We start from the raw sequence: 54,193 nt of genomic DNA on the forward strand, positions 1-54,193 counted from the left end.
GCGGCGCCGGCGTCTTCCGGCTTGCCGGCGAGGACCAGAATTTCGGCTCGCTGGTCGAGCTCTTCACCCAGAGTTTTCGCGAGCCCTTCATGGCGCAGCGCTATCAGCCCGAGGTGCGAAAAGGGGACAAGCGCATCATCCTGGTCGATGGCGAGTTCGCCGGCGCCATCAACCGCGTGCCGGCGCTCAATGAGCACCGCTCCAACATGCATGTCGGCGGCAGGCCGGAGCCGACGGTGCTCACCAGGCGCGAGGAGGAGATCTGCGAAAGGCTGGGCCCCGATCTCGAGAAGCGCGGTCTCATCTTTGTCGGCATCGACGTGATCGGCGATTATCTGACCGAGATCAATGTCACCTCGCCGACCGGCATACGCCAGGTCAAGAAGTTTGGCGGCGCCGATATCGCAAGCTTGATCTGGGACGCGATCGAGCGGAAGCGGTCATAGTGAAACAAGATGATCCGCTGGGCCATGAGATCTCGGTAGCGGACGAGCTTGCAAGGCGAGGCATCAAGGGCGGCCTCAACAAGCGGGCGGTCGCAGCGATAGATAGATTGCTCGGCGATGCGGTCGATTTTCTGCGCGTGCCCGGTGACGGCCATGAGGGGCGAAAGGGATCGGAGGAGGCGGCCAAATCTGTCGAGGCCGGTGGACAGGAGATCTTCGGGCCGATTCTCGCGGCGCATTATCGCGAGATTTTTGCGAAGCATGAAAACCGGCAGGCCGTCGTCATGCAGGCATTGGACGTGCTCAAGCAGATGGCGAACGCGCCGGACACTGAGCGGGGCGCCGCCGATCCGATCGGCGATGACTGGCTGAACTTCTTCGCCGCCTATGCGGAGAAGGCGGCGAGCGAGAATCTGCGACAGACCTTCGGGCATATATTGAGCGGCGAGATCCGCAAGCCTGGCTCCTTTTCCTTCTCCACGCTCCGGATCGTTTCCGAGCTCGACCCAGGGTCGGCGAGCCTGTTCCAGCGCATCGCCTCACGCGCCTTCTCCATGGATGCGAAGGACCCGACGCCTTCCGCCGTGCTCAAGCCTGAGGACCTCAGGGGCCCCTATCTCCACGAGATGCTCAAGCTCGAGGCCCTGGGCCTGATCCAGGAAGTGGGCGGGGATTTTGCGATCTCCACCAGCAAGGCGGAAGCCGGCGCCCAGATCTGGATCAGATTCGGGCGGCTGCTGTTGCGTGGCGAAATGAAGAAGAAGGTCTATTTCAGCCTGCAGCTTGTGAAGCTGACCGATGCCGGCGCCGAATTATGCTCGATCCTTCCGATGGATCATCAGGGCGGGGCGCGGGAAGTCGGCGGCCTGATGGCGAAGCGCGGCCTGGAGGCGTCCATCCACGTGATCACCGGCGTCAGCAAGGGCGACGTACTCTATCGGACACCGGGCGAGGCGGTCAGGGCTTAGCTGTCTGGGGCTCGTGCTCGCCCGGCTTGATGATCGACGATAGAACCAGTCAGCGGACTATTAGACGACTCAGAGGCCGCCTCTTCCTCTGTCGGTCGGCAAGATGCCGGGCGCGAAGTAGTCCGCTTGGCCCGTGAGAGACAACGCCAGCTCATCGACAGCCTTCACCACGGCATCGCACTTCGGCCGCATGTCCGAAGAGAAAGTTTGCGCTTGTCCGTACTTCAACGACCATTTGCGTGCGCGTTCAAGAGCATCAAGGAGCGTGGGCAACTCTGTGGGACTGAAGCTTGGACGCAACGGACGCCGCACCATGAGGGATCTCTCTGCGATTTTCGGAATGTCTCTCGGCAAGGCTCACGCCCGCGCTTGGTGGTCCACAACGTTGAGATAGCCCACCAGCTCCCCAGCCACACCGTCTACGGCAGCAATGAGGCCCTCGCAGCGCTTCCTCAATGCCGAGTCGTGATGCTCTCCCCGCTCGCGGGCAACCGCGAGAATGCGACATTCGGCCAAGCCCTGGAAGAAATGCTGGCTGTCGGAAAAGGACATCGGGCGGGGCATGAGCGGTGCACCTCCTTGGCTTGACTCTGGTTCATTTCGGGACTAGAACATACAGAGAACAATGAGTCCAGAGGTTTGTCAGTATGTGTGGACGTGTTCGTGATCCGAGCATTGAGGAAGTCTCTCAGCTCAAGCTCAATCCCTTCCGTGGTAGGCAGTGGCGCGAGAAGCTTCACAGTGAGTGGCGGCCGGGCTCAGACGTGCCTGTATTGGTCCTTGCGGACGGCGCTCGCGAGATAGAGCGCATGCGGTGGGGCCTCGTGCCGGCGTGGTCCAAGTCAGACCTCCTTGAGTATTCGACTTACAATGCTCGCTCCGAGGGCATCCACGAGACGCCGACCTATCGCGGCGCATGGCGGAAGGGGCAACGCTGCCTCTTTCCTGCCGAGGGCTTTTACGAGAAGAAACACTTCTTCAGCCTGCGAGACGCGAAGCTCATGACCTTTGCGGGACTATGGGATGAGTGGAGAAGCCCTATCACTGGCGAGATCGTGAGGAGCTGCACCATCATCACCACGGAGCCCAATGAGCTTGTAGGCAGAGTGCACAATCGCATGCCCGTCATCATCGCGGCCAAGGATCATGGCAAATGGTTGGGCGAGGAGCCGGCCGCAGAGGATGAGTTGAGAGCGCTCCTCAAGCCCTACCCTGCGGACCTCATGACGGTATCGCCAAGCCTTGGCATTGTGGCCCGCCCAACGCCTGACTCTCCGAGAGAGAGCCAGTTACCCCTATTGTGATCCCTTATTTCGTTTGAATGTTGAAAGTGTCCATTGGGCGCAAATCTCAACCCACAATGTTCTCTAAATGTTCTTGACTGACCGGGAGGACTGATTTACGCTGTGGAAGCTCACCCGGGGGCTTTCATGACGGCGCATGCAACGACGGTCGCCTTCCAGGGCATCGAGGCTGTGCCGGTCGATGTCCAGGCCCAGTTCCTGTCGGGCCAGGTCCAGTTCAACATCGTGGGCCTCGCCGACAAGGCGGTGGTGGAAAGCCGCGAGCGGGTCCGGGCGGCGCTCTTCGCCGTGGGCCTGGCGCTGCCCGGCAAGAGGCTCGCCGTCAATCTCTCGCCCGCCGATCTCCCCAAGGAAGGCAGCCACTATGACCTCCCGATCGCGCTTGCCGTGCTTTCGGCACTGGGCGTCCTGCCGCAGGACTTCCTCAACCGCTATCTGGTGATCGGCGAGATGGGCCTCGATGGCGCGCTGGGGGCCGTCACGGGAGCGCTCCCTGCCGCCATCGCCGCCAATGCCAGGGGTCTCGGCCTCATCTGCCCCAGGGCCTGCGGACCCGAGGCCGCCTGGGCCGGCGATGAGGTCGATCTCCTGGCGCCGCAGACCATCATCCAGATCCTCAATCACGTGAAGGGCACGCAGATCCTGTCACGCCCCAAGCCGGGCCTCGCCGAGGATCAGACGCGGTTGCCCGATCTCAAGGACATCAAGGGCCAGGAGGCGGCGAAGCGCGCGCTCGAGGTCGCGGCCGCCGGCGGCCATCATCTGCTGATGGTCGGCCCGCCGGGCGCCGGCAAATCCATGCTGGCCCAGCGCCTGCCGTCGATCCTGCCGCCCATGGATGCGCGCGAGATGCTGGAGACGAGCATGATCGCCTCGCTCGCCGGCGAATTGCCGGACGGCAAGGTGACGCGCAAGCGCCCGTTCCGCTCGCCGCATCATTCGGCGAGCATGCCGGCTTTGGTCGGCGGCGGCCTCAAGGCGAAGCCCGGCGAGATTTCGCTGAGCCACAATGGCGTGCTGTTCCTCGACGAATTGCCGGAATTCCAGCCGCGCGTGCTCGAAGCCTTGCGCCAGCCTCTCGAGTCGGGCGAGACGCAGGTCGCGCGCGCCAACTACCACATCACCTATCCGGCGCGCTTCCAATTGGTCGCGGCGATGAACCCCTGCAAATGCGGCATGGCGGGCGAGCCCGGCCATGTCTGCGCCAAGGGACCGCGCTGTGCCGGCGATTACCAGGCGCGCCTGTCAGGCCCGCTGCTCGACCGCCTCGACATCCAGATCGAGCTGGGCGCGGTGCGCGCCGCCGATCTGGCGCGGCCGGTTCCGTCGGAAGGCAGTGCCGAGGTCGCAATGCGCGTCGCCAAAGCGCGCGAGCGCCAGCGTGAGCGCTTCGCGCGCCTCGGCCTGCCTGAGCTCAGGACCAATGCGCAAGCCGATGGCACGCTGCTCGATGAGATCGCCACACCGGACGAGCCGGGCTTGCGCATCCTGCATGAGGCCTCTGATGCGATGATGCTTTCCGCGCGAGGTTATCATCGCGTTCTCCGTGTCGCCCGCACTCTCGCCGATCTCGACGGCGAGGAGCGCGTCGGCCGCCTCCATGTCGTCGAGGCGCTGAGCTATCGCCAGAAACTCGCCGCCTTCCGCCAGGCGGCATGAAGGATCATGATCCCCGCCGGTTATATGGCAAAATTTGTGGCAGACTGCCCCGATTGGCTCGGAGCGGCCGGGGTGGAGGATATCTATTCCGTCAGCGGATGCGTGTCGCACTGCTTCGCGGATTATTACAGTGCGTGGAAGCATAACGGATTCTGGCTCTTCGATTCGATCGATGTCATTCTGCGCCTTGCATCGGAAAAAGGGATCGATCTGAAAGATGCCAAATTCTTCTATTACGAAATCCATGAACGACAGTTCGATGAGGATGGCACTGAAGAAGTGATGCCGGCACCCGACCTCGCGTTTGCTACCAACGTCTCCCTGCCGGAAACGAAGACTCTCGAAGGCTTCGACGTCGTCACCTTCAATGCCGGCGCCGGTCCGGAATGTTCGCCGCTTTCATGCAACGGCTTGGCGAAAGATCATGATGTCAACCGACATTGCTTGCTGGCATCGCTCGATGAAGCGATCATTCTGCTGAGGAAGGGTGCCTTCAAAGATTCCGAGCCGGGTCCCTATCGCATTTTTGCGGTGTATTCCGTGCAGACCGCCTCGGCCGCGCGGTAGCGGAGTGACAAGCTCACTCGGGCGGCAGTGACTTCGCCAGAAAGGTTATGATCCTCTGCGCCACGTCGCGATGGATATCCGCCCGTGCGCGTCCACCGCCATCTTTGCAGACAATGCCCTCGCCGGGTGCATTTTCCTCGATGAGGTCGACGGCGCCCGGCTTGCAGATTTGCAGGAAGCTGAAATGCAGGGCATCGGCAATCTCCGCAGTGGTCGTTGTCGATTGGGGCAGGTATTCGGCGAGATAGCGCGAATCCTGGTTGGTCGCGGCGACCTCGGCTTTTGCTGCTTCATCCTTGGCGATATCCACTCCGGCGGCGATGACGAGGAAAGGTATGTGGATGTCATCGAGGCTTTCGGGCGTGAAGCCGCGGGCGAGGCCGAGATCGAGCGTCACCACCGCACCGATCCGCGCATCGCGCAGGTCGCTGCCGAGCTTTTCCGTCGCAGCGGCGCTGCGGCCGATGCCGAGCCCGGCGAAGAGCTTGCAGGCGATGGCGCCGAAGCGCGTCTCGCAATCCTGCGTCACCAGCCCAGCATCGAAACGTGCGCCGGCAAGCTCGGCGACCGTCCAGCCGCCGAGCGAATGGCCGATGGCGGCGATCCGCGTCGCGGCGATGCTCAGGCTGTGATCGGCGAGCAGGGCGTCGAGGACGCGGCTCAGATCGCGCGGCCTTTCCCACAGCCTTGCCGCCTTCTCGGGATCCCGGTCGAAGGTCGTGGTGCCGGGATGATCGACGGCAGCGACGACATAGCCCTCACGCGCCAGCGCCGCCGCGAGCCAGCTCAGATTGCGGAAGCTTCCGCCAAACCCGTGCGACAGGAGGACGAGAGGGTGAGAGCCATCTGCCGCCTTGGCATCCCTGACGGCCGAGACCCCATAAAACACGGGGTTCTCGGCGACCGATATCTCAGGCCTCGCGTCCTTCGTCGGATACCACAGGGCCACATGCAGCGGCCGGCTCTCATCCGGCTCGGTGATCTCCCTGAAGCCGATCCGATCGTCGGCGTACGCGGCGGGCAGGGCGAAGACGGCGAGCAGCATGAGGGAGAGGACGAATCTGAGCATGAGAGCCTCCGGGGAGATGGCGAGGCCTTCCTGGTCCAACTTCACCCCTTGCGAGACCTCGAACGCGATCGAGGTCGTGCTAGTCTCAGGCTCATGGGCAGGATGAGAGACAGCCACGCCTCTTTCGATGAGCTTCCCGGCACACCGGTGAGCGACATCGGCGCGGTGCGCACGCTCTTGATCGCGGCCGCCAAAGCGCGCCGCGACGTCAGCTATGCGGAACTGCTCATGGAGCTTGGCCACCGCTTCAGCCGTCCCAAGATGCGGGCCCTCTGCCGCACTCTCGATGCGATCGATGAGGCCGGCCGCGAAGCGGGTGAGCCCGAGCTTGCGGCCCTGGTCGTGCGCGAGTCCGACCGGCTGCCGGGTCAGGGCTGGTGGGTCGGCAAGGTCTATCGGTTGAGCTATGAGGGACCCTGGACCGGCAAGGAAGCGCTGGCCTTCGTGCAAGGCCGGCAGAAGCTCGCCTTCGATTACTGGAACAAGTAAGCCTGTGCAGTCCTCCGAAGCTCGTAAGAGCGTAGAAGGACAGAAGCTTGCTTTTGATTATTGGAACAAGTGAGCGTGTTTAGTCCTCCGAAGCTCGTAAGAGCGTAGGAGGACAGAAGCTCGCTTTCGATTACTGGAACAAGTAAGCTTGTGCAGTCCTCCGAAGCTCGTAAGAGCGTAGGAGGACAACGCTGTCCCGCACAAGGGACCTTTTGCCTCTTGACATCGTGGGCCAAACGGTGATTTGGAAAATATCAGAGTGCCCGAAGTCCATGGCCGGACTTCAAAGGCTTGGCACTCTCCCTCCCAAAAGGAACCGTCACATGACCAGCACGCTTTGCCAAAGCGCGGCGCTCGACCGCATCGTCGCGCCATGGGCGGCGAAGATCGCCGCGTTCTTCGCCACCATCGTCGAAACCATCCTGGCGATCGTGCATGAGCTCAGCGCCTGTTGCCGGGAGGCCTCGCCGCTGCGCCACAAAGCGGGCTTCCTGCCGCCTGCGGTGAGCGCGCTCCATCTCCTTGTGCGCAAGCGTTCGCCCGATTTCGAGCGAGCCGTCATGAAGCCCGAGGCAAAGGATATTGAAAGGGTATTTGAAAGGGTACTGAAAGGTATTTGAAAGGGGTATTGAAAGGCTGTTGAAAGGGTAAAGCTATTGGCAGTGAGGGCCTGCATGCCCGCACGTAAAGAACCGGCGACAGAAGCCTAGCCAAGGGCCCTCTGCTCCTCGCTCGAGGGCTCGGCCGGGCTCTCAATATCCGCCGGCCGGTGCAGGCCGACGCCCAGGATCACCAGGAAGATTCCCGCGAGATCGAGGGGACCCGGGATCTGGCGAAGCACGATGGCGCCCGTCACCGCGGCGATGGCCGGCAGAAGGGTCAGCATCAAGGCGAAGCTCGCGCGCGGCAAGCGCGCCATCGCCAGCTGGTCGCAGATATAAGGGATGACGGATGAGGAAATGCCGACGCCGATGCCGGCGAGGATCAGGAGCGGCTGCGTGGCGAGCTTGGCGACATCGCTGAAGCCGAAGGGCGAGGCGACGATGAAGGCGACACCCATGGCGGCCCCGAGCCGCGCAATGCCCGATGCGCCGCCTTGCCTGGCGATCGAATGGCCGACAATGACATAGAGCGCGAAGAGGAGCGCGTTGGCGAAGGCGAAACAGAGTCCCACGAGATCGCCCGCGATCTTGAAGCCGATGAGCAGGAACACGCCCGCGACCGCGAGCCCGAGCGCCAGGAAATTGCGGGCGCTGCGCAGGCCGATGAGCGCCACCGCGATCGTGGCGGCGAATTCGATGGCCGCGACGGTCGCGAGCGGCAGCCGCTCGATCGCGAGATAGAAGGTCATGTTCATGGCGGCCAGGATGACGCCGAGAAGCAGGATGAGCCGGCGTGCCTTGGGCGCAGCCTCGGCGATGACCCGCCAGGGCGGCAGCCACAAAGCGAAGATCACGGCGGCCGAGGCGATGCGCAGCCAGGCGACGCCCAGCGGCGAGATCTGGCCGAAGAGCAGCACGGCGAAGGAGGGGCCGAGATAGTGAAAAACCGCGCTGATCAGGAAAAAGACATGCGGGGGTAAGGACGTGGCGAACCGGTTCATGCCCGGAGAATGGCCGGTTTCGCACAAGTTTGGACTGGTATATGTAGCCGACAGGGATAAAATGCGGAGAATTCGGAGGTGATTATGAAGAATAACCGAAGAATCGCTGGAGCGAATCTCGACCCTGTCGACCGCCAGCTGCTGGCCACGCTGACCGACAATGCCCGCATCTCGCTCGCCGATCTTGGCCGCGTGCTCGGCATGTCGCCGCAAAGTGCCGCAGACCGCCTGCGCCGGCTCGAGGATGTGGGCGTGATCCAGGGATTTACCGCCAGGCTCGACCCGGCAGCGCTCGGCCTCGCCGTCGGCGCCTATATCCGCGTGCGCCCGGCGATGGGCGAGTTGCCGCGCGTCACCGCCTTGCTGGCCGATATTCCCGAGATCATCGAATGCGACCGCATCACCGGCGAGGATTGTTTCATGGCCAAGGTCTTCGTGGCGCGCATCGAGGATCTCGAGCGGGTCATCGACCGGCTCATCCCTTACGCGCAGACCAATACATCGATCATCCAGTCGTCGCCGGTCATGCGCCGCGCACCCAAATATTCTTAATGCCAGCGGACACGATAATTTGCGTCACGTAATTAGCGTTGTTGCAAATTTACCCTTTATTGACGCTCACTTTAACCGGTAGGCTTTTTCTAAGATGCCTGTGCGAATGAAAAGGTTAACAGGCGTCAGAAACGGCATGTGGCGAGCGAGATGAACTCCGATCGGAAAGAGGACGGTTCGATCGACCGCACGGCGGCGGTGACTGCGGCCTTGCGCCTATTGGCGCGTCCCGGCATCCGTTTCAGCCCCTGGCAGTTCACCGTCGGCGTATTGTGTGTGGCGGCGGGTCTCGCTTTCTGCATCGCCATGATTTTCGGCGCCGAGGGCCTCACCCGGGCCTGGGTGCCGGTCGGCCTGTTCCTGACCGCGGTCATCGCCCTCGCCGTCTATTTCGGCCGGCGGGCTTCCGACATGCGCCGCGAGAATGTCGAGGCCGTTCTCAACATGCTGCAACTGGCGCGCGCCGAAGCCGAAGCCGCCAACCACGCCAAGAGCCGCTTCCTGGCCGCGACCAGCCACGAGATCCGCACGCCGATGAACGGCATCATCGGCATGAACGGGCTTTTGCTCGACACCGAGCTCAACCCCGAGCAGCGCAACTATGCCGGCGCCGTCGATGCCTCGGCACGCTCGCTGCTCTCGATCATCGATGAGATTCTCGACATCTCCAAGATCGAATCGGGCCGCGTGGCCCTGGCGCCGGACTGGATCGATCCTCTGGTCCTCGCCGAGAGCGTGATCGAGCTTCTGGCGCCCCGCGCGCATGCCAAGGGGATCGAGATCACCTGTTCGGCCTCGGCCGACCTGCCGCCGCGCCTCCTCATCGATGAACTGCGCCTGCGCCAGATCCTGCTCAATCTCGCCGGCAACGCCATCAAATTCACGGAATCGGGCGGCGTCGCGATTAGCCTGTCGACGGCGCCCTGCGCCGGCGATCCCGAGCAGATCACCTTCATCGCCGCGGTCGCCGATTCAGGGATAGGCATGACGGTAGAAGAGCAATCCCGCATCTTCGAGGAATTCGCGCAAGGACGCGATGATACCGCACGCCGTTTCGGCGGCACCGGCTTGGGGCTTTCGATCTCGCGCAAGCTCGCTGAAGGCATGGGGGGTGAGATCACGGTCGAGAGCGCGCGCGGCAAGGGGTCGGTTTTCCGCGTGATGCTCCCGTGCGTGAGCGTGCGTCATGAAGGCGGCAACGAGCCTTTGAAGGGCCGCGCCTATGAGCTCGCTTTGCCGCCGGGGCCGACCTTCACGAGCCTCGAGGCGACGTTGAAAGTCCTTGGCGCCGAGACGCGGCATGTGGCGTCGGAGGCGGAGCTGCGCCAGGCCCTGTACAAGCCGCATTCCGCCAACGGCCTCATTTGCGATTCGAGCTTCGCTGCGACACTCGCCATCTGGCGGGCGGCGAATGAAGGCAAGCGGCCGGCGGGGAAGCCCGTCTTCATTCTGCTTCAGGCGGAAGAGCGCCGCGCCCTGCGCGATTTCCTGTCGACACCCTTTGCCGGCTATCTGCTGAAACCGCTCCGCCGCGCGACCTTGCTGCGCCAGCTCGTGCAGTCGGACGATCACACGATCGCGAGCGCAGTCAAGGATCTGCGGCGCATGACTCAAGGCGAGAGGAAAGTACCGCAACTGAACATCCTTCTCGCCGAGGACAATCCGGTCAACGCGTTCCTGACCCGCACCTTGCTCGAGAAGTCGAATCATTCGGTTCACCACGTGACAAATGGCAATGCGGTGCTGGACTATATTGCCAAGGGTGGGCGGCCCGATCTCATCATCATGGATGTCCAGATGCCGGAGCTGGACGGGCTCGAGACGGCCCGCCGGCTGAGAAATGGCGATCTCGTGCCCGATGTTCCCATTCTGGCGCTGACCGCCAATGCGAGCGCTGCCGATGAAGCGGAATGCCTGGCCGCCGGCATGAGCGGCCATATGGCGAAACCTTTCGACCGTCAGGACCTCGATGAGGCGATCGCCGCCCTGACCGCCAAGCGACCGGCGGCTTGACCTGGCGGTTCATGCGCTAAATACCATATTTTGGTCATGTTAATCGCTTCGGCTTCCTCTGAAGCGATCGTGATTAGGTGCCTTTGTCTTCGGATTGTTACAATTCTTGGCCGAACTTTCTTTGTCCGGCAGTCTGTGGCACTGTGCGGAGGCCGGCGACGGGCCGGTTTGCGGAGGCAGGGCTTGATGGCCGTCTATTCTCTGGCACCTGGCCCCCGCAGTGGGGCGACAAGGCAAGAGGACATTGTGCCGGGCTTCGTGCTCGGCACGAAAGCCGATCTGACTGTCAGGCTCGCCGACGGCGCGGCCGATGTCGATGCGGCACAGCATCTGCGCTACCGCGTCTTTTATGAGGAGCTCGACGCCAGGCCCTCCGCCGAGGCGCTGGTGTCGCGACGCGATGCCGATCGCTATGACCCGATCTGCGATCACCTTCTCGTCGTGCGCAAGGGCGCCGCTCTGGGACCCGACGAGATTCGCGTCGCCGACGGCGAAGTCGTCGGCACCTATCGGCTGCTCCGGCAATCGGTCGCCGAGCGCAACGGTGGTTTCTACACCCAGGCCGAATTCGATATCGCACCGCTCATTGCCCGCCACAGCGGGCTCAAATTCCTCGAGCTCGGCCGCTCCTGCGTCCTCAAACCCTATCGCACCAAGCCGGTCGTCGAACTGCTCTGGCAGGGCATCTGGAACTATGTCCGGCTCTACGACCTCGATGTGATGCTGGGCTGCGCCAGCCTCGAAGGCACCGATCCCACGCACCATGCCATGGGACTGAGCTTCATGGCGCAGAATTCCGTCGCACCCGCCGAATGGCAAGTGTCAGCACTTCCCGAACGGAAGATCGAGATGAACCTGCTGCCGCCCGCCAAGGTCGACGCCAAGCGGGCTCTGCGCATGCTGCCGCCCTTGATCAAGGGCTATTTGCGGATCGGCTGCTATGTCGGCGACGGTGCCGTGATCGACCATCAGTTCAACACCATCGACGTGCTGATCATCCTGCCCGTCTCGGCGATCAATCCGCGCTATTTCTCCTATTTCGGCCAACCCGGCGAGGACCCCCTCGCGCAATTGTGAGAGGGTTCACCAAGAAGCATCGTCTTACCGGTTGATGTCGTAAGCCGCGATCGCCGCCAGATTGACGATATCGGTCGCGGTCGCCGACATGGCGGCGATCTGCACCGGCTTGTCGAGGCCGGTGAGCAGTGGGCCGACCACGGTGACCCCGCCCAGTTGCTGCAGGAGCTTGGTCGAGATCGAGGCCGAATGCGCCGCCGGCATCACCAGCACATTGGCAGGTCCGGTCAGGCGGCAGAAGGGATAGAGCGCCATCGCCTCGCGCGACAGCGCCACATCGGGGCCCATCTCGCCGTCATATTCGAAATCGACATTGCGCTTGTCGAGGATGGTCACCGCGTTGCGCACATATTCGGAGCGCTCGCCCTTGGGATAGCCGAAGGTGGAATAGGACAGGAAGGCGACCTTGGGCTCATAGCCGAAGCGGCGCGCGACACCTGCGGCCTCCTGCGCGATATCGGCGAGTTCCTCGGCCGACGGCAATTCGTGGATCGACGTATCGGCGATGAACACGGTGCGCCCGCGCACCAACGCCATGGAGACGCCGATCGGCTGGTGGCCGGGACGGTTGTCGATGGCGCGCCTGACATTGTCGAGGGCGACGGAGAAGTTGCGCGTCAGGCCCGTCACCACCGCATCGGCGTCGTTGAGCGCCAGCATGCAGGCGGCGAAGACGTTGCGGTCGTTGTTGACGAGGCGCTGGCAGTCGCGGAACAGGAAGCCGTTGCGCTGCAGGCGTTCATAGAGATAGTTGGCGTAATCGACATTGCGCGCCGAGAGCTTGGCATTGGTGATCTCGACATTCTCGTTCAGTTCGACGGCGTTGGCTTTCAGTGCCTCCTCGACATGCGCCTCGCGGCCGATCAGGATCGCCTTGCCGAGGCCGTTATTGGCGAAGCTGTTGGCGGCGCGGATCATCCGGTCCTCCTCGCCCTCGGCGAAGACGACGCGCTTCGGGTTGGACCGGACATGCTCGAAGATGTTCTGCAGCGTGCCGGCAATCGGATTGAGCCGTGCCGAGAGCTGGTCGGCATACTCATCGAGATCGGCGATGGCCTTGCGCGCCACGCCCGATTCCATCGCCGCGCGCGCCACCGCGACGGGAATGCGCGAGATGAGGCGCGGGTCGAAGGGCACCGGGATGAGGTAGCCCGGGCCGAATTGCATGCGCGAGCCGTGATAGGCGGCCGCGACCTCGTCGGGCACCTCTTCGCGCGCCAGCGCCGCCAGCGCTTCAGCCGCGGCGATCTTCATCAGGTCGTTGATGGTGCGGGCGCGCACGTCGAGGGCGCCGCGAAAGATATAGGGAAAGCCCAGCACATTGTTGACCTGGTTGGGATAGTCCGAGCGCCCCGTGGCCATGATAGCGTCGTCCCTGACCTTGGCGACTTCTTCCGGCGTGATCTCGGGATCGGGATTGGCCATGGCGAAGATGATCGGGTTCTTCGCCATGCTCTTGACCATTTGCGGCGTCAGCGCGCCGGCGGCGGAGAGGCCGAAGAACACATCCGCCCCTTCCATCGCCTCGGCGAGCGTGCGCGCCTTGGTCTCGATCGCATGCGCCGACTTCCACTGGTTCATGCCCTCGCTGCGGCCCTTGTAGACGACGCCCTTCGAGTCGGCGAGGATGACGTTCTGCGGCGGGACGCCCATGGATTTGATGAGCTCGATGCAGGCGATCGCCGCCGCACCCGCGCCATTGCAGACGAGCTTGAAGTTCTTGATGTCGCGCTTGGTGATCTCGAGGGCATTGATGAGGGCCGCCGCCGAGATGATCGCGGTGCCGTGCTGGTCGTCATGGAAGACCGGTATGTCCATGAGCTCGCGCAGGCGCTGCTCGATGATGAAGCATTCGGGTGCCTTGATGTCCTCGAGATTGATGCCGCCGAAGGAGGGCCCGAGATAGCGCACCGCACCGATGAACTCGTTGACGTCCTTGGTGTCGACCTCGAGATCGATCGAATCGACATCGGCGAAGCGCTTGAACAGCACCGCCTTGCCTTCCATGACCGGCTTTGCGGCGAGAGGCCCGAGATCGCCCAGGCCCAGGATGGCGGTGCCGTTGGTGATGACGGCAACGAAGTTGCCCTTGGCGGTATAGTCATAGGCGGTGTCGGGGTCCTCGGCGATCTTGCGCACCGGCACGGCGACGCCGGGGCTGTAGGCCAGCGACAGATCGCGCTGGGTGGCCATCGGCTTGGTCGGATTTATTTCCAGCTTGCCCGGTTTGCCGCGCTGATGGAAAAGCAGCGCCTCCTGTTCGGTAAAGCTCGGTCGGGCCGCCCGTTTATCTGTACTCATGTTTTCCCCATAAATGTCGGGGGCCGACAGTAGAGGCAGCTCTGCCCGATCTCAAGGTCATTGATTCCGCTCCAACTTGTCGTATCAAGGCGCGATGAACGACATGAACGCCCAGAGGGATGCTGTCGCGGCGACACCGATGATGGCCCAGTATCTCGAGATCAAGGCGGCCCATCCCGGTTGCCTCCTGTTCTATCGCATGGGCGATTTCTATGAATTGTTCTTCGCCGACGCCGAGGCGGCGTCGCGGGTCCTGGGGATAGCGCTGACCAAGCGCGGCCGCCATCTGGGCGAGGAGATCCCGATGTGCGGCGTGCCGATCCATTCCTCCGACCAGTATCTGGAGCGGCTGATCCGCGCCGGCCATCGCGTCGCCATTTGCGAGCAGCTCGAAGACCCGGCCGAGGCGAAGAAGCGGGGGGCCAAATCCGTCGTCCGCCGCGACGTCATCCGCCTCATCACGCCCGGCACTTTGACCGAGGACACGCTGCTCAAGAGCGCCAAGAACAACTTCATCGCCAGCCTGGCGCGCATCAAGGCGGATGCGAGCCTGGCGCTCGCTTTCGCCGACATCTCGTCCGGCGAATTCGTCGTCATCCCGGTCTCAGGCGACCGCCTGGCGGCCGAGCTTGCCGCACTCGAGCCCGGCGAGATCATCTATCCCGATGGGCTCGCCGAACCAAACCTCGTATTCCAACTCGAGGCTACGGGGGCGGCGCTGACGCCCTTGGCCGCGAGCCGTTTCGACAGCACGGCCGCGGAGAAGCGGCTCAAGGATCATTTCGGCGTCTCGGCGCTCGACGGCTTCGGCGCCTTCACCCGGGCGGAAGTCGCGAGCCTCGGAACCCTTCTCGATTACGTGCTCCTGACCCAGGTCGGCCGGGTGCCGGTCCTGCGCGCGCCACGGCGCGAGGAGCCGTCCGACCGGATGATCATCGACCAGGCCACGCGCACCAATCTCGAGCTGACGAAGAGCCTGGCCGGCGAGACGGGGACGAGCCTGCTGTCGATCCTCGACCGCACCGTCACCGCCGCGGGTGCGAGGCTCCTGACGCGAAGGCTCGCGTCGCCTCTGACCGATCCGCAAGCGATCTCGAGCCGGCTCGATTCGGTGAGCTTCTTCGTCGAGGCACGCGATCTGCGCGAAAGCGCACGCAAGGAGCTGCGCCAGTTCCCCGATATCGAGCGGGCCTTGTCGCGCCTGGCGCTGGGGCGCGGCGGCCCGCGCGACCTGGCCTCGCTTTGCGCCGGCTTGCAGGCGGCCGAGGTGCTGAATGAGAGACTGCGCCAGCCGCAAGGTTTCTCGGCTCTGTCGGCGGAGCTCACGCAGGCCGAAGCCGTATTGTCCGACCGGCCGGCCGTGCTTCTCGCCGATCTTGCCGCGGTGCTGGGCGAGGACCTGCCGCTCAATGCCCGCGATGGCGGCTTCGTCAAGGAGGGCTATTCGCAGGAGCTCGACGACCATCGCCGGCTGCGCGACGAGACGAAGCAGGTCATCGCGCAATTGCAGGCCGATTATGCCGGGGAAACCGGCATCAAGTCGCTGAAGATCAAGCACAACAATGTGCTGGGCTATTTCATCGAGGTGACGGCGCAAAATGCAGCGCCCCTGCAGGCGCCGCCGCATAATGCGAAATTCTTCCACCGCCAGACGATCGCGAGCGCCGTGCGCTTCGTGACGCAGGAGCTCTCGACGCTCGAGGAGCGCATCGCGTCTGCCGCCAATCGCGCGCTGGCGCTGGAGCTCGAGATCTTCGAGCGCCTGACCGAGGCCGTCAAAGCGCAATCGCACCGCCTCTCGGCCATGGCCGAGGCCATCGCCACGATCGACGTCGCCTCCGCTCTCGCCGAACTGGCCGCCCGACGCAATTACGTGCGTCCGGCCGTCGATCGCTCGCTTCGCATCGATATCGCGCAAGGCCGCCATCCGGTGGTCGAGGCGATGCTCGTGCAAAAAGCCGAGACGCCTTTCGTCGCCAACGACTGCCGCTTGTCTTCCGACGACAAGCGCATCTGGCTCCTGACCGGGCCCAACATGGCAGGCAAGTCGACTTTTCTCCGCCAGAACGCGCTGATCGTGATCATGGCGCAAATGGGCTCGTTCGTTCCGGCCAGATCGGCGCATCTCGGCATTGTCGACCGCCTGTTCAGCCGCGTGGGTGCCGCCGACGACCTGGCGCGCGGACGCTCGACCTTCATGGTCGAGATGGTCGAGACGGCAGCCATTCTCAATCAGGCGACCGAACGCTCCTTCGTCATCCTGGACGAGATCGGGCGCGGCACCGCGACCTTCGACGGCCTGTCCATCGCCTGGGCGGCGGTCGAGCATCTGCATGAGGTCAATCGCTCGCGTGCCTTGTTCGCCACGCATTATCACGAGCTCACGGCGCTTGCCGGCAGGCTCACCGGCGTCGCCAATGCGACGGTCAAGGTGCGCGAATGGCAGGGCGATGTGGTGTTCCTGCATGAAGTGGTGGCGGGCGTCGCCGATCGCTCCTACGGTATCCAGGTGGCGAAGCTCGCCGGCCTCCCCGCGCCGGTGATCACGCGCGCCGCCGAGGTCCTGGCCTTGCTCGAAAAGAAGGACGAGCCGGGGGCGGGTGCCGATTCGCTCTTCGCCGACCTGCCGCTCTTCTCCGTCGCGCGCCCCAGATCGGCGAGCCCCGCCGTTGCTGCGGAACCGACCGCGCTCGAGACGCGCTTGGCCGAGATCGTGCCCGATGATCTCTCGCCGCGCGATGCGCTGGCGCTGCTTTATGAATTGCGCGCCATGCTCAAGCGATCGCCGCAATGACGCCCGCGAAAAAGCTGCCGGCCTTGGTAGATGGTGCCGCGCTGCGCCAGAGGCTGGCCGAGCTTGGCTCCGGCCCCGACTTGCGCAAGCGCGTGGTCGAGATCCTCAAGGAGACGATCAAGGCGGCGCGCGCCGAGGCCGAACGCCGCCTGATGGCGGACGGCAAGGGCACGCAATGCGCGATGCTCCTGGCCCGAGCGCAGGATGAGATCATTCATGCGCTCTATGACTATGCCGTGCGCAAGCTCTACCGCGCTTCCAATCCTTCAGAGGCCGAGCGGCTCACCATCGTTGCCGTTGGCGGCTATGGGCGCGGCACGCTGGCGCCGGGCTCCGACATCGATCTCCTGTTCCTCTTACCCTACAAGCAGACCGGCTGGAGCGAGAGCGTCATCGAATTCATTCTCTACTCGCTGTGGGACACGCGCCTCAAGGTCGGCCACGCGACGAGGAGCGTCGATGACTGCATCAGGCTGGCGCAATCGGACTCGACCATCCTCACCGCCATCCTCGAGGCGCGCTTTATCTGCGGGGAGCCGACGCTCTTCGAAACATTGACCAAGCGCTTCCGCAAGGAGATCGCCGCCAAGGGGGCGAAGGCCTTCGTCGCGAGCAAGCTTGCCGAGCGCGACGAGCGCCATTTCAAGGCGGGCGAAAGCCGCTATCTGGTCGAGCCCGATGTCAAGAATGGCAAGGGCGGCCTGCGCGATCTGCATACTTTGTTCTGGATCGCGAAATTCCTGTCGGGCGCCAATTCGACCAAGGAACTGGCCGAGAAGGGCGTGTTCACGAAGGACGAGCTGGCGCTGTTCGAGAAGAGCGAGGATTTCCTGTGGGCGGTGCGCTGCCATTTGCACTTCGTCGCCAAGCGCGCCGAGGACCGCTTGAGCTTCGACCGCCAGCCCGATCTCGCCGAGCGCCTGGGCTACAAGGCGCATGCCGGCTTGAAGCATGTCGAGCGCTTCATGAAGCATTATTTCCTGGTCGCCAAGGATGTCGGCGACCTGACCCGCATATTCTCGGCCTCGCTCGAGGCCAAGGAAATGAAGGCAACGCCGGTCTTCGGCCGGATGCTCGGCCGGTTCGCTTCGCGCCGCTCGGGCCTGATCGAAGGGGCGCCCGATTTTCGCATCGAAGCCAACCGCCTGACCATTGCGGATGAAGACGTGCTGATCAAGACGCCGATCAACATCATCCGGCTCTTCTGGCTGGCGGCCGAGAAGGACCTCGAAATCCACCCCGATGCGCTCAAGGCGGTGCGGCGCAATCTTTCGCGCATCGACAAGGATCTGCGCGTCGAGCCCGAGGCCAATGCTCTGTTCTTGCGCATGCTGACCGACGCGCGCGATCCCGAGACGGCCTTGCGGCGCATGAACGAGGCGGGCGTGCTCGGCCGCTTCATCCCCGAATTCGGCCGGATCGTCGCCATGATGCAATTCAACATGTACCATCACTATACGGTCGACGAGCATCTGATCCGCGCCGTCGGCATTCTCGCGGCAATCGAGCGCGGGCGCTTTTCCTCGGACCATCCGCTGTCGACCGAGATCTTTCCGACCGTGTCGAGCCGCCGGGCGCTCTATGTCGCGGTTCTCCTCCATGACATTGCCAAGGGTCGCAAGGAAAGCCATTCCATCGCCGGCGAGCGCGTGGCGAAGACCCTGTGCCCGCGATTGGGCCTCTCGGCGCCCGAGACCGAGACGGTCGCGTGGCTCATCCGCCATCATCTTCTGATGAGCGAGACGGCGCAGATGCGCGATCTCAACGACTTCAAGACCATCCTCGATTTCGCCAATGTCGTGCAGTCGCCGGAGCGCCTGAAGCTTTTGCTCATCCTCACCGTCGCCGACATCCGCGCGGTCGGGCCCACCGCTTGGAACGGCTGGAAGGGCCAGCTCCTGCGCACGCTCTATTTCGAGACCGAGCCTATCTTGTCCGGCGGGCATACCAGCATCTCGCGCAAGGAGCGCGTCGCCGAGGCGCAGGCGAGATTCTTCGCCCATCATCCCGGCTGGACGGTGGAACAGAAGGCCGCCTATGCGGCGCGCCACTATGATGCTTATTGGCTCAATGTCGATACCGACAAGCAGGTCGCGCATGAGCAGCTGATGGCGCGCGCCAGGGCTGAAGGCGAGCCGGTCGCGACGGAAGTCCAGACCGATGAGTTTACCGCCATCACCGAGCTCACCATCCATGCGCCGGATCATCCGCGCTTCCTAGCGCTCATCACCGGCGCCTGTGCCGCGGCCAATGCCAATATCGTCGGCGCCCAGATCTTCACCACCGCCGACAGCCTGGCGCTCGACACCATTCTCATCCAGCGGCAGTTCGCCAATAGCGAGGATGAGGCGAGGCGCGCCGAGCGGGTGGCGAGCCTCGTCCGTCAGGTGCTGAAGGGCGAGGTCAGGATCAAGGACCTGATTGCCAAGGTCCAGCATCCGGAAGCGCGGCTCCAGGCCTTCACTGTGCCGCCGCGCGTCATCATCGACAATGAATCGTCCAACCTCTTCACCGTGATCGAGGTGAACGGCCTCGACCGCGTCGGCATCCTCTATGATCTGACCGAGGCGCTCTATCACCTCAGTCTCAATATCGGCTCGGCCCATATCACGACCTATGGCGAGCGTGTCATCGACGTCTTTTATGTGACCGACCTGACCGGCGCCAAGATCGTGAGCGCGCCGCGCCATGCCGAGATCGAGCGCCGACTTTTGGCCGTACTTGCCAAGCAGAAAGAGGCGGCACTCTAGAGCCTTGTGAGAATCCCCCCGGCAAAATAGAAATTCAACCATGACCCTCCTCAAATCGGCAGCGACCGTGGGCGGGCTCACTCTGGTGAGCCGGGCGGCGGGCTTCATTCGCGACATGCTGACCGCCTCCGTGCTCGGCACCGGCCCGGTGGCGCAGGCCTTCGTCGTCGCCTTCCGCTTCCCCAACCTGTTCCGTTCGCTCTTCGCCGAGGGTGCTTTCAACTCGGCCTTCGTGCCGATGTTCGCCAAGAAGCTGGAGGGGGGCGGGGAAAGCGAGGCGCGAAGCTTCGCCGAGGACATCTTCGCGGTCATGTTCGCCTGGCTGCTTTTGTTCACGGCCCTGGCGCAGATCGCCATGCCGCTCCTGATGTATGGCATCGCCCCAGGCTTCGCCGATGAGCCGGCGAAGTTCGACCTCTCGGTGGCGCTCACCCGCATTGCCTTTCCCTATCTGCTGTTCATGTCCTTGACCGCCTTGCAGTCGGGCGTCCTCAACAGCCTGCGCCGCTTCGTCGCCGCGGCCTGTGCGCCGATCCTGCTCAACCTGGTCATGATCGCGACCTTGCTCTTCGTCCGCTATATGGGCTGGGGCGACAGCGAATTGACCGGCTATGCCCTGGTCTGGGGCGTGTGCGCCGCGGGCGTCGCCCAGTTCCTCTTGCTCTATATCGCCTGCAGCCGCGCCAATATGCGCATGCGTCTCAAATGGCCGAAGCTGACCCCCGACGCGAAACGGCTGATCCGCCTCGGCATACCGGGCGTAATAGCCGGCGGCATCACGCAAGTGAACATCCTGATCGCCACCATGATCGCGACGACCATCGATCGCGCCGTGTCCTATCTCTATTATGCCGACCGCGTCTATCAGCTGCCTTTGGGCGTCGTCGGCGTCGCCATCGGCGTCGTGCTCTTGCCGGAAATGGCGCGCAAATTGCGCGCCGGCGACGAGGCGGGAGCGCTGCTCAGCCAGAACCGGGCGCTCGAATTCGCGCTCTTCCTCACTTTGCCCGCGACCATCGCGCTCATCGCCATTCCCTTCGCCATCGTCAATGTCTGTTTCGAGCACGGCGTCTTCGTCAGGAGCGATTCGATCGCCACCTCTTACGCGCTCGCGGCCTTCGCCATGGGCTTGCCTGCCTTCGTCATCAACAAGGTGTTCTCGCCGGGCTTCTTCGCGCGCGAGGACACCAAGCGGCCGATGATGTTCGCCATCACCTCGGTCGTCGTGAATGTGGTGGGGAGCTTCGTCCTGTCGCGCTACATCGGCCATGTCGGCATCGCGCTTGCGACCGCGCTCGCGGCCTGGGTCAATGCGACGTTGCTCGGCGTGACGCTCGGCCGTTACGGGCACTTCACCGCCGATCAGCGTCTGCGCAGCCGCCTGCCGCGCATCATCGCCGCAAGCCTCGTCATGGGCGCCATCCTCCTGGGCGGCTTCTATTTCGCCGCCCCCATCTTCACCGACAGCCATCCGCTATGGCTGCGCGCGCTGGTGCTCATCGGGCTCGTCGCCCTGGGGGGCATCAGCTATTTCCTGCTCGCCCATCTCTTCGGCGCGATGAAGCTCAGCGAGATCAGGAAGATGACGCGTCGCGGGCCGGCGGCGTAAATGCAAATAGTCAGGTCTTCAGTCGAACAAGTTCAGTCCGCAGCAGGTGCACTTCGCCACTAAAACTGGCGATCATCGCGGCCAAGAAAGAGGCGGGCTCGATCCGGGACAGATCGAGCGGGTATCCGGCCCGCGCAGCGATCAAAAAGAGAAAGCTGAGCTGAGATCGCCCATTGCCGTCGCGAAACGGGTGAATGGCGTTGAGCTCAGCCAGGTATTCGGCGGCGGCCGTTACAAACTCGTCGAAAGAACTGCTGCCGGTAAAAGGTTCGTCTTTGAGCCGCGCGAAAAGCAAATTCATTTGCGCATCGATATACTCAGGATAGCAGAAGGCGTTACCGTCCTTGGCGGTGCGGACCGTGCGATAGCGGCCAGCCCATCGATAGACATCCTGAAACAGATGGCGGTGGATCGCTTTGTAATGATTAGGATCGAAGCATCCCACGGGCAGGGGCTCCTCTGCGCGCAAGGATGACATTTCCAGCTCGAAATCCCGAAGGGCGCCTATATGCCTGAGACCAGCTTTATTCTTGAGAACTACCGTACCTTTGTAGCAATAAGGATCATCGAAGGCATCATAGCCTCCGTAGGTCATTTCCGATCACTGTTTGCTTTATAGGCACGTAGAACCACGGCTCGCTTTTCGTCCTGGCTCAGACCAGCGCCCTTCAGTTGGTCCAGACGCTTCTGGCTTGTAGTACCGAGCCGCAGTCCTTCGACAGCCGAAATAGCCGCGAACGCCCTTGCACCGAGCACCTGCGATTTCGATCTGGGTTTGCGCTTGTCAGAGAATGAATTCATCGGGTCACATTACACTTCTCGGCCGAGGGTTGCTAGTTGCCAGTGGCTTTCGTGTTCAGCGCCCTCTGCATCAGCACGGTGTCGACCCATTGCTCGTGTTTGAAGCCGACCTCGCGCAGCGTGCCGACCATGTGGAAGCCCAGGCTCTCATGCAGCGCGATCGAAGCCCTGTTGCCACTGTTGCCGATGATGGCGATCATCTGCCGCCAGGGGCCTTTCTCGCAGTCCTGGATGAGCTGGCTCAACAGCGCCCGGCCGATGCCTTCACCCGCCGCATGGCGGTCGACATAGACCGAATTCTCGATGGTGAAGCGATAGGCCGAGCGCGTCCGATAGGGTCCGGCATAGGCATAGCCGACGATCTCGGCCTTCCGCTCGGCGACGATATAGGGGAAGGCCCCACTCTTGAGGCTGCGGAAGCGGGCCCGCATGTCATCGACGCTGGGCGGTGCTTCCTCGAAGGAGGCGAGCCCCGTAGCGACGTGATCGCCATAGATGCGCTGCACGCCCGGCATGTCGGCTTCGGTCGCGGGTCTGAGAGAGAAACTGAGCGATGGCTGCATGGTGAAAGGGTCTATGCCGATATCGACAAGATGATGGAGTCCGAGCTCGCGCAAGAGCGCATTTTGCCGCCAGCGCGAACGGGGCGAGCCCGACACATAGCGCCATAGCTGCACGCGGAAATCCCTGATCCGTCCGGCGGTATCCATGAATGGAAGGATCGGCGCTCCTAGCGGCAAAGTAAAATTTATAGTATTAATACATCAGATAAGGAAATATTTGATGCAGCGGCCGAGCCTCACCCAGCTCCAGACCCTCGCCGAAGTGGCGGGCGCCGGGAGCTTCCTGGCCGCCGCCAGGAAGCTCGGCCTCACCCAGCCGGCGGTCAGCCTGCGCATCCACCAGCTCGAGCAGGCTTTGGGACTGCGGCTCATCGAAAGGGTCGGCCGGCGCGCCCAGCCGACCACCGCCGGCGCCACGCTTTTGGGCTATGTGAAGCAGATCGATGCGACGCTGGACGAGGCCTTGCGCGCGCTCTCCCGCCACAGTGCCAGTGTCGCGGGCAAAGTGCGGCTGGGTACCGGGGCCACGGCCTGCATCTATTTGCTGCCGCCGGTCTTGCGGGCGCTCAAAACCCGTTATCCGGGGATCGAGATCGCTGTCCGCACCGGCAATTCGGGAGAGATCCTGGAAGCGCTCGCCGCCAATGAGCTCGATGTGGCGGTCGTCACCTTGCCGGCGCCGGGCCGCAGCTTCGAGGTCAAGGTCATGATCGAGGACGAGATGGTGGCGGCCTACCCCGCCGATGCCGCGCCCGCGGACAGGTTGACCCCTGCCTTCTTCGCGCGCCAGCCGGGGATACTGCTCTATGAGCCGGCCGGCAATTCCAGGCTCGTCATCGACCGATGGTTCAGAGAGGCGGGCGAGCTGGCGAGGCCCGGCATGGAGCTCGGCAATATCGAGGCGATCAAGAAGATGGTGGGGGCGGGGCTGGGTTTGAGCATCATCCCCGAGATGGCGGTAGGCCCGGGGGATGAAGGGCTCGCGGTGAGGCCCCTCTCGCCGCGCCTCCATCGCCGGATCGGCATGGTGCTGCGGCGCGACAAGGTGCCCGACAAGGCGCTCAAGGCCGTGATCAAGGCGCTGACCGGCCTTGCCAGGCGTTAACAAAACCGGCCTTCACTTGCCGAAGGTTTACGGGCATAAGCAGCCCGGTTTTTGAGGAATTCGAGAATGACCGCTTCGACACTTCGCGTCTTTTCCGGCATGCAGCCGACGCACAACCTGCATCTCGGCAACTATCTTGGCGCCATGGTCAACTGGATCAAGATGCAGGCGACCCATGAATGCATCTATTGCGTGGTCGACATGCACGCCATTACTTTGTGGCAGGAGCCCAAGGACCTCAGGCAACATATACGCGACGTGACCGCGGCCTATCTCGCTTGCGGCCTCGATCCCAAGCGCTCGATCATCTTCAATCAGAGCCAGGTGGCAGAGCATGCCGAGCTCGCCTGGGTGCTGAATTGCGTGGCGCGACTGGGCTGGCTCAACCGCATGACGCAGTTCAAGGAGAAGGCCGGCAAGGACAAGGAGGCGGCCTCCGTCGGCCTCTATGACTATCCCGTGCTCATGGCGGCCGACATCCTGCTCTATCACGCGACCCATGTGCCGGTGGGCGATGACCAGAAGCAGCATCTGGAACTGTCCCGCGACATCGCCCAGAAGTTCAATATCGATTACGCCGAGGCGATTGCGCAAGCAGGCTATAATGACGGCTTCTTCCCCTTGCCCGAGCCTTTCATCACGGGGCCGGCGACGCGGGTCATGAGCCTGCGCGACGGCACCAAGAAGATGTCGAAATCCGATCCTTCCGACCTCTCGCGCATCAATCTCATCGACGATGCCGACACCATCGCCAAGAAGTTCAAGAAGGCGAAGACCGACCCCGATGCGCTGCCGAGCGAGGTCGCAGGATTGAAGGGGCGGCCGGAAGCCGAGAATCTCGTCGGCATCTATGCGGCCCTCGCCGGCCAGACCGCCGCAGAGGTCCTGAAGGATCATGGCGGGTCGCAGTTCTCGGCTTTCAAGCCGGCGCTGATCGACCTCGCGGTCGCAAAATTGAGCCCGATCGCCGCCGAAAAGCGTAGGCTCGAGGAAGATCCTTCCTATATTGATGGCGTACTCGCCGATGGGGCGAGGAGAGCGCGGGTCATCGCCCAGCCGATCTATCGCAAGGTGAAGGAGATTGTAGGTTTCGTGTCGGCCTGACGTAAGCCAGCAGGATTTGACACAGCTTAAAATCATTCTAAACTGAGCCCGTGGGTCTCGAGACCCGAAAGGATTCACCGATGTTCATCCAGACCGAAGCCACCCCCAATCCGGCCACGCTCAAATTCCTGCCCGGCAAGCCGGTCCTTCCGGGCGCGACCCGCGACTACCGCTCTGCCGATGAGGCGATGGAATCGCCGCTCGCCGAGCGCTTGTTCTCGATCAAGGGCGTGTCCGGCGTGTTCCTGGGCCAGGATTTTGTCACCGTCACCAAGAAGGAAGGCGAATGGCAGCATCTGAAGCCTGCCATTCTGGGCCTGATCATGGAGCACTATCTGGCCGACGCGCCGGTGCTGACCAAGCCCGCCCAAGGCGATCTGCCGACCGAGGAAGATTTCGATGAGGCCGACAAGGAGATCGTCACCACCATCAAGGAGCTGCTCGAGACGCGGGTGCGCCCGGCGGTGGCCCAGGATGGCGGCGACATCACCTTCCAGGGCTATCATGAAGGCGTCGTCTTCCTGAATATGAAAGGCTCGTGCTCCGGCTGCCCGAGCTCGACGGCGACGCTCAAGCACGGCATCGAGAACCTGCTGCGTCATTTCATCCCGGAAGTGACCGAGGTCCGCCCGGTCTGATCCCGCTCAGGTCACCGCAAAACCGGTTCCATCCATCGCGGATCATGCGATAAATCGCCCCGCATGCTTCTGGCTTTCGATACCTCCATGGCGGCCTGCTCGGCGGCCGTTTACGACGTGGCCCAGGGCCAGGTACGGGCTTCTCGCTTCGCATCGATGGAGCGCGGCCATGCCGATGCCCTGGCGCCGATGATCAAGGCGGTCATGGACGAAGCGGGCCTCGCCTTCCCCGACCTCGAGCGCATCGGCGTCACGCTGGGGCCCGGCACCTTCACTGGGGTCAGGACCGGCATCGCCATGGCGCGTGGGCTCGCTCTGGCGCTCGACCGCCCGGTCGCCGGCATCGACACGCTCTCTGCCATCGCCGCCAATGCGGCGAGCGGTAGGAGCCCTCTGGTGATCGCGGCCGATGCCCGGCGCGACGAGGTCTATTTCGCGATTGCGGGAGGGCCGCCCTCTCCTCTGGTCCTGCCGGTCAGCGAAGCGGCGCGCCGTCTGCCTTCGGGCGAGAGCTTCGTCCTGGGGACGGGGGCCGAAGCGCTGATCGCCGCCGCACCTTCCGGGCGCCTGATTCGCCTCAAGGATGGCGATCTGCCCGATGCCCGGAATTTTGCCGGGCTTTGCGCGCGCCTCACGCCGTTGAATACGCCACCCGAGCCGCTTTATCTGAGACCGCCCGACGCCAGGCCGCAGGCGCAAGGATCACGCCCGCCATCGCCGGTGACGATCCGCCAGGCCTCGGTCGGCGAGGCATCGCTTCTCGCCGCCCTCCATGCCGAATGTTTTGACAATGCCTGGACGGCGGCGGAATTTGCCAAGCTGATGGCCATGCCCGGTGCCCAGACCTATCTCGCTTGCGAAGGCGACGAGCCTTTGGCCTTTCTCCTGGCGCGCCGGGCGGCCGGCGAAGCGGAGATCCTCACCATCGGCACGCGTCCCTTCGCGCGCCGGCGCGGCATCGCCGGTTTGCTCATGTCTCATCTCGGCCAAGAGTTGCGCAAGACGAAGGAGGCGCAGCTCTTCATCGAAGTGGCGGCGGACAATGAAGCGGGCCGCGCTCTCTATGTGCGCGAGGGCTTCAGCGTGACCGGCAGGCGCAGGGCCTATTACGAGAAGCCGGGCGGCGCGCGCGAGGACGCGATTGTGATGATGAAGGCGCTCGCATGACGGCGCTGCGCGCAGGTGTGAAGCTCGCGGGCTTCATCGCCATGACCTTGCCGGGACTGCCGGTGCAGCGTGCTCTGATCGCGCTTTCCGAAAAGGGCGCCCGCCGCTTTCCCTATCTCTATCACCGCGCCGTCACCCGCTGGCTCGGCATCAGGCTGAACATCATCGGCGAGCCGGTCAGGGACCGCCCCTGCCTCATCGCCTCGAACCACGTGTCCTGGCTCGACATCACGGTCTTGAGCGCCGTAACGCCTTTGTCCTTCATCGCCAAAAAGGAGGTCAATTCCTGGCCGGGCTTCGGCACGCTGGCGCGTCTCCAGCGCACCGTCTTCATCGATCGCGATCGGCGCCAGAGCACCAGCGTCTCGCGCGATGAGATGCAAGAGCGCCTCAAGGTGGGCGAGACGCTGGTGCTTTTCGCCGAAGGCACGTCGAGCGACGGCTGGCGCGTGCTGCCCTTCAAGAGCGCCTATTTCGCCGCCGCCGAGATCCCCGGCGTCGTGGTGCAGCCGGTGACCCTTGCCTATCGCGGCCATTGGGGTATCCCGATGATGCGGCGGAACCGGCCTCTTTTCGCCTGGTACGGCGACATGGAAATGGAATCGCATCTCTGGCAGGCCTTGGCGCAGGGACCGATCGAGGTCGATGTCATATGCCACAAGCCCCTGACCTTGGCCGAGGCCGGCAACCGCAAGGCGCTTGCGAGGCTCGCCGAAGATACGGTGCGCCGCGGTCTCGTCGAGGCTTTCGCCAGGCCATGACAGACCCGGCAAAATGGTCTAGACCACGCCCCGCTTCTTGTTTGGAATAGGACGCTGTGAAGAAGGTCCATATCAAATCCTATGGCTGTCAGATGAATGTCTATGACAGCCAGCGCATGGGCGATCTCTTGGCACCCCTGGGTTATGAAGCCGCGGGGGAACCGGAGGATGCCGATTTGATCATCCTCAACACCTGCCACATCCGCGAGAAGGCGGCCGAGAAGGTCTATTCCGAGCTCGGCAAATTGCGCCGCCTGAAGGAAGAGCGTCGCGGCAACGACAGGGCGCCGGTGATCGCCGTCGCGGGTTGCGTGGCGCAGGCCGAGGGCGAGGAGATCGTGCGCCGCCAGAAGGCCGTCGATCTCGTCTTCGGCCCGCAGACCTATCATCGCCTGCCCCAGCTCCTGAAAGCCCATGCCATATCGGGAAAGCCGGTCGTCGAGACCGAGTTTCCGGCGGAAGACAAGTTCGAGCATCTGGCGAAGGCCATGCCGAAGCGCGGCGTCACCGCTTTCCTCACCGTTCAGGAGGGTTGCGACAAATTCTGCACCTTCTGCGTCGTGCCTTATACGCGCGGCAGCGAATTCTCGCGCCCCGTCGCCCAGATCGAAGCTGAGGCGCGTGCCCTCGTCGAGGCGGGCGTGCGCGAGGTGACGCTGCTCGGCCAGAATGTGAATGCCTATCATGGCGCGGGGCCGGACGGCGAGAACTGGCCTTTGGCGCGCCTCATCACACATCTGTCACGCATCGATGGCATGGAACGTTTGCGCTTCACAACATCGCACCCGCGCGACATGTCGGATGATCTGATTGCCGCCCATGCCGAGACTTCGAAGCTGATGCCCTATCTGCATCTGCCCATCCAGGCGGGCTCGGACCGCATCCTCAAGGACATGAATCGCGGCCATAGCGCCGAAGATTATCTGAAGCTCATCGCCCGTATCCGCAAGGCGCGTCCCGACATCGCGCTGTCGGGCGATTTCATCGTCGGATTCCCGGGCGAGAGCGAGGCCGATTTCGAAGCCACGCTCGCCATCGTCCGCGCGGCGCGCTATGCCTCGGCCTTCTCCTTCAAATATTCGCCGCGGCCCGGGACGCCTGCGGCGGAAATGGCGGCCCAGGTTCCGGACGAGGTCAAGTCCGACCGCCTGGCGAGGCTCCAGGCGCTTCTTGGAACCCAGCAGCAGGCCTTCAACCAGGCCTGCCTGGGACGAGAAATGCCTATTCTCCTGGAGAAGCCCGGCCGCCATCCGGGCCAGATGGTGGGCCGTTCACCCTATTTGCAAAGCGTGTATATTGACGCCGGGACACATGGTATTGGGGACATGGTGAACGTGACCATCGACGCTGTTGGATCGAACAGCCTTTCGGCCCATATTCAAGCCTAGATGCCAGTGATTCTCCCATCCCGAACCGCTACTGAAGGAGCTCCATCTCTTTGAGTTCGCGCGCCAATGCCCGTGACGTCGCCGGATCAAGGTCTGGCTCCATGGCGGAAGATCGAGACATCACCACGCTGGTTTTCGACGACAACCGCCTGCTCACCCCGCTCTTCGGCGAGCATGACGAGCATCTGGCGCTGATCGAGCACCGTCTCGGCGTCGACATCACGCCGCGCGGCAACCGGATCTCGGTGAAGGGACCGCAAGTCGCCCGCGACAATGCCCAGATGGTCCTGACGACACTCTATGAGCGGGTGCGCCGTGGTCTCGAGGTCACGAAGGGCGATGTCGAGGGCGCCATCCGGATGAATCTGTCGACGGGCGGCGACGGTGCTGCCGATGAGTCCTCGGTGCGCACAAGGCGCAAGCTGGTGACGCCGCGCACCCCGATGCAGAAGGCCTATGTCACGGCCATTCGCAAGCATGAGCTGGTCTTCGGCACCGGGCCCGCCGGCACCGGCAAGACCTATCTGGCGGTGGCCTGCGCCGCTGCCGCCCTCATGAACGGCGAGGTCGACCGTATCGTCCTGTCGCGCCCCGCGGTCGAAGCGGGAGAGCGGCTGGGCTTCCTGCCGGGCGACATGAAGGAAAAGGTCGATCCTTATCTGAGGCCTCTCTATGACGCGCTCTATGATGTGATGCCGGCCCCGCTGGTGCAGAAGGGCCTCGCCGAGAACACGATCGAGATCGCGCCCTTGGCGTTCATGCGCGGCCGCACGCTCGCATCCGCCTTCATCATCCTCGACGAGGCGCAGAACACGACGCCGCAGCAGATGAAGATGTTCCTGACCCGTCTCGGCGAAGGCAGCCGCATGGTGGTGACGGGCGATCCCTCTCAGGTCGATCTGCCGGGCGGCGTCAGCTCCGGCCTCGATGATGCGCTGGCGATCCTGAAATCGGTCGACGGCATTTCGCACATCGCCTTCACCGCTGCCGATATCGTGCGTCACGCGCTGGTGGGGCGCATTGTCTCCGCCTATGACAAGCACACCGAGAAGGTCGCGCGCCACCGCCCGCAGAAATGATTGCCGCGATCGACATCACCGATGACGCGTGGGCGCGTGTCACGGATCTTGAACGGCTCACCGAGCGCGCCATCGGGGCGGCGCTCGAGCACGCCGGCGCCGACGATAATGTCGAGGTCAGCGTGCTCTTTGCGAGCGATGCGGAGGCGGGTAGACTGAACGCCGAATGGCGCGGGAAGAACTATGCGCCCAACATCTTGTCGTTCCCGGCGCCACAGACACAGAATGTGCCGGAAGGAGAACCAAGACCGCTGGGCGATCTTATATTGGCAGTGGGGACAGTGGCTCGCGAAGCGGAGGAACAAGGAAAGCCTTTGACGTCACATTTGACCCATCTCATTGTTCACGGAACCCTGCATCTCCTTGGGTTCGACCATATCGAGGAAAGGGATGCCAGGCGCATGGAGCGGGCCGAGATCGCCATCTTGGCCGGACTTGGCGTCAAGGATCCCTATAACGCATGAGCGACCCTTCCCCTTCTCCCAAGCCCGACAGCCTGCTCGCCAGGTTGAAGGGCCTGTTCTCCCCCGAACGCGACGCGAGCTTGCGCGAGAGCCTTGAGGGCGTCATCGCCAACCACGACGCCCAGAATCCCGTCGATGGCATGCGCGCCGAAGCGCGCTCGATGATGCTCAATCTCATCAAGTTCGCCGATCTCCGGGTCGATGACGTCATGGTGCCGCGCGCCGACATCGTGGCCATCGAGGCGAGCCAGTCGATCAGGGAGCTGCTCGAGCGCTTCATCGATGCCAACCATTCGCGCATGCCGGTCTATCGCGAGAGCCTCGATGATCTCTCCGGCATGATCCATATCAAGGATCTGGTGCGCTGGCTGACCGATAAGGGCAACAAGGCCCGGCGCAAGAAGGCCGCCAAGGAAACCGTGATCGGCATAAGCGCTCTATCGCTTAACGCGACCGACCTCGCCACCGAGGTGGGCGCGACCGGCATTGCGCGCGAGGTGCTGTTCGTGCCGCCCTCGATGCCGGCAGCCGATCTCCTGATCAAGATGCAGTCGACCCATATCCATATGGCGATCGTCGTCGATGAATATGGCGGCACCGACGGTCTCGTCTCGATCGAGGACCTGGTCGAAGAGATTGTCGGGGATATTTCCGACGAGCATGATTCGGACGAGGAGCTCATCGTCAAGAACAGCGACGGCACTTTCACGGCAAATGCCCGCGCCGATCTCGAGGAGCTCGAGAAGCTCCTGACGGTCGACTTCCTGCCCGAGGAGCGCGATGAGGAGACCGACACGCTGGGCGGTCTCATCTTCTCGATGTTCGGGCGCGTGCCGGTGCGCGGCGAATTGCTGCGCCATGCGAGCGGGGTCGAATTCGAGATTCTCGAAGCCGATCCGCGGCGGGTCAAGCGGGTGAAAATCCGCCCGGTGCCGAACGAGCCGGTTCAGATCGAGATCGTCTCGGACGCCGAAAAGCCGGCCTGAGACTTACAGCATCGACGGCAGCACGCGGTCGGGCGGCTTGTGGCCGTCGACCCAGGTCTTGATGTTGATGATGACCTTCTCGCCCATGTCGATGCGGCCCTCGATCGTGGCCGAGCCCATATGGGGCAAGAGGACGGCCCGCTTGGCCTTGAGCAGCCTGGGATTGACGGCGGGCTCATGCTCGAACACGTCGAGCCCCGCGCCGCCGAGCTCGCCCGCTTCCAGCATCCGCGCCAGCGCATTTTCGTCGATCACCTCGCCGCGCGCCGTGTTCACGATGATGGCGTCCTTGCGTAAGAGCTTGAGCCGTCTGGCCGAGAGGAGATGATAGGTAGCGGGCGTATGCGGGCAATTGACCGAGACGATGTCCATGCGCGCCAGCATCTGATCGAGGCTTTCCCAATAGGTCGCATCGAGCTCTTCGGCGATCCGGGGATGGACCGGCTTGCGGTTGTGATAGTGGATCTGGAGGCCGAAAGCCTTGGCGCGCCTGGCCACCGCCTGGCCGATACGGCCCATGCCGATGATGCCGAGCCTCTTGCCCCAGATGCGGTGGCCGAGCATCCAGGTGGGCGACCAGCCCTGCCAGCTGTTGTCGGGGCCGATGACGGAGGCTCCTTCGGTGACGCGCCGGGCGACGGCCATGATGAGCGCCATGGTCATGTCGGCGGTATCCTCGGTAAGGACGCCCGGCGTGTTGGTGACCGTGATCCCGCGGGCGACCGCCGTCTCGACATCGATATTGTCGACCCCGGTGCCGAAATTGGCGATGAGTTTGAGCTGATCGCCCGCCTGGCCGATCACCGCCTTGTCGATGCGGTCGGTGACGGTCGGCACCAGCACCTCGGCCTGCTGCACCGCCTCGATCAGCTCCTGCCGGCTGAAGGGATGGTCGTCGGAATTGAGCCTGGCGTTGAACAGCTCCATCATCCGGGTCTCGACCACGTCGGGCAGCTTGCGGGTAACGATGACCAGGGGTTTGCGCTTGGACATAAAATGTAACTCCGCGAGGCCGGACTTTGAGATAATCTTAACCTTGCATAGCCAAGGCTAGGCGAAAGGGTTATAAGATCGTTGTCCGGCTCGTGTAGACGACATCTGCTCTCTAGCAGAGGGCATGGTAAAGACAAGTCCAAGGGCCGGGGCGGCCGTGCATCGACCGAGGGGTATGCATATGGTCAAATCAGCCGCGACGCGGCGCAGAATCGGATCGGCGATTCTGGGGTTTGCTTGTATTGCCATCGCCGTGGCCACGGCGTGGTCCCTGATGGCTGGGCAATCGCGCAGTTCCGGCGCTTCGGCCCAGGTCTCGGCCGAGATCACGGGCTCGACCTCCGCCGTCGACAAGCCGGTCGGGCCTTCCGGCCTGCCCTTGCCGCGATTCGTTTCCCTCAAGGCCGACAAGATCAATGTGAGGCGCGGCCCCTCGAGCGAGCATCAGGTCGCCTGGGTCTATCAGCGCAAGGGCCTGCCCGTCGAGATCACCGCCGAGTTCGAGAACTGGCGGCGCATCCGCGACAGTGACGGCGAGGAAGGCTGGGTCTATCAGAGCATGCTGTCCGGCAAGCGCATGGCGCTGGTGGCGCCCTGGCGCAAGCAGGAAGCGGTGCCGATGTATGCTACCCCGGACATGTCCGGGGGCCTCGTCGCCATGGTCAAGGCGGGCGTTGTGGCCACGCTCGAGGACTGTACCGGCGACTGGTGCCGGCTCAATGCCTCGGGCTATCAGGGCTGGATCGCCCAGCCCATGCTCTGGGGCGCCTATCCGGGCGAACAGGTCGAGAGATAGGCTGTCAACAACCTAAATGCGAGACAGGCTCAGGTTGAATTCGGAAGCGGCGCGCGAACGGGCAGGGGGCCGGGACCGGGAAAGCTTCTTCGCCGCTGATACACCGGAGATTTTCCTTGCTGACCTCGCGGCCACAGCAGGCGAAGAGTCGGCCAACCCAGGTCGGTTCAGCTAGTTCGAAACGCGCGCTTTGAGCCGGACGATGATGTCGATCCGGCCGACTTCCATGCCGGGCGGCGGTTCGGGAAGGCCTTTGATGGCGAGGCTGGTGGACTCGATGTCGAACAGCCGGCCCTCATGCTCGACATAATAGTGATAATGATTGGACGTATTGGTATCGAAATAGGTGCGGTCGCCCTCGATGGCCACTTCGCGCAGGAGGCCTGCTTCGGTGAATTGGTTGAGGGTATTGTAGACGGTGGCAAGCGACACCGGCACGCGCGCGGCGACCGCCTCGGCATGCAGCTGCTCGGCCGTGATATGGCGGTCGCCAGCGCCGAAAAGGATTTCGGCCAAGGCCAGGCGCTGGCGTGTCGGGCGCAGGCCCGCCCCGCGCAATTTGGTCGCAACAGTCTCTAAGTTCATCAATTAACCTTTGAATCCTGAAGGTCAATTATAGCGAATTCTGACCCTAGCCTGCAATGGTGCCTAAAATGGGTATTTTGGTGGCCAAACCGTTCGTCTTTCATGCCGGGGATCGGTGTGTTAGGAAGCTGTTCGCGGTGTTTGGAGCAGTGGGAGCGGAATAGCGGAACAAGATGGCCGAACGGAAATCGCGTTTTCTTTACGATGAGTTGATTGCCTGCGCCCGCGGCGACCTTTTTGGCCCGGGCAATGCCCAATTGCCACTGCCGCCGATGCTGATGCTGGATCGCATCACTCATATTTCCGAGGACGGCGGGGAATATGGGAAGGGCCAGATTGTCGCAGAACTGGACATTAAACCTGATCTCTGGTTCTTCCCGCCGCATTTTCCGGGCGATCCCGTCATGCCGGGCTGCCTCGGCCTCGATGCTCTCTGGCAGATGCTTGGCTTCTTCATGGGCTGGCTGGGCGCCCAGGGCAAAGGTCGGGCCCTTGGGGTCGGTGAGGTGAAACTGACCGGCATGGTCGTCCCCACCGTCAAGAAGGTGGAATATGTCGTCAATTTGAAGCGCGTCATTCTGCGCAAGCTCAATCTCGGCATTGCTGATGGACTTCTCAAGGCGGATGGGGAGACTATCTATACAGCGGCCGATCTGCGCGTCGGTCTGTTCAAGCCCGCACAGGCCTGAGGGAGGCATAAAACCGTCATGCGCCGTGTCGTTGTCACCGGTATCGGTATCGTTTCGAGCATTGGCAACAATGCCCAGGAAGTATTGGCGTCGCTCCGGGAGGCCAAGTCCGGTGTCGTGAAGGCGGACGACTATGCGCGGCTCGGCTTTCGCTGCCAGGTGCATGGCGCTCCGAGGCTCGATCTCGACAGCGCCGTCGACCGTCGCGTGCGCCGCTTCATGGGCGATGGTGCGGCCTGGAACTGGGTGGCGATGCGCCAGGCCATCACCGATGCGGGCCTGGAGGAGAAAGACGTCAAGAACGAGCGCACCGGCATCATCATGGGTTCGGGCGGGCCCTCGACCCGCACCATCGTGAGCGCCGCCGACACCGCGCGCGAGAAAGGCCCGAAGCGTGTCGGTCCCTTTGCCGTTCCAGCCGCCATGTCGAGCACCAATTCGGCGACCCTTGCGACGCCCTTCGGCATCAAGGGCGTCAATTACTCGATCTCGTCGGCTTGCGCGACCTCGGCCCATTGCATCGGTAATTCCACCGAGCTCATCCAGTGGGGCAAGCAGGACATCATGCTCGCCGGCGGCGGCGAAGAGCTCGATTGGACCTTGTCGGTGCTCTTCGACGCCATGGGTGCCATGTCGACGAAATTCAACGCGACGCCGGAAAAAGCGTCCCGCGCCTATGACAAGAACCGCGACGGCTTCGTCATTGCCGGCGGCGCCGGCACGGTCGTGCTTGAGGAGCTCGAGCATGCCAAGGCCCGCGGCGCCAAGATCTATGGCGAGGTCGTGGGCTACGGCGCCACCTCCGACGGCTATGACATGGTCCAGCCTTCGGGCGAAGGCGCGGCGCGCTGCATGCGCCAGGCGCTCGCCACGGTGAAGGAGAAGGTCGACTACATCAATCCGCACGCCACCTCGACGCCGATCGGCGACAAGAAAGAGATCGAGGCCATTCGCGAGGTCTTCGGCAAGGACATTCCGGCGATTTCGGGCACCAAGTCGCTGACCGGTCATTCGCTGGGCGCGACCGGCGTGCAGGAAGCGATCTACTGCCTGCTGATGATGAAGAACGGGTTCATTTGCGAGAGCGCCAATATCGAGGAGCTCGATCCGGATTTCGCCGACATCCCCATTGTGCGCGAGCGCCGCGACAATGTGGAGGTCAATGTGGCGATCTCGAACAGCTTCGGCTTCGGCGGCACCAATGCGACGTTGGCCCTGCAACGCTACAACGGCTAGAGCGTGGACAATATTGCAGCGACAGGCATTCAGGCGTTCCGGGTGAGACAGGCCTGAAGCGATCGGGAGTTTAGGGGAGTGATGACAAACGGTTTGATGAAGGGCCGGCGCGGCCTCGTCATGGGGGTGGCGAACGACCATTCGATCGCCTGGGGTATCGCCAAGACGCTCAACGACCATGGCGCCGAGCTCGCCTTCACCTATCAGGGCGAAGCTTTTGGGCGGCGCGTGAAGCCGCTCGCCGAGACGCTGGGCTCGAAGCTGATCCTGCCTTGCGATGTTGAAAATCCCGCGACAGTGGACGAGGCCTTCGCCGCCATCGGCAAGGCCTGGGGCTCGCTCGATTTCGTCGTGCATGCGATCGCCTTTTCAGAAAAAGCCGAGCTCAAGGGCAAATACGCCGATACCAGCCGCGACAATTTCGTCCGCACCATGATCATCTCGTGCTTCTCCTTCACCGAGGTGGCGCGCAAGGCTGCAGCCCTCATGCCGAAGGGCGGTTCGCTGGTGACCCTCACCTATGGCGGGTCGGTGCGGGTGATGCCGAACTACAATGTGATGGGGGTGGCGAAAGCCGCCCTCGAATCGTCGGTGCGCTATCTCGCCGCCGATTACGGCCCGCACGGCATCAGGGTGAATGCGATCTCCGCCGGGCCGATGCGCACGCTGGCCGGCGCCGGTATCGGCGATGCGCGCGCCATGTTCAATTTCCAGAAGCGCCATTCGCCGCTCCGGCGCACCGTGACCCTCGATGAGGTCGGCGGTGCGGCGCTCTACCTCCTGTCGCCCTTGTCGGGCGGCGTCACCGGCGAAGTCCACTATGTGGATTCAGGCTACAACATCATCTCGGCACCCCGCCCGGAGGATCTGAAGCGCGCCTTCGAGGAAGGCGACGACTAGACCAAGGCACCCGGACTCACCGGTTTCGGATTATGGAAGCGCAGGCACGGAAAAGAATATTGTTCCGAGTACCGGCCCCGTGCGATCAATCCTGAATAAATTGAAGTCGCCGCCTGCCGGAGAGGGAGATCATGCGCGACCCGCGCTACGACATTCTGTTCGAGCCCTTGGCGATAGGGCCGGTGACCGCCAAGAACAGGTTCTACCAGGTCCCGCATTGCAATGGCGGGGGCTATCGCGACCCCTCGGCCGCAGCCGAGATGCGCCGCACGAAGTCGGAAGGCGGCTGGGGCGTCGTCTTCACCGAGCAGACCGAGCTTCACCACACCTCCGAGATCACGCCCTTCATCGAGCTGCGCCTCTGGGATGATGCCGATATCCCGGCGCTCGCGCGCATGGCGGACGCCATGCATGAGCATGGCGCGCTGGCTGGCATCCAGCTCGCTTATTCCGGCATCAACGGCCCCAACCTCTACAGCAAGGAAGTGCCGCGCGGACCGACCGCCTTGCCGATCCGCACCTTCACCAACGATCCGGTCCAGGCGCGCGCCATGGACAAGGAGGATATAAGCGACCTCATCCGCTGGCACCGGAACGCCTTCAAGCGGGCGAGGATCGCGGGCTTCGATCTCGTCTGCCTCTATGGCGCGCACGGCTTCGGCATCATCCAGCATTTCCTGTCGCGGGCGACCAACCAGCGGAATGACGATTATGGCGGCTCGCTCGCAAACCGCGCGCGCCTGATGCGCGAACTGGTGGCGGAAGCGCGCGACGCGATCGGTGATGCCTGTGGCATCACTTTGCGGCTGTCGCTCGACGAGATGGTGGGCGAGCTCGGCTTCGCCAATGCCGAGGTCCGCGATCTGATCGAAATGCATGGCGATCTCCCCGACCTGTGGGATCTCGCCCATGGCGCCTGGGAGGATTGCTCCGGCCCCTCGCGCTTCAAGGAGGAGGGAGCGCAAGAAGACCTCGTCCGCGGCATCAAGAAGCTCACCTCGAAGCCCGTCGTCGGCGTCGGCCGCTTCACCTCGCCCGATGTCATGGTGCGGATGATCAAATCCGGCACGCTCGATTTCATCGGCTGTGCCCGGCCCTCGATTGCCGATCCCTTCCTGCCGAGGAAGGTGGAGGAGGGCCGCATCGAGGACATCCGCGAATGTATCGGCTGCAACATCTGCATCACCGGCGACATGACCATGTCGATTTCGCGCTGCACCCAGAATCCGACCTTCATGGAGGAATGGCGCAAAGGCTGGCATCCCGAACGCATCAAGACGAAGGGCTTATCGGAAAGCGTCCTGGTGGTGGGCGCAGGCCCCGCCGGCCTCGAGGCGGCGCGTGCCTTGGGTGAGCGCGGCTACAAGGTGGCGCTGGCCGAGGCCGGGGCGGAGCTCGGTGGCCGGGTCGCCAGAGAATGCAAGCTGCCGGGCCTCTCAGCCTGGGGCCGGGTGCGCGATTACCGCGCCCACCAGCTCAAGCGCATGGCGAATGTCGAGGTCTATTTCGACAGCCGCCTCACCGCCGACGACATCCTGTCCTTCGGCTTCCAGCAAGTCGCTCTGGCGACCGGCTCGACCTGGCGGCGCGACGGCGTCGCGCGCGCCCATGTCGTGCCGATGCCGAGCGATGGGACGGTTTCCGTCTTCACCCCGGACGACCTGATGGCGGGCCAAATCCCTAAGGGCCAAGTCGTGCTGTTCGACGACGATCACTATTACATGGGCGGCGTGCTGGCCGAGCTTCTGGTCGAGCACGGCGCCAAAGTCACTTTGGTGACGCCGTCCGCCTATGTCTCCGACTGGACACGCAACACGCTGGAGCAGGGCGCCATCCATCGGCGGCTCGCGAAGCTCGGAGTCGAGATCGAGCTCAACCGCTACGTGACGCGGCTCGCGGCGGGCGGGATTGCGACGGCCTGCGTCTATACCGGAGCTCCGCGCGATCTTGCCGCCGATGCCGTCGTCCTGGTCACCTCGCGCTCGCCTGAGGACCAGCTCTGGCGCGAGCTCAAGTCGCGGCAGAACGAATGGGCCGCTAACGGCATTCGCGGCATCAGGGTGATCGGCGATGCCGAGGCGCCGGGCCCCATTGCCTGGGCGACCTATGCCGGCCATCGCTTCGCGCGCGAGCTCGATGAGGCCGATATCGGCGATGCTTTGCCCTTCCGCCGCGAGGTGGCGGCGCTGGCTTCGGTCTGATCTATTTCCTGCGGCGGGTGAGCTTGAGGCCGGACCAATCCTGGTCGATGGCGCAGACCTTGATGTCGACCAGCCCCGCGGCCAGCGCCGCGTCGCGGATATCATCCTCGCGCAGGCCAGTGGAAAGGCATGAGGACAGTTTCGGCCAGGACACCCAGAGCATGGTGGCGGGCGGTAGATGGGCCGCCAGGCCGGCGATCTGCTTGAGGCCCGAGGCGTCGGAGATGAAGAGGTGGATGGCATCGCTGCCCTTCGCGCTTTTGCCGAAGCGCATGTCTTTCGGCCGGTCCGGAAGCAGGCTTTCATAGTGAGAGGGCGGATCGATGAGGGCGACGGTTATGCCCGGCTTGAAGCCGAGCTTCTTCCACAGCGGGGTTCCGGAATAGCCGGCGCTCGTCATGGCTTGGTCACCCTGCGCAGGGTGAGGTTGAGCCGCCCGCCATCCTTGAGGAGCGTCGAGGTGCCGCTGAGCACCCGGTCGATGCCGTGATAGCGCAGGCGCGAGGGGCCGCCCAGCACCAGCACATCGCCGGATGAAAGCTTGAGCGTCTCGGTCTTGCCTTGGCGCTCAAGCCCGCCGATGCGGAAGATGGCGGTGTCGCCGAGCGAGACCGACACGACAGGGGCGGCAAAATCCTCCTCATCCTCGTCGCGATGCAGGCCGAGCTTGGCGCCTTCGCGATAGTAGTTCACGAGGCAGGCCTCGGGCTCATGCGGATATTGGGCGACCTTGCGCCAGACCGCCATCACCGGGCCGGGGATGGCGGGCCAGGGCTGGCCGGTTTCGGGATGGGTCGGCTGATAGCGGTAGCCGCCCCGGTCCGACACCCAGCCGAGAGAGCCCAGATTGCTCATGCGCACCGTAAGCGGCCGGCCGCTTTTCGGCATCACCGGCGTATAGAGGGGTGCCTTGGCGAGCGCTTCCCGCAATAAGGCGACCAGCTCTTCCTGGGCGGCCCGGTCGAAATAGCCGGGCAGATGCTTGAGCCCGCTTGTCATGTCTTTCTTTCGATCACAAAGCCTTTTATTCGGGTTTCGGCAGCCGACCGCCAGCTTCCCGGCTGGATAGGGCTTAAGGTCCGTTCGGACCACCCGAAAACGGCGGTGGACCGGGCCATTTTTCCTTTCACCAAAACTTGATAGGCCCGGTTTCCAACCTTATATAGCCCGTGAACGCCGGGTTTCCCTGGAAATCAGGGCCGCCCGGTCAAACTTTAATTGGGGACCCGCACCCCTGAAGTCCGGGGCGGAAGTGCCGCAGTGGGCTTCCACCAGGGTCTGCCGCAAGGAGGTTTTGTAAATGGGAAAAGTCATCGGGATCGATCTCGGCACCACCAATTCCTGCGTCGCCGTGATGGAGGGCAAACAGCCCAAGGTCATCGAGAACGCGGAAGGGGCGCGTACCACCCCCTCGATCGTCGCGCTTAACGCCGACGGCGAGATACTCGTAGGCCAGCCGGCCAAGCGCCAGGCGGTCACCAATCCGGAAAACACATTCTTCGCCATCAAGCGCCTGATCGGACGGCGCTGGAATGACCCGATGGTCGAGAAGGACAAGAAGCTCGTCCCCTATCAGATCGTGAAGGCGGACAATGGCGATGCCTGGGTCGAAGCGCGCGGCCAGAAATACGCGCCCTCCCAGATCTCGGCCTATATCCTCCAGAAGATGAAGGAGACGGCGGAGCGCTATCTGGGCGAGACCGTCACCCAGGCGGTCATCACCGTTCCCGCCTATTTCAACGACAGCCAGCGCCAGGCGACCAAGGATGCCGGCAAGATCGCCGGCCTCGAGGTTCTGCGCATCATCAACGAGCCGACGGCGGCCGCTCTCGCCTACGGCCTCGACAAGAAGGAAGCCGGCACCATCGCGGTCTATGACCTGGGCGGCGGCACCTTCGATATCTCCATTCTCGAGATCGGCGACGGCGTCTTCGAGGTGAAGTCGACCAACGGCGACACCTTCCTGGGCGGCGAAGATTTCGACATGCGCATCGTCGATTATCTCGCCGACGAGTTCAAGAAGGAGCAGGGCATCGACCTGCGCAAGGACAAGCTCGCTCTGCAGCGTCTGAAGGAAGCGGCCGAAAAGGCGAAGATCGAATTGTCGTCTTCGACCCAGACGGAGATCAACCTGCCCTTCATCACCGCCGACCAGACGGGTCCGAAGCATCTCACCCTCAAGCTGACGCGCGCCAAGCTCGAAGCCCTGGTTGATGATCTCATCCAGAAGACGGTCGAGCCCTGCCGCCAGGCCTTGAAGGATGCCGGCGTCACCGCCGGCAATATCGACGAGGTCGTCCTCGTCGGCGGCATGACCCGCATGCCGAAGGTCATCGAGACGGTGAAGCAGTTCTTTGGCAAGGAGCCGCACAAGGGCGTGAATCCGGATGAGGTCGTGGCGATCGGCGCCGCGATCCAGGCCGGCGTGCTCAAGGGCGAAGTGAAGGACGTCCTGCTTCTCGACGTTACTCCGCTCTCGCTCGGCATCGAGACCCTGGGCGGCGTGTTCACCCGTCTCATCGAGCGCAACACCACCATTCCGACCAAGAAGAGCCAGGTCTTCTCGACGGCTGACGACAATCAGACCGCCGTGACGATCCGCGTCTTCCAGGGCGAGCGCGAGATGGCGGCCGACAACAAGCTCCTGGGTCAGTTCGATCTCATGGGCCTGCCGCCGGCACCGCGCGGCGTGCCGCAGATCGAGGTCACTTTCGACATCGACGCCAACGGCATCGTCAATGTCTCGGCCAAGGACAAGGCGACGAACAAGGAGCAGCAGATCCGCATCCAGGCCTCTGGCGGTCTCTCCGACACGGAGATCGAGAAGATGGTCAAGGACGCCGAAGCCAATGCCGCCGAGGACAAGAAGCGCAAGGAGCTGGTCGAGGCCAAGAACCACGGCGAGAGCCTGATCCATTCGACCACCAAGTCGCTGGGCGAGCTCGGCGACAAGATCTCCGACGCCGACAAGTCGACGATCGAGACCGCCATTGCCGATCTCAAATCGGTGATGGAAGGCTCGGATGTCGAGGCGATCAAGGAAAAGACCAATGCCCTGGCGCAGGCCGCCATGAAGCTTGGCGAGGCGCTCTATAAGGCGCAGAGCCAGCAGCCGGGCGGCGGTGATGGCGCGGATGCCGGCGCCGCCGGCGGCCAGGGTGGCGCCGACGATGTCGTCGATGCCGATTTCACCGAGGTCAAGGACGACGACTCCAAGAAGTCGGCCTGACGGAGATGGCCTGCAACGGTCTGAAGCACCTTCTCCCCGCTCGCGCGGGGGGGAGGATTCGCTTTAGGACCTGGCAAAGAACCTGCGATAATTAGAGCTGGGCGGACGGGTCGGCATGGCCAAGCGTGACTATTACGAAATTCTGGGCGTCCATAAGGGCGCCGACGATAAGGAGCTGAAGAGCGCCTACCGCAAACTTGCCAAGCAATATCATCCCGATGCCAATCCGGGCGACAAGACGGCCGATCACAAGTTCAAGGAAATCAACGAAGCCTATGATGTCCTCAAGGATCCGCAGAAGAAGGCGGCCTATGACCGTTTCGGCCATGCGGCCTTCGAAAGCGGCATGGGTGGCCGTCCTGGCCCCGGCTTCGGCCCCGAATTCACCTCCTCCATGTCGGACATCTTCGAGGATCTGTTCGGCGAGTTCATGGGCGGCGGACGTGGCCGTAGCGGACGCGGCGGGGCCAGAGGGTCCGGCGCCGCGCGCGGCTCCGACCTGCGCTACAATATGGAGATCAGCCTCACCGAGGCCTTTTCCGGCAAGACGGCCCAGATCCGGGTGCCGACGGCGACCCAATGCGAGGTCTGCAAGGGCACCGGCGCCAAGCCCGGCTCGAGCCCTAAGACCTGCGGCACCTGCGGCGGCGCCGGCGCGGTCAGGGCGTCGCAGGGCTTCTTCACCGTCGAGCGTACCTGCCCGACATGCCATGGCAGCGGCCAGGTGATCTCCGACCCGTGCGGAAATTGCTCAGGGCAGGGCCGCATCACGCGCGAGCGCACGCTGTCGGTGAACATTCCGGCGGGTGTTGAGGACGGCACGCGCATCAGGCTTGCCGGTGAAGGCGAGGCCGGCCTGCGCGGCGGCTCGGCCGGCGATCTTTACATCTTCCTGTCGGTCCGCCCGCATGAGTTCTTCCAGCGCGATGGCGCCGATCTCTTCTGCAAGGTGCCGGTCTCGATGACCACCGCAGCACTCGGTGGCGATATCGAAGTGCCGACCATCGACGGCAAGAAGGCGCGCGTTTCGATTCCCGAAGGCGCCCAGGCCGGCAAGCAGTTCCGTCTCAAGGGCAAGGGCATGCCGATCCTGCGCTCCACGCAGATGGGCGACATGTATATCCAGGTGACGGTCGAGACGCCGGTCAACCTGTCGCGCCGCCAGCGCGAGCTCCTCAAGGAGTTCGACAAGGAAGCCCGCAACAACTCGCCTGAATCGGAGGGCTTCTTCGCCAAGGCGCGCGCCTTCTGGGAAGGCTTTGGCAGCTAGCCGATAACACAACAGTGATGCCAAGTGAGTGGCGGGGTTCAAGCCATCGCCTTACGACGGGACGTCATCAACAAGGATTTCCGATGGAAAAATATCGTCCCTATGGGCTGAGCTTGTTGCGCATCGTCGCAGCACTGGTGCTGTTCAGTTACGGCACCCAGAAGATCTTGGGCTTCCCCGTGGCCGACAAGGTGCCGCCCGCTTATTCGCTGTCCTGGACGGCGGGGCTCCTCGAGTTGATCCTGGGCTTCGCGCTGCTCGTCGGCTTTTACAGCCGGGCCTCCGCCTTCGTGCTCTCGGGGCTCATGGCCTTCGCCTATTTCATCGCGCATTTCCCACGTGGCTTCTATCCCGCCCAGAATGGCGGGGTCGCCGCGATCCTCTTCTGCTTCATCTTCCTCTATCTCGCCATTGCGGGTCCTGGCCCGCTCAGCGTCGATGCCGTGCGGAAGGGCCGCTAGCTAGACCGCCCCCTCGTCCTCGATATGGAGGACGCGGCCGCAATGCTTGCAATGGACGGCATCGGCATCGTGCCGCCTGAGCCCGCAGTCCGGGCATTTGTGCTCGACCTTGTGCGGCCGGATCAGAATCTGGATGAGGCGCAGGAACAGCGACACGCCGAAGATCATGATGAGGACGGAGAGCATCCGGCCCCAATGGCCTTGCAGCGTGATGTCGCCGAAGCCGGTGGTGGTGAGCGTCGAGACGGTGAAATAGAGCGCATCGGCATAGTTGGTGATGTGCTCATTGAGGCCGCGCTGGCTTTCATAGACGATCGCCGTGGCGACGAAGATGAAGAGGCCGAGATTGAGGGCGGCCATCACCGTCTGCTCGTTCTCGCGAAAGAGGCGGGAATCCCGCCGCATCCGCAAGAGAACCAGGGGCGAGCGCATGATGCGCAAGATCCTGGCCACGCGCAGGAAGGCGAGACCCTCGCCGGCCAAGGGGGCGAGCAACGATATGATGACCACGATATCGGCGAGATTGGCCGGGTTCATCAGATCGGAGGCCCGGTTGCGGCTGATCCAGAAGCGCGCCAGGAAATCGGCCAGGATGATGAGGCCGATGATGACGTCGAGCACCCCGATGAGCGGTGTACGGGGCAGGAAGGACGACACGATCAGGAAGACGATCGTCGCGATGTCGAAGCAGATGAGGGCATAGCGAAAGCGATGCGCCCGGTTGCTCGAGCCTTCATAGAGTTCCCGGACGATAGTCTTCACTGCCATTGACCGCTCCGAACCTTTCACCTAGAGCCTTTCCCGTCTTTGCGAGGAGAGGCGCCATGCCCAAGGCCTATTGGATTGCGCAAGTCACCGTGTCCAATCCCGACCAGTACAAGTATTATGCCGAAAGCGCACCCATCGCCTTCAAGAAATACGGCGCGGTGATCCTGGCGCGCGGCGGGCGTTCGGGCCAGATGGAGGGCGAGGGCCGGCCGCGCAATGTGGTGATCGAATTCCCCTCTTTTGACGATGCGGTCGCCTGCTACAACTCGCCCGAATATCAATCCGCCAAGGCCAAGCGCAAGGGTGCTGGCGAGGCCAATATCGTCATCGTCGAAGGAGTCTGACCATGCCCAAGGGCTATTGGATGGTGCATGTCACGGTGAAGGATCCGGAGCGCTACAAGGACTATGTCGCCGCCAACAAGGCGCCGCTCGAGAAATACGGTGCGAAGTTCATCGTGCGCGGCGGCAACTATGAGGTAGTCAAAGGCGCATCGCGCGAGCGCCATGTGGTCCTCGAATTCCCGTCCTTCGCCGCCGCCAAGGAGTGCTTCTTCTCCCCCGAATATCAGGCGGCGCTCGCTATCTTCAAGACCTGTGCGGAGAGCGACGTCGTCATTGTCGAAGGTGCGCCATGAAGATCGCCATAGCCGGCGCCTCGGGGCGCATGGGTCGCGTCCTCACCCGTATCGTGCATGAGACCGAAGGCCTCGAGATCGCAGGCGGGCTCGAGCCCAAGGGATCGCCCTCGCTCGGCGCCGATATGGGCGAGCTCGCGGGCATTGGACTGCTCGGTGTCAGGATCAGCGATGATCCGCTGCCGCTGTTCACGAAGATCGAGGGCCTGATCGACTTCACCGTGCCGCAGGCGACGCTGGCCTTGGCCGAATTGTCGGCGCAGGCGCGCATCGTTCATGTGATCGGCACGACCGGCATCGACAGAGCCGGCGATGAGAAGATCAAGGCTGCCGCGCGCCATGCCCGCATCGTCAAATCGGGCAATATGAGTCTGGGCGTCAATCTGCTGGCGGCCCTGGTGCGCAAGGTTGCGGCGAGCCTTGCCGAGGATTTCGACATCGAGATCCTCGAGATGCATCACAAGCACAAGATCGACGCGCCCTCGGGCACCGCCTTGCTGCTCGGCCAGGCGGCGGCCGAGGGCCGGGCGATCGATCTCGCCAAATCGTCGGTGCGCTCGCGTGACGGCCATACGGGGGCGCGTCCCCGGGGGCATATCGGCTTCGCCACCTTGCGCGGCGGCAGTGTCGTCGGCGAGCATACGGTGATGTTCTCAGGGCCCGACGAGCGTCTCGAGCTCACGCACAAAGCGGCAAGCCGCGACATCTTTGCGAGAGGCGCGGTGCGCGCCGCCCTATGGGCCAAGGACAAGAAGCCGGGCCTCTATTCGATGGTCGATGTATTGGGATTGGAGTAATTGATGGATCGCATCTTGGTGCTCGTCCGCCACGGGCAGAGCGAGTGGAATCTGAAAAACCTGTTCACCGGTTGGAAGGATCCCGGTCTCACCGAGAAAGGCATTGCCGAAGCGAAGGCGGCGGGCGAGCGCCTGAAACGTATGGGCCTCAAATTCGACATCGCCTATACCAGCGTCCTGTCCCGCGCCCAGCACACGCTCGATCTGATGCTGGCCGAGCTCGGCCAGAAGGGCCTCGAGACGGTCAGGGACCAGGCGCTCAATGAGCGCGACTATGGCGATCTGACCGGCCTCAACAAGGACGAGGCGCGCAAGAAATGGGGCGAGGAGCAGGTGCATGTCTGGCGGCGCTCCTATGACGTGCCGCCGCCGGGCGGGGAAAGCCTGAAGGACACGCTGGCCAGGGCATTGCCTTATTATATGGTCCACATCCAGCCGGATGTGCTCTCGGGCAAAGTCGTGCTGGTCTCGGCGCATGGCAACTCGCTGCGCGCCTTGATCATGGCGCTCGAAGGCCTGACGCCGGAACAGATCCTGAAGCGCGAGCTCGAGACCGGCGTGCCGATCGTCTATCGGCTGAGGGCCGACTCGCGTCCGGAAAAGATCGAAGTCTTGAACGCCTGATCACGCGGCCTTGGCTGTGATCCCGGCTTCCCAGCCGAGGATGGCGCGTTTGCGCGTGAGCCCCCAGTGATAGCCGCAGAGGCTTCCCGACTTGCCGAGCACGCGGTGACAGGGCACCACGAAGGAGACGGGATTGCGTCCGACCGCAGCGCCCACCGCGCGCGCCGCTTTGGGCTTGCCGATGTGACTCGCGACGTCGGAATAGGTCGAGCGTTTTCCCAGGGGGATGCGCAACAGCGTTTCCCACACGCGGATCTCGAAATCAGAGCCGATGAAGACGACGCGCAAGGGCTCGTCCCTGCGCCAGTTCTCCGGCTTGAAGATGCGGTCGGCATAGGGTTTCGTGGCGAGCCAGTCCTCGATATAGGCGGCACCCGGCCAACGCGACTGCATGTCGATGAGCGTGTCCTTCTCCTGCCCGTCATCGGCGAAAGCGAGGCCGGCGAGGCCCTGGTCGGTGATCATGACCAGCGCTCGCCCGAAGGGACAGTCATGGAAGCCGAAGCGCAGCGTGAGGCCTTTGCCGCCGGCCTTGTAGAAGCCGGGCGTCATGCCTTCATGGGTGACGAAGAGATCATGCAGGCGGCCGGGCCCTGAGAGCCCGACTTCATAGGCGGTGTCGAGGATTGAGGCTGAATCGCGTAAGAGGGTTCGCGCATGGTCGAGCGTCACCGCTTGCAGGAAGGCCTTGGGGCTGAGGCCCGCCCAGCGGGTGAACAGCCGCTGCAGATGGGTGGGGCTGAGCTCCGCCTGTTCGGCGATCGCTTCAAGCGAGGGCTGCTCGCGCCAATTCTCGTGAATGAAGGCGAGCGTTCTCTTCACGACCTCATAGTCGCGGGCCGGAGTGGAGAGGGTTTCGATCTCAGGTGTCATGGGCTGAATCTAAGGAGGCCCACTCGCCGAAACCACCCGATTCTTGCTGCAGCTAAATCCTTGTCAAATATGAGGTTTTGCTAGCGCAGCGCGGAGCAGGTCGGCGACTTGCTTGCGGTCATGGGCGCCGAGGAACCGGCCGATCTCGGTGCGCTCGCCGCGGAAGCGCAAATAAAGGCCGCCGATCAGATCGCGCTCCTTGTCCTCCTCGAGCTCGACCTTGACCCATGAGCGGGTGAAATGCAGTTCCTCGCGCTGCTTGTCGTGGTCGAAGCGCTGGAGGATGAGCTCATGCGCGGTGACCTCGATGCGCTCTTCCTTCAGCGCGTCGGCATAGTTCTTGCGGAAAGCCCACCAGACGAGCGCCACGTCGGCGCCGAGGAACGGCGCGATCGGCCAGGCGCCGAGCAGATAGAAGGCCGTCCCGGCCACGAAATTGAGGCCGATGAGCGCCGCCATCAGGATGATGAAGCCTTTCCGGCCGAGCGAGCGATAGGGCCTGAGGACGGCGCGGAAAGTCTGGTCTGGGGCTTCGCTCATGGCTTGATCTTAGTCGCAAGCTGGGCTCTGGTCACGGAGCTTCAAGGGAGCCCAGAATCATGGCGCCAAGACGGCTCAAGCCCGATCAGATCGCGGAAGTCTTTCGCCGTTTCAGAAAGGCCGATCCTGACCCTGAGGGCGAGCTCGATTATCTCAATCCCTACACGCTTCTCGTCGCCGTCGCTCTGTCCGCCCAGGCGACCGATGTCAGCGTCAATCGTGCCACCGGTCCCTTGTTCAAGATCGCCGATACGCCCGAGAAGATGCTGGCCCTCGGCGAGGAGAAACTCATCTCTCATATCCGCGCCATTGGTCTCTACCGGACGAAGGCCAAGAACGTCATAGCGCTGTCGAAGATGCTGATCGACAAGCATGGCGGTGAAGTGCCGCGCCAGCGCGCAAGCCTCGAAGAGCTGCCGGGCGTCGGCCGCAAGACCGCGAATGTCGTGCTCAACATCGCCTTCGGCGAGCCGACCATCGCGGTCGACACGCATATTTTCCGGGTCGGCAACCGCACCGGCCTGGCGCCGGGAAAGACGCCGCTCGATGTCGAGCTCAAGCTCGAGAAGGTCGTGCCGCCGGAATACAAGCGCCACGCCCATCGCTGGCTCATCCTGCATGGCCGCTATATCTGCAAGGCGAGGAAGCCCGAATGTCCGCGCTGCCTGATCGCAGACCTGTGCCTCTTCAAGCCTAAGACCGCTTCAGTCCCTTGAAGATGTGGACGAAGTAGCTGGTCGAGAACAGCGGCACGGTGAGATTGACGAGGGGCACCAGAGCGAGGACGGCGGGGATGAAGCCCGCGGCGAAGACCTGGGTCGAATTCTCGCGCCTGAGCTGCTTCGCCTCCGCGACCGGCATGTGACGCATCGCCGCCATCTCGAAATATTCCCGGCTGAGCAGATAGGCATTGGCGACCAGGAGGGCGATGGCGCCGATGCCGAAGAGCAGCATCGGCAGCACGGCCAGATTGACGATGAGGACGAGTAGGCCGAATTGCAAGCCGAGCAGGGCGGCTCGCAGCACCGGCAAGTCCCGGCCCGGCATATCTCCCGGGTAGTGCTTGCGCTCGACCAGGCGCGCGATATGGTCGAGATAGAGCCCGGCGAACAGCGCCGTCACCGGCGCGATCATGAAGAAGGCGAGCACCGTCAGGCCGAGGCCGGCCGCGACCTCGATGACGGCGTTGCCCCAGCCCCAGGGCGCGAGCTTCAGCGCATCGAGCAGCATCACCGTGCCGGCGACGACGGCGATGAGGAGCAGCACCGCAAGGCCGACGGCCTTGAACAGAACGCTACGGAAATCGGGGGAGAGGAGGTCGGCCAGGGCCGTGAAGGCGGCTTTGATCATGGTCCCTTGAGGTAATGATCCCGGCTTGCGGGGGCAAGAGCGATCCTGTAGGGGCTCGGGCTCCTCCGCTCAATTTTTCCAAAGGCCATCATGATTCAGCCTGATTTCGACGTCCTCACCATCGGCAATGCCATTGTCGATGTCTTTTCGCGCGTCGAGGAAAGCTTCCTCGCCCGCCATAATGTCACCAAGGGCATGATGCGCCTCGTTTCGGAGAAGGAATCGGCCGAGCTTTTCGAAGACATGGGGCCGTCCACCCAGATTTCCGGCGGCTCGGGCGCCAATACCGCCGTCGGCGTCGCCTCCTTCGGTGGCAAGGTCGCCTTCATCGGCAAGGTAAAGGCCGACAGGCTGGGCAAGGTCTTCACTCATGACACGCAATCGTCGGGCGTGCATTTCGCCACGCCGCATGCGGCGTCGGGTCCGTCGACCGCGAGTTCCCTGATCCTCATCACGCCCGATGGCGAGCGCACGATGAATACGTTCCTCGGCGCCTGCGTGCATCTGGCGCCCGGCGACATCGATGAAGCGGTCGTCGCTTCATCCAAGGTGACTTATCTCGAAGGTTATCTTTGGGATCCGCCGCTCGCCAAGGAGGCCTTCAAGAAGGCGGCGCGCATCGCCCGCGCGGCCAGGAGGCTCGTTTCCATCACGCTTTCCGATTCCTTCTGCGTCGACCGTCATCGTGACAGCTTTCTCGACCTGATCAGGAGCGACATCGACATCCTCTTCGCCAATGAGAAGGAGATCAAGTCGCTCTATCAGGTCGATGATTTCGATGCGGCAATGCAGCGCGCGCGCCAGGACTGCGCCATTGCCGCGCTGACCCGCTCGGAAGCGGGATGCGTCATCGTCAAGGGCGGCGAGGTTCATGTCGTCGAGGCGCATCCGGTCGAGCAGGTGGTGGATGCGACAGGCGCCGGCGATCTCTTCGCCTCGGGATTCCTTTATGGCTTCACCCGCGATCTGCCCTTGGCGCAATGCGCAAGACTCGGCGCGCTCGCGGCGGCGGAAGTGATTTCCCATGTCGGCGCCCGTCCGCAGATCTCGCTCAACGCCCATGCCAAGGCGGCCGGCCTATTGTAGTCTTGGCAGCCATGATGCAGGCGGAGCCGGTTCGCGCGCAATATCTGGTCTGGGTCCTTCAAGGCGCCCGCGAGGGTGACAATGCCCAGGCGCGAGCGCTGGCGGAACGGCTGGGCGCCGCTTTCGTGCTCAAGCGCCTCAAATGGTCGCCCTTCCATCTCCTGCCCAACGCCGTCACCCGTGCCGGACTCCTGGCGGTCGACAGGGAGCGTTCCGACAGCCTGTCGCCACCCTGGCCTGACGCCGTCATCGCGGTCGGCCGCCGCACCGCGCCGATCGCGGTGTGGATCAAGCGGCAATCGGAAGGCAGGACCAGGCTCATCCATCTCGGCCGGCCACGCTTCCCGCTCAACCGCTTCGATCTCGTCATCACCACGCCGCAATATGCGCTTCCCGACGGGCCCAATGTCGTCAAGGCGTTGCTGCCGATGACCAGCGCAGTTCCCAAACCCGACGGCGCGGCCTGGCACGAGCGCTTTGCGCATCTGCCGAAACCTTGGACCGGCGTGCTGGTGGGCGGGAGCACTTTTCCCTTCCTCTTCGGCCGCGCCGAAGCGGTGGGCTTCAGCGAGAAGCTCAGAGCCTATCAGCAGCAGCACCCGGGATCGTTGCTCGTCTCGACATCGCCGCGCACCGACAAGGATGTTGCGCGGATCCTCGCGGAAGCCGTGGACCAGGAAGGCTACGTCCATCGCTGGACCAGTGGTGCCGATAACCCGCATCACTTCATATTGAGCGAGGCCGAACGCTTCATCGTCACCGAGGACAGCGCCTCGATGCTCGCCGAGGCCTGCCGGTCGCGAAAGCCGGTCGAGATTTATGAATTGCCGCGCTTGCCCTTGCCCTTATCCTGGCAGGGGCAAAGCGGGCTTGCCGCCTATCTGGCGCGCGCCGGCCTTTTGTCGCCGCCGCGCGATACCCGCAAGCTGCGCGACGATATCGTCCACCGCGGCCATGCCCGCCTTCTGGGCGATACCGGCACTCGTCCCTTTGTGCCTTATGCCGATGAGTGGGTGGAGATCGCCGCCCGCATCGATGCCATGCTCAGCGCGCATCCCGGCGAAGTGGAATCACTTCGCCGATAAGGATTCGCGCCAAATAGATACATTGGAGCAAATCCTCATCGCCAAAGTCTGCAACTTTGGCGGGATTTGCTCTAGTCTTCGGCGCAGGGCCATTGAGACGGCATGGTGAGGCCAGCCGGCAATTTCGTCTTGGCATCGCCGCAGGCCATGTCGATCTGCATCTGGGTGAGATCGACGACCTGGCTCAGATCGACGCCTTCGAGGCGCGCCCAATAGAGATAGGTACGCTTGAAGGAGGCACCAGAAAGATTGGCCCCGCTGAAAGCCGCGCGCTGCAGCATGGCGCCCGAAAGATTGGCGCCCGAAAGATTGGCCTTGACGAAGCTGTTGCGCGGGAATTCGCCGTCCGAGAGATCGGCGCCCGAGAGATCGGCGCCATCGAAGCTCACGCGCAGGAATTCGGCTTTGACGAGGCGCGCGCCCTTGAGGATCGCACCCGTAAAGTCGGCCCGGCTGGACAGACTCTTTTCCAGATTGGCGCCCGAGAGGTCGGCCTCTTTGAAGGAGGTGCGGACGAGTTCGCTGATCTGAAGATTGGCATTGGTAAGCTTGGCCGAGGCCAGGCTGGTGCCGGACAGGAACGCGCCTTCAAGATTTGCCCCCGCGAGGTCGCTGCCGTCAAGTTGCAATAGCTGCTTGTTGCAACCCGACCAGTCGACGGACGGGGCGGCCTCCGATTTGCATCCGGCTTGCGCCCCCGCAACGAAGAACCAGACGAACAGGAGAGAAAGGCCAAACCTCGCCACAGATCCACACACGCTATCGCCTCCCATCGACAATCCGGCCATGATTATACGCATGGAGCCGGAAAAAGCTCCATGCGTTAGTGATGTTGCGTCCGTGTTTCGGCAGTTTAGCGACCGGCGTAGCGCAGCCTGAGACCGGCAATGCCGGCGGCGACATTGAGGCCGGTCTGGCCCTGAATGCTCAGAGGCTGAAGGGCAATGGTCTTCTTGAAGCCGCCGACCAGCACATTGGCGCCGAGGCCTACGCCGACCGTCGCTTGGGCCGAAACACCCCCATAACTTCCGGCAAGCGCGCCCGCGTTGACCCTGCCGGGCGCGAAGACCGCCCAGGTCATGTAGCTCTTGCTGGTAAAGCCGATGTCGAGCCCGACCCGGGTGATCGACCCTGTATAGCGTTCAACCCGGCCGCCGTTCGCCGAACGGAAACGGCAGTTCATCCGCGTGCTCGATCCGAGGATCAGCCCGACGCTGCCCGCGACCGTGCAGTTGAGCGAACCGATTCTGACACCGCTGCGCGCCGAGGCCGGGCTTGCGGCCGCGAGGGCGGCGACAAGGGCGACGGCGCCTGCAGATACGATCCATTTTTTCATGACAGAGTCCTCTTTGTGGGTTTGATGGTATGAAAAACGTCCTGGTGACGTCGCCGGTTCCCCGAAATTTCCCTAATGTTTTTAAGCAATTGCCTTTTTGGTAGGGGGTGAACCCCGGGACCGAGGCGAGCGCCCCGGTTCCATACATGACCAAACGGCCACACCTTGGCGGAATTGTGGGCATGCCCTCGGGCAGGCCGCCGGCGTCAGCAGGTCGATTCAACGGGTGGAAACGATCCCGCCCCACTCCCGGTCGCACGGGCTCGTCGCCGCCGTCATTTCAACAGGACGACGCTCTCCTGCTCATTGGGGTCGGTGCGCGCGATGAGGGCGCGGGCGACCTGGTTCGTCGGATTGAACGGCTGATGCGGCACGCCGGCCGGAATATAGATGAAGTCGCCCGCCTCGACCCGGTCGTGATGTTCGAGACTGTTTCCGTGGCGAAACTCGGCAGCGCCTTCGAGCATATAGATCGCGGTCTCATGCGCTTCATGGAAATGCGGTTTGGCTTCGGCACCGGGCGCCATCTCCAGCATGTGCATGCAGATGGCTTTCGATCCGCTGGACTCTGCCGATATGCCGGAAAAGTAATCAAGTCCCTGTTTGCCGCGAAAGCCTTCGCCACGGCCGCGGCGGATGATCTTGCATGTGCTCATGCGGCGAATGTAGTCGCAAATGGTGCCAGGCTCAATCCGGCCGGCACGCGATCCCGAAAAATAAAACCCTTTTTGGAGATGGAATGAGTGATCGCTCCAGACGTAGATGTTGGTTTCAAGAGGACGAGATGGCCGGCCTGATGAAAGCCTTCAAGCGCACCTTCATGAGCGAGCTCCTGAAGAAGGCGGATTTGCGTGTCGACGAAGGTCACGTTCGCCTCAGCATGCGCCTCAAGCGCGACAAGGTCACGCGTGAGAAATTTGTCGTGCTGGGCCTCGTTGCCACAACGAACTACAAGCATGCCGAATTGAGCATCGACGAGTTTCAGCAATTTCTCGAAGCGGTGAAATCGATGCAGCAGGCGCTACGCATTCCTGACGCGGTGCCGCCGCTCAAGAGCTGATATCCGCTCGTCAGGCGCTCACGAAACCGTAACGTCGCGCCAGAAGCCGAAACGGCCGCCCACATGGTGCATTTTGGGCTGCGGCTTCTCATAGGACCAGGCGGCGCGCTGGTGGCGCTGGCCGTCAATGACCAGATCGTAGAACTGCACGCCATGCGGGCATTCGAGGTCGTCCGCCGTCTTCGCTGCTTTCTCGAGCCATTCAAGCCGGACGGCAGACGGCGGAAAATAGGAATATCCGTGCGCTTCGACAATGTCGTTGCTTTGTGCAACGACGTGCTTGCCCAGAACTGCTTTCATCGCGATGCTCCATTATGTGGCCGGTCCGCATATAATATAGTGTCGTCGTCAGACATTTCGAGGGCCGTCAGCGGCGCGTTTTCAAGGGGACGCCGCGCAGCACGGCAAGCGCCACGAGCT

Annotated in this window: 57 protein-coding genes (2 of these 57 running past the window's edge); 38 read left to right on the forward strand and 19 right to left on the reverse strand. The window is 63.2% G+C overall.

Annotated elements, in window-relative coordinates; genetic code table 11:
- Together gshB and DS839_RS24065 are read left to right on the forward strand one after the other, a co-directional pair.
- Positions 1-446, forward strand: the end of a protein-coding gene (gshB, locus tag DS839_RS24060; RefSeq protein ID WP_119273040.1) for a glutathione synthase. 496 nt of this gene lie to the left of the window's left edge; only the last 446 of its 942 coding nucleotides appear in the window; the start codon falls outside the window, past its left edge; its stop codon occupies positions 444-446.
- A complete protein-coding gene (locus DS839_RS24065; protein ID WP_119273041.1) occupies positions 446-1,414 on the forward strand; it encodes a DUF2806 domain-containing protein in 969 nt (322 codons plus the stop codon). The genes gshB and DS839_RS24065 overlap by 1 nt, the downstream gene beginning before the upstream one ends.
- A 357-nt stretch (positions 1,415-1,771) precedes the next feature.
- Here DS839_RS24065 and DS839_RS24070 read toward each other — a convergent pair whose 3' ends face one another.
- Positions 1,772-1,978, reverse strand: coding sequence for a hypothetical protein (locus tag DS839_RS24070; protein WP_119273042.1), 207 nt, complete (start codon positions 1,976-1,978; stop codon positions 1,772-1,774).
- A gap of 83 nt (positions 1,979-2,061) precedes the next feature.
- On the opposite strand from DS839_RS24070, the gene DS839_RS24075 reads away from it, so the two are divergent.
- From DS839_RS24075 to DS839_RS24085, 3 genes are all read left to right on the forward strand, one after another.
- Positions 2,062-2,718: an SOS response-associated peptidase gene (locus DS839_RS24075; protein WP_119273043.1), complete on the forward strand. Its 657-nt coding sequence runs from the start codon at positions 2,062-2,064 to the stop codon at positions 2,716-2,718.
- A gap of 126 nt (positions 2,719-2,844) precedes the next feature.
- Positions 2,845-4,377 (forward strand): YifB family Mg chelatase-like AAA ATPase, encoded by a 1,533-nt coding sequence (locus DS839_RS24080; RefSeq protein ID WP_119273044.1) that lies wholly within the window; start codon positions 2,845-2,847, stop codon positions 4,375-4,377.
- A gap of 6 nt (positions 4,378-4,383) precedes the next feature.
- The gene (locus DS839_RS24085) at positions 4,384-4,944 is read left to right on the forward strand and encodes a hypothetical protein (RefSeq protein ID WP_119273045.1); all 561 of its coding nucleotides are present in this window, start codon (positions 4,384-4,386) and stop codon (positions 4,942-4,944) included.
- A gap of 13 nt (positions 4,945-4,957) precedes the next feature.
- Here DS839_RS24085 and DS839_RS24090 read toward each other — a convergent pair whose 3' ends face one another.
- Entirely contained in the window at positions 4,958-6,013 is a 1,056-nt protein-coding gene (locus DS839_RS24090) for an alpha/beta hydrolase family protein (protein ID WP_119273046.1), read from the reverse strand.
- Positions 6,014-6,115: 102 nt separating this feature from the next.
- Here DS839_RS24090 and DS839_RS24095 point away from each other — a divergent pair, with 102 nt between their 5' ends.
- Together DS839_RS24095 and DS839_RS24100 are read left to right on the forward strand one after the other, a co-directional pair.
- Positions 6,116-6,502: a ribose-phosphate pyrophosphokinase gene (locus DS839_RS24095; RefSeq protein ID WP_119273254.1), complete on the forward strand. Its 387-nt coding sequence runs from the start codon at positions 6,116-6,118 to the stop codon at positions 6,500-6,502.
- A gap of 323 nt (positions 6,503-6,825) precedes the next feature.
- Positions 6,826-7,122, forward strand: a complete 297-nt coding sequence (locus DS839_RS24100; protein WP_119273047.1) for a hypothetical protein — start codon at positions 6,826-6,828, stop codon at positions 7,120-7,122.
- 86 nt (positions 7,123-7,208) lie between these two features.
- Here DS839_RS24100 and DS839_RS24105 read toward each other — a convergent pair whose 3' ends face one another.
- Positions 7,209-8,105, reverse strand: a complete 897-nt coding sequence (locus DS839_RS24105) for an EamA family transporter (RefSeq protein WP_119273048.1) — start codon at positions 8,103-8,105, stop codon at positions 7,209-7,211.
- 84 nt (positions 8,106-8,189) lie between these two features.
- Here DS839_RS24105 and DS839_RS24110 point away from each other — a divergent pair, with 84 nt between their 5' ends.
- From DS839_RS24110 to olsB, 3 genes are all read left to right on the forward strand, one after another.
- Entirely contained in the window at positions 8,190-8,657 is a 468-nt protein-coding gene (locus tag DS839_RS24110) for an Lrp/AsnC family transcriptional regulator (protein WP_119273049.1), read from the forward strand.
- A gap of 150 nt (positions 8,658-8,807) precedes the next feature.
- Positions 8,808-10,670 (forward strand): response regulator, encoded by a 1,863-nt coding sequence (locus tag DS839_RS24115; RefSeq protein ID WP_119273050.1) that lies wholly within the window; start codon positions 8,808-8,810, stop codon positions 10,668-10,670.
- 186 nt (positions 10,671-10,856) lie between these two features.
- The gene (olsB, locus tag DS839_RS24120; protein WP_368911877.1) at positions 10,857-11,747 is read left to right on the forward strand and encodes a l-ornithine N(alpha)-acyltransferase; all 891 of its coding nucleotides are present in this window, start codon (positions 10,857-10,859) and stop codon (positions 11,745-11,747) included.
- A gap of 24 nt (positions 11,748-11,771) precedes the next feature.
- Here olsB and DS839_RS24125 read toward each other — a convergent pair whose 3' ends face one another.
- Positions 11,772-14,048 (reverse strand): NADP-dependent malic enzyme, encoded by a 2,277-nt coding sequence (locus DS839_RS24125; protein ID WP_119273052.1) that lies wholly within the window; start codon positions 14,046-14,048, stop codon positions 11,772-11,774.
- Between the two features lie 94 nt (positions 14,049-14,142).
- On the opposite strand from DS839_RS24125, the gene mutS reads away from it, so the two are divergent.
- Genes mutS through murJ form a run of 3 tightly spaced genes read left to right on the forward strand, consistent with a single transcriptional unit; the run spans position 14,143 to position 21,201 of the window.
- Positions 14,143-16,842: a DNA mismatch repair protein MutS gene (gene mutS, locus DS839_RS24130; protein WP_119273053.1), complete on the forward strand. Its 2,700-nt coding sequence runs from the start codon at positions 14,143-14,145 to the stop codon at positions 16,840-16,842.
- A complete protein-coding gene (locus DS839_RS24135) occupies positions 16,839-19,592 on the forward strand; it encodes a [protein-PII] uridylyltransferase (protein WP_119273054.1) in 2,754 nt (917 codons plus the stop codon). The genes mutS and DS839_RS24135 overlap by 4 nt, the downstream gene beginning before the upstream one ends.
- A gap of 40 nt (positions 19,593-19,632) precedes the next feature.
- A complete protein-coding gene (murJ, locus tag DS839_RS24140) occupies positions 19,633-21,201 on the forward strand; it encodes a murein biosynthesis integral membrane protein MurJ (protein ID WP_119273055.1) in 1,569 nt (522 codons plus the stop codon).
- A gap of 10 nt (positions 21,202-21,211) precedes the next feature.
- Here murJ and DS839_RS24145 read toward each other — a convergent pair whose 3' ends face one another.
- Positions 21,212-21,796, reverse strand: a complete 585-nt coding sequence (locus DS839_RS24145) for a Fic/DOC family protein (RefSeq protein ID WP_119273056.1) — start codon at positions 21,794-21,796, stop codon at positions 21,212-21,214.
- A gap of 238 nt (positions 21,797-22,034) precedes the next feature.
- Entirely contained in the window at positions 22,035-22,712 is a 678-nt protein-coding gene (locus tag DS839_RS24150) for a GNAT family N-acetyltransferase (protein WP_119273057.1), read from the reverse strand.
- 73 nt (positions 22,713-22,785) lie between these two features.
- Here DS839_RS24150 and DS839_RS24155 point away from each other — a divergent pair, with 73 nt between their 5' ends.
- The 9 genes from DS839_RS24155 (at position 22,786) to DS839_RS24195 (ending at position 31,257) form a co-directional block, all read left to right on the forward strand.
- Complete coding sequence (locus DS839_RS24155; protein WP_119273058.1) at positions 22,786-23,670, forward strand: LysR family transcriptional regulator; 885 nt, start codon at positions 22,786-22,788, stop codon at positions 23,668-23,670.
- 66 nt (positions 23,671-23,736) lie between these two features.
- Positions 23,737-24,774 (forward strand): tryptophan--tRNA ligase, encoded by a 1,038-nt coding sequence (trpS, locus tag DS839_RS24160; RefSeq protein ID WP_119273059.1) that lies wholly within the window; start codon positions 23,737-23,739, stop codon positions 24,772-24,774.
- 80 nt (positions 24,775-24,854) lie between these two features.
- A complete protein-coding gene (locus DS839_RS24165) occupies positions 24,855-25,412 on the forward strand; it encodes a NifU family protein (RefSeq protein WP_119273060.1) in 558 nt (185 codons plus the stop codon).
- A gap of 63 nt (positions 25,413-25,475) precedes the next feature.
- Positions 25,476-26,579: a tRNA (adenosine(37)-N6)-threonylcarbamoyltransferase complex dimerization subunit type 1 TsaB gene (tsaB, locus tag DS839_RS24170; protein WP_119273061.1), complete on the forward strand. Its 1,104-nt coding sequence runs from the start codon at positions 25,476-25,478 to the stop codon at positions 26,577-26,579.
- The gene (locus DS839_RS24175; RefSeq protein ID WP_119273062.1) at positions 26,576-27,340 is read left to right on the forward strand and encodes a lysophospholipid acyltransferase family protein; all 765 of its coding nucleotides are present in this window, start codon (positions 26,576-26,578) and stop codon (positions 27,338-27,340) included. Before tsaB ends, DS839_RS24175 begins: the two co-directional genes overlap by 4 nt.
- 56 nt (positions 27,341-27,396) lie before the next feature.
- A complete protein-coding gene (gene miaB / locus DS839_RS24180) occupies positions 27,397-28,728 on the forward strand; it encodes a tRNA (N6-isopentenyl adenosine(37)-C2)-methylthiotransferase MiaB (protein ID WP_368911879.1) in 1,332 nt (443 codons plus the stop codon).
- Between the two features lie 101 nt (positions 28,729-28,829).
- Positions 28,830-29,807, forward strand: a complete 978-nt coding sequence (locus DS839_RS24185) for a PhoH family protein (RefSeq protein ID WP_119273063.1) — start codon at positions 28,830-28,832, stop codon at positions 29,805-29,807.
- Positions 29,804-30,271: an rRNA maturation RNase YbeY gene (gene ybeY, locus DS839_RS24190; RefSeq protein WP_119273064.1), complete on the forward strand. Its 468-nt coding sequence runs from the start codon at positions 29,804-29,806 to the stop codon at positions 30,269-30,271. The genes DS839_RS24185 and ybeY overlap by 4 nt, the downstream gene beginning before the upstream one ends.
- Complete coding sequence (locus tag DS839_RS24195) at positions 30,268-31,257, forward strand: hemolysin family protein (protein ID WP_119273065.1); 990 nt, start codon at positions 30,268-30,270, stop codon at positions 31,255-31,257. Before ybeY ends, DS839_RS24195 begins: the two co-directional genes overlap by 4 nt.
- 3 nt (positions 31,258-31,260) lie before the next feature.
- Here DS839_RS24195 and DS839_RS24200 read toward each other — a convergent pair whose 3' ends face one another.
- Positions 31,261-32,250, reverse strand: a complete 990-nt coding sequence (locus tag DS839_RS24200) for a 2-hydroxyacid dehydrogenase (protein ID WP_119273066.1) — start codon at positions 32,248-32,250, stop codon at positions 31,261-31,263.
- Between the two features lie 274 nt (positions 32,251-32,524).
- Here DS839_RS24200 and DS839_RS24205 point away from each other — a divergent pair, with 274 nt between their 5' ends.
- Positions 32,525-33,046, forward strand: coding sequence for an SH3 domain-containing protein (locus DS839_RS24205; RefSeq protein ID WP_119273256.1), 522 nt, complete (start codon positions 32,525-32,527; stop codon positions 33,044-33,046).
- A 171-nt stretch (positions 33,047-33,217) separates the two neighbouring features.
- Here DS839_RS24205 and irrA read toward each other — a convergent pair whose 3' ends face one another.
- Positions 33,218-33,631 carry an iron response transcriptional regulator IrrA gene (gene irrA / locus DS839_RS24210; RefSeq protein ID WP_119273067.1) on the reverse strand — a complete coding sequence of 138 codons (414 nt, stop codon included), beginning with the start codon at positions 33,629-33,631 and terminating at the stop codon, positions 33,218-33,220.
- A 173-nt stretch (positions 33,632-33,804) separates the two neighbouring features.
- On the opposite strand from irrA, the gene fabA reads away from it, so the two are divergent.
- The 4 genes from fabA (at position 33,805) to DS839_RS24230 (ending at position 38,657) form a co-directional block, all read left to right on the forward strand.
- Positions 33,805-34,320, forward strand: a complete 516-nt coding sequence (gene fabA, locus DS839_RS24215) for a bifunctional 3-hydroxydecanoyl-ACP dehydratase/trans-2-decenoyl-ACP isomerase (RefSeq protein ID WP_119273068.1) — start codon at positions 33,805-33,807, stop codon at positions 34,318-34,320.
- 18 nt (positions 34,321-34,338) lie between these two features.
- Positions 34,339-35,556 carry a beta-ketoacyl-ACP synthase I gene (fabB, locus tag DS839_RS24220; RefSeq protein ID WP_119273069.1) on the forward strand — a complete coding sequence of 406 codons (1,218 nt, stop codon included), beginning with the start codon at positions 34,339-34,341 and terminating at the stop codon, positions 35,554-35,556.
- A gap of 81 nt (positions 35,557-35,637) precedes the next feature.
- Complete coding sequence (fabI, locus tag DS839_RS24225) at positions 35,638-36,456, forward strand: enoyl-ACP reductase FabI (protein ID WP_119273070.1); 819 nt, start codon at positions 35,638-35,640, stop codon at positions 36,454-36,456.
- A gap of 131 nt (positions 36,457-36,587) precedes the next feature.
- Positions 36,588-38,657: an oxidoreductase gene (locus DS839_RS24230; RefSeq protein ID WP_119273071.1), complete on the forward strand. Its 2,070-nt coding sequence runs from the start codon at positions 36,588-36,590 to the stop codon at positions 38,655-38,657.
- Between the two features lies 1 nt (position 38,658).
- Here DS839_RS24230 and DS839_RS24235 read toward each other — a convergent pair whose 3' ends face one another.
- Positions 38,659-39,057, reverse strand: a complete 399-nt coding sequence (locus DS839_RS24235; protein ID WP_119273072.1) for a DUF3052 family protein — start codon at positions 39,055-39,057, stop codon at positions 38,659-38,661.
- Positions 39,054-39,656 (reverse strand): alpha-ketoglutarate-dependent dioxygenase AlkB family protein, encoded by a 603-nt coding sequence (locus DS839_RS24240; RefSeq protein ID WP_119273073.1) that lies wholly within the window; start codon positions 39,654-39,656, stop codon positions 39,054-39,056. Before DS839_RS24240 ends, DS839_RS24235 begins: the two co-directional genes overlap by 4 nt.
- A gap of 301 nt (positions 39,657-39,957) precedes the next feature.
- On the opposite strand from DS839_RS24240, the gene dnaK reads away from it, so the two are divergent.
- The 3 genes from dnaK to DS839_RS24255 all read left to right on the forward strand — a co-directional run bounded on the left by dnaK (position 39,958) and on the right by DS839_RS24255 (position 43,617).
- Entirely contained in the window at positions 39,958-41,886 is a 1,929-nt protein-coding gene (gene dnaK, locus DS839_RS24245; RefSeq protein ID WP_119273074.1) for a molecular chaperone DnaK, read from the forward strand.
- A 115-nt stretch (positions 41,887-42,001) separates the two neighbouring features.
- Positions 42,002-43,156: a molecular chaperone DnaJ gene (gene dnaJ, locus DS839_RS24250; RefSeq protein WP_119273075.1), complete on the forward strand. Its 1,155-nt coding sequence runs from the start codon at positions 42,002-42,004 to the stop codon at positions 43,154-43,156.
- Positions 43,157-43,239: 83 nt separating this feature from the next.
- Complete coding sequence (locus DS839_RS24255) at positions 43,240-43,617, forward strand: DoxX family protein (protein WP_119273076.1); 378 nt, start codon at positions 43,240-43,242, stop codon at positions 43,615-43,617.
- Here DS839_RS24255 and DS839_RS24260 read toward each other — a convergent pair whose 3' ends face one another.
- The gene (locus DS839_RS24260; RefSeq protein ID WP_119273077.1) at positions 43,618-44,385 is read right to left on the reverse strand and encodes an ion channel; all 768 of its coding nucleotides are present in this window, start codon (positions 44,383-44,385) and stop codon (positions 43,618-43,620) included.
- Between the two features lie 56 nt (positions 44,386-44,441).
- Between DS839_RS24260 and DS839_RS24265 the strand changes: the two genes are divergently transcribed.
- The 4 genes from DS839_RS24265 to DS839_RS24280 are packed head-to-tail and all read left to right on the forward strand — an operon-like array spanning position 44,442 to position 46,443.
- Positions 44,442-44,729: a DUF1330 domain-containing protein gene (locus tag DS839_RS24265; protein ID WP_119273078.1), complete on the forward strand. Its 288-nt coding sequence runs from the start codon at positions 44,442-44,444 to the stop codon at positions 44,727-44,729.
- A gap of 2 nt (positions 44,730-44,731) precedes the next feature.
- A complete protein-coding gene (locus DS839_RS24270) occupies positions 44,732-45,022 on the forward strand; it encodes a DUF1330 domain-containing protein (RefSeq protein ID WP_119273079.1) in 291 nt (96 codons plus the stop codon).
- Positions 45,019-45,819 (forward strand): 4-hydroxy-tetrahydrodipicolinate reductase, encoded by an 801-nt coding sequence (gene dapB, locus DS839_RS24275; protein WP_119273080.1) that lies wholly within the window; start codon positions 45,019-45,021, stop codon positions 45,817-45,819. The genes DS839_RS24270 and dapB overlap by 4 nt, the downstream gene beginning before the upstream one ends.
- 3 nt (positions 45,820-45,822) lie before the next feature.
- Positions 45,823-46,443 (forward strand): 2,3-bisphosphoglycerate-dependent phosphoglycerate mutase, encoded by a 621-nt coding sequence (locus DS839_RS24280; RefSeq protein WP_368911880.1) that lies wholly within the window; start codon positions 45,823-45,825, stop codon positions 46,441-46,443.
- Here DS839_RS24280 and DS839_RS24285 read toward each other — a convergent pair whose 3' ends face one another.
- Both DS839_RS24285 and DS839_RS24290 read right to left on the reverse strand, forming a co-directional pair.
- A complete protein-coding gene (locus DS839_RS24285) occupies positions 46,444-47,316 on the reverse strand; it encodes a methylated-DNA--[protein]-cysteine S-methyltransferase (protein WP_119273082.1) in 873 nt (290 codons plus the stop codon). It abuts the gene before it with no gap.
- Between the two features lie 63 nt (positions 47,317-47,379).
- Positions 47,380-47,856, reverse strand: a complete 477-nt coding sequence (locus tag DS839_RS24290) for a DUF2244 domain-containing protein (protein ID WP_119273083.1) — start codon at positions 47,854-47,856, stop codon at positions 47,380-47,382.
- A gap of 59 nt (positions 47,857-47,915) precedes the next feature.
- On the opposite strand from DS839_RS24290, the gene nth reads away from it, so the two are divergent.
- Entirely contained in the window at positions 47,916-48,572 is a 657-nt protein-coding gene (gene nth, locus DS839_RS24295) for an endonuclease III (protein WP_119273084.1), read from the forward strand.
- On the opposite strand, the gene DS839_RS24300 is transcribed toward nth, so the two are convergent.
- Complete coding sequence (locus DS839_RS24300; protein WP_119273085.1) at positions 48,550-49,206, reverse strand: sulfate transporter family protein; 657 nt, start codon at positions 49,204-49,206, stop codon at positions 48,550-48,552. The two genes, nth and DS839_RS24300, sit on opposite strands and share 23 nt — an antisense overlap.
- A gap of 90 nt (positions 49,207-49,296) precedes the next feature.
- Between DS839_RS24300 and DS839_RS24305 the strand changes: the two genes are divergently transcribed.
- Together DS839_RS24305 and DS839_RS24310 are read left to right on the forward strand one after the other, a co-directional pair.
- Positions 49,297-50,292: an adenosine kinase gene (locus DS839_RS24305; RefSeq protein WP_119273086.1), complete on the forward strand. Its 996-nt coding sequence runs from the start codon at positions 49,297-49,299 to the stop codon at positions 50,290-50,292.
- 11 nt (positions 50,293-50,303) lie between these two features.
- Positions 50,304-51,377 carry a mitochondrial fission ELM1 family protein gene (locus tag DS839_RS24310; RefSeq protein WP_162918765.1) on the forward strand — a complete coding sequence of 358 codons (1,074 nt, stop codon included), beginning with the start codon at positions 50,304-50,306 and terminating at the stop codon, positions 51,375-51,377.
- 71 nt (positions 51,378-51,448) lie between these two features.
- On the opposite strand, the gene DS839_RS24315 is transcribed toward DS839_RS24310, so the two are convergent.
- From DS839_RS24315 to DS839_RS24325, 3 genes are all read right to left on the reverse strand, one after another.
- Positions 51,449-52,135 (reverse strand): pentapeptide repeat-containing protein, encoded by a 687-nt coding sequence (locus DS839_RS24315; protein WP_162918766.1) that lies wholly within the window; start codon positions 52,133-52,135, stop codon positions 51,449-51,451.
- A 95-nt stretch (positions 52,136-52,230) separates the two neighbouring features.
- The gene (locus DS839_RS24320) at positions 52,231-52,713 is read right to left on the reverse strand and encodes a DUF992 domain-containing protein (protein WP_119273089.1); all 483 of its coding nucleotides are present in this window, start codon (positions 52,711-52,713) and stop codon (positions 52,231-52,233) included.
- Between the two features lie 275 nt (positions 52,714-52,988).
- Positions 52,989-53,369, reverse strand: coding sequence for a cupin domain-containing protein (locus tag DS839_RS24325; RefSeq protein ID WP_119273090.1), 381 nt, complete (start codon positions 53,367-53,369; stop codon positions 52,989-52,991).
- 128 nt (positions 53,370-53,497) lie between these two features.
- Here DS839_RS24325 and DS839_RS24330 point away from each other — a divergent pair, with 128 nt between their 5' ends.
- The gene (locus tag DS839_RS24330) at positions 53,498-53,773 is read left to right on the forward strand and encodes a hypothetical protein (RefSeq protein WP_119273091.1); all 276 of its coding nucleotides are present in this window, start codon (positions 53,498-53,500) and stop codon (positions 53,771-53,773) included.
- Positions 53,774-53,791: 18 nt separating this feature from the next.
- Here DS839_RS24330 and DS839_RS24335 read toward each other — a convergent pair whose 3' ends face one another.
- Both DS839_RS24335 and DS839_RS24340 read right to left on the reverse strand, forming a co-directional pair.
- Positions 53,792-54,073: a DUF427 domain-containing protein gene (locus tag DS839_RS24335; RefSeq protein ID WP_119273092.1), complete on the reverse strand. Its 282-nt coding sequence runs from the start codon at positions 54,071-54,073 to the stop codon at positions 53,792-53,794.
- 67 nt (positions 54,074-54,140) lie between these two features.
- Positions 54,141-54,193, reverse strand: the end of a protein-coding gene (locus tag DS839_RS24340; RefSeq protein WP_119273093.1) for a hypothetical protein. It continues 151 nt past the right edge of the window; only the last 53 of its 204 coding nucleotides appear in the window; its start codon lies beyond the right edge, outside the window; it ends in the stop codon at positions 54,141-54,143.

This window comes from Taklimakanibacter deserti (assembly GCA_003574785.1).

Bases quoted from the DNA above. Each gene is read 5' to 3' on its own strand.
- DS839_RS24185 (WP_119273063.1), top strand. From the start codon at position 28,830: ATGGCGGAAGATCGAGACATCACCACGCTGGTTTTCGACGACAACCGC.
- DS839_RS24320 (WP_119273089.1), bottom strand. From the start codon at position 52,713: ATGAAAAAATGGATCGTATCTGCAGGCGCCGTCGCCCTTGTCGCCGCC.
- dapB (WP_119273080.1), top strand. From the start codon at position 45,019: ATGAAGATCGCCATAGCCGGCGCCTCGGGGCGCATGGGTCGCGTCCTC.
- DS839_RS24305 (WP_119273086.1), top strand. From the start codon at position 49,297: ATGATTCAGCCTGATTTCGACGTCCTCACCATCGGCAATGCCATTGTC.
- DS839_RS24235 (WP_119273072.1), bottom strand. From the start codon at position 39,057: ATGACGAGCGCCGGCTATTCCGGAACCCCGCTGTGGAAGAAGCTCGGC.
- DS839_RS24135 (WP_119273054.1), top strand. From the start codon at position 16,839: ATGACGCCCGCGAAAAAGCTGCCGGCCTTGGTAGATGGTGCCGCGCTG.
- olsB (WP_368911877.1), top strand. From the start codon at position 10,857: ATGGCCGTCTATTCTCTGGCACCTGGCCCCCGCAGTGGGGCGACAAGG.
- DS839_RS24330 (WP_119273091.1), top strand. From the start codon at position 53,498: ATGGCCGGCCTGATGAAAGCCTTCAAGCGCACCTTCATGAGCGAGCTC.
- DS839_RS24270 (WP_119273079.1), top strand. From the start codon at position 44,732: ATGCCCAAGGGCTATTGGATGGTGCATGTCACGGTGAAGGATCCGGAG.
- trpS (WP_119273059.1), top strand. From the start codon at position 23,737: ATGACCGCTTCGACACTTCGCGTCTTTTCCGGCATGCAGCCGACGCAC.
- irrA (WP_119273067.1), bottom strand. From the start codon at position 33,631: ATGAACTTAGAGACTGTTGCGACCAAATTGCGCGGGGCGGGCCTGCGC.
- DS839_RS24100 (WP_119273047.1), top strand. From the start codon at position 6,826: ATGACCAGCACGCTTTGCCAAAGCGCGGCGCTCGACCGCATCGTCGCG.
- DS839_RS24145 (WP_119273056.1), bottom strand. From the start codon at position 21,796: ATGACCTACGGAGGCTATGATGCCTTCGATGATCCTTATTGCTACAAA.
- DS839_RS24285 (WP_119273082.1), bottom strand. From the start codon at position 47,316: ATGACACCTGAGATCGAAACCCTCTCCACTCCGGCCCGCGACTATGAG.
- DS839_RS24265 (WP_119273078.1), top strand. From the start codon at position 44,442: ATGCCCAAGGCCTATTGGATTGCGCAAGTCACCGTGTCCAATCCCGAC.
- dnaK (WP_119273074.1), top strand. From the start codon at position 39,958: ATGGGAAAAGTCATCGGGATCGATCTCGGCACCACCAATTCCTGCGTC.
- DS839_RS24110 (WP_119273049.1), top strand. From the start codon at position 8,190: ATGAAGAATAACCGAAGAATCGCTGGAGCGAATCTCGACCCTGTCGAC.
- DS839_RS24125 (WP_119273052.1), bottom strand. From the start codon at position 14,048: ATGAGTACAGATAAACGGGCGGCCCGACCGAGCTTTACCGAACAGGAG.
- DS839_RS24080 (WP_119273044.1), top strand. From the start codon at position 2,845: ATGACGGCGCATGCAACGACGGTCGCCTTCCAGGGCATCGAGGCTGTG.
- DS839_RS24070 (WP_119273042.1), bottom strand. From the start codon at position 1,978: ATGCCCCGCCCGATGTCCTTTTCCGACAGCCAGCATTTCTTCCAGGGC.
- ybeY (WP_119273064.1), top strand. From the start codon at position 29,804: ATGATTGCCGCGATCGACATCACCGATGACGCGTGGGCGCGTGTCACG.
- DS839_RS24230 (WP_119273071.1), top strand. From the start codon at position 36,588: ATGCGCGACCCGCGCTACGACATTCTGTTCGAGCCCTTGGCGATAGGG.
- murJ (WP_119273055.1), top strand. From the start codon at position 19,633: ATGACCCTCCTCAAATCGGCAGCGACCGTGGGCGGGCTCACTCTGGTG.
- DS839_RS24300 (WP_119273085.1), bottom strand. From the start codon at position 49,206: ATGATCAAAGCCGCCTTCACGGCCCTGGCCGACCTCCTCTCCCCCGAT.
- fabA (WP_119273068.1), top strand. From the start codon at position 33,805: ATGGCCGAACGGAAATCGCGTTTTCTTTACGATGAGTTGATTGCCTGC.
- DS839_RS24155 (WP_119273058.1), top strand. From the start codon at position 22,786: ATGCAGCGGCCGAGCCTCACCCAGCTCCAGACCCTCGCCGAAGTGGCG.
- fabI (WP_119273070.1), top strand. From the start codon at position 35,638: ATGACAAACGGTTTGATGAAGGGCCGGCGCGGCCTCGTCATGGGGGTG.
- nth (WP_119273084.1), top strand. From the start codon at position 47,916: ATGGCGCCAAGACGGCTCAAGCCCGATCAGATCGCGGAAGTCTTTCGC.
- DS839_RS24075 (WP_119273043.1), top strand. From the start codon at position 2,062: ATGTGTGGACGTGTTCGTGATCCGAGCATTGAGGAAGTCTCTCAGCTC.
- DS839_RS24085 (WP_119273045.1), top strand. From the start codon at position 4,384: ATGATCCCCGCCGGTTATATGGCAAAATTTGTGGCAGACTGCCCCGAT.
- DS839_RS24195 (WP_119273065.1), top strand. From the start codon at position 30,268: ATGAGCGACCCTTCCCCTTCTCCCAAGCCCGACAGCCTGCTCGCCAGG.
- DS839_RS24310 (WP_162918765.1), top strand. From the start codon at position 50,304: ATGATGCAGGCGGAGCCGGTTCGCGCGCAATATCTGGTCTGGGTCCTT.
- tsaB (WP_119273061.1), top strand. From the start codon at position 25,476: ATGCTTCTGGCTTTCGATACCTCCATGGCGGCCTGCTCGGCGGCCGTT.
- DS839_RS24090 (WP_119273046.1), bottom strand. From the start codon at position 6,013: ATGCTCAGATTCGTCCTCTCCCTCATGCTGCTCGCCGTCTTCGCCCTG.
- DS839_RS24200 (WP_119273066.1), bottom strand. From the start codon at position 32,250: ATGTCCAAGCGCAAACCCCTGGTCATCGTTACCCGCAAGCTGCCCGAC.
- DS839_RS24150 (WP_119273057.1), bottom strand. From the start codon at position 22,712: ATGGATACCGCCGGACGGATCAGGGATTTCCGCGTGCAGCTATGGCGC.
- DS839_RS24335 (WP_119273092.1), bottom strand. From the start codon at position 54,073: ATGAAAGCAGTTCTGGGCAAGCACGTCGTTGCACAAAGCAACGACATT.
- DS839_RS24240 (WP_119273073.1), bottom strand. From the start codon at position 39,656: ATGACAAGCGGGCTCAAGCATCTGCCCGGCTATTTCGACCGGGCCGCC.
- DS839_RS24280 (WP_368911880.1), top strand. From the start codon at position 45,823: ATGGATCGCATCTTGGTGCTCGTCCGCCACGGGCAGAGCGAGTGGAAT.
- DS839_RS24095 (WP_119273254.1), top strand. From the start codon at position 6,116: ATGAGAGACAGCCACGCCTCTTTCGATGAGCTTCCCGGCACACCGGTG.
- DS839_RS24290 (WP_119273083.1), bottom strand. From the start codon at position 47,856: ATGAGCGAAGCCCCAGACCAGACTTTCCGCGCCGTCCTCAGGCCCTAT.
- DS839_RS24325 (WP_119273090.1), bottom strand. From the start codon at position 53,369: ATGAGCACATGCAAGATCATCCGCCGCGGCCGTGGCGAAGGCTTTCGC.
- DS839_RS24115 (WP_119273050.1), top strand. From the start codon at position 8,808: ATGAACTCCGATCGGAAAGAGGACGGTTCGATCGACCGCACGGCGGCG.
- fabB (WP_119273069.1), top strand. From the start codon at position 34,339: ATGCGCCGTGTCGTTGTCACCGGTATCGGTATCGTTTCGAGCATTGGC.
- dnaJ (WP_119273075.1), top strand. From the start codon at position 42,002: ATGGCCAAGCGTGACTATTACGAAATTCTGGGCGTCCATAAGGGCGCC.
- DS839_RS24205 (WP_119273256.1), top strand. From the start codon at position 32,525: ATGGCTGGGCAATCGCGCAGTTCCGGCGCTTCGGCCCAGGTCTCGGCC.
- DS839_RS24260 (WP_119273077.1), bottom strand. From the start codon at position 44,385: ATGGCAGTGAAGACTATCGTCCGGGAACTCTATGAAGGCTCGAGCAAC.
- mutS (WP_119273053.1), top strand. From the start codon at position 14,143: ATGAACGACATGAACGCCCAGAGGGATGCTGTCGCGGCGACACCGATG.
- DS839_RS24105 (WP_119273048.1), bottom strand. From the start codon at position 8,105: ATGAACCGGTTCGCCACGTCCTTACCCCCGCATGTCTTTTTCCTGATC.
- DS839_RS24255 (WP_119273076.1), top strand. From the start codon at position 43,240: ATGGAAAAATATCGTCCCTATGGGCTGAGCTTGTTGCGCATCGTCGCA.
- DS839_RS24175 (WP_119273062.1), top strand. From the start codon at position 26,576: ATGACGGCGCTGCGCGCAGGTGTGAAGCTCGCGGGCTTCATCGCCATG.
- DS839_RS24165 (WP_119273060.1), top strand. From the start codon at position 24,855: ATGTTCATCCAGACCGAAGCCACCCCCAATCCGGCCACGCTCAAATTC.